The following is a 44,747-nucleotide window of genomic DNA, read 5'->3' on the forward strand; positions in this document are numbered from 1 at the left end:
GTAACCGGCCTCGGCGCATTCGCGGGCCATCGCCTCGTCGCCGGAGAAGCAGTGGAAGATCGTCACCTCGGGGGCGCCCTCCTCGCGGAGGATGCGCAGCACATCGGCGTGGGCCTCGCGGTCGTGGATCTGCAGGGCGCGGCCGGTGCGCTTGGCGATCTCGATGTGGGCGCGGAAGGACCGCTGCTGCTCGGCGATCCCGTCCTCGCCGGTGCGGAAGTAGTCGAGGCCGGTCTCCCCCACGACACGCATCCGGTCAGTGCTCGTCACAAGGGCTTCGATCTCGGTGAGCGCATCATCGAGCAGACCGGCCTCGGCCAGCCGCGGAGCCTCGTTCGGGTGGAGGGCCGCGCCGCCGAGCATCCACGTGCGCGGGCTCTCAGGCGGGGCCGGCACTGTCGCGACGACGCTCGGGTCGATGAGGGCGGACGCCGCGCTTCGACCATTCGCGTCGGTCTGGCTGCCGTTCGCATCGGCCTGACTGCCGCCAGTTCCGGCATGGCTCCCGTTCACATCGGCGACACCGGCACGGCCGGCGAACTGGGAGGCCACGAGCGCCGTCGTCCACCGGGCGGCCGGCAGGTCGCAGCCGATCTGCACGATCCGCCGCACCCCGGCCTGCTCGGCGGTGTCGAAGAAGAAGTCGAGGTCGGGGAACTCCTCTTCCTCGTCCGGAGTCACCTCGGGGGCCGGTTCGCCCGCACCCAGGGGCAGTCGCATTCCCGTGCCGATGTCGAGGTGAGTGTGGGTGTCGACGATCGGGTGGGGCAGGGGTTCGGGCACCGGAGGATACGTTCCGGCGGCGCGCGAGGCCATTACTCCGTCTCCTCCACGAACTTCGGGAACACCGGTTCGGGCTTCGGCAGCGATGTGCCGGGCACGAGCGGGTAGTCGATCGCGGCGAACGACCGGGGATCGATATCGGCGGCGGCCACGGAGCCTTCGGCCTCCTCGGCGAACGACGGGGCGATGCCGGCGGCAGCGACACCCGCCCCGGCGACGACGCCGACGGCGGCACCCGCGGACACGGTGTCCATGACTTCGGCACCCGACCCCGATTCGACGGCGGTCGGCAGGACCTTCGCCCCCGCCTCGGCGACACCGGCGGGCACCCCGAGGAGATCGAGGATCCGGCCCGCGGATTCGGGCATCACCGGCTGGATGAGGATCGAGATGATGCGCACGACCTCGATCGTCACCCACAGCACGGTGGCCATGCGCTCGGGATCGGTCTTCTTCAGCTTCCACGGCTCCTGCGCGGAGAAGTAGCGGTTGGCCTCGGAGAGGACCTTCCAGCACGCGTCGACATACTGATGCAGCGACTGGGTGTCGACGTGGGCTCGGGCGGTCGCCAGCGTGCCGCGGGCCAGCGCCAGCAGGGTCTCGTCCGCCTCGGTGAGCTCACCGGGCTGCGGAACCTGGCCGTCGCAGTTCTTCGCGATCATCGACAGTGAGCGCTGGGCGAGGTTGCCGTACTCGTTGGCGAGGTCGGCGTTCTTGCGGGTGATGATCGAGTCCTTCGTGTACGAGCCGTCCTGGCCGTAGGAGAACTCGCGGAAGAGGAAGAAGCGGACGGTGTCGAGACCGAACGCATCGACGAGGTCGATGGGATCGACGACGTTGCCGACGGACTTCGACATCTTCTCCCCGGCGTTGAAGAGGAAGCCGTGGGCGTGGACGCGGCGGGGCAGCTCGATGCCCGCAGACATGAGGAACGCCGGCCAGTAGACGCTGTGGAAGCGGATGATGTCCTTGCCGATGATATGGACGTCGGCCGGCCACCACTTCGCCAGGGCCTCCTCGTCGTCGGGGTAGCCGGCGGCGGTGAGGTAGTTCGTCAGGGCGTCGATCCACACGTACATCACGTGCTTGTCGTTGCCGGGCACGGGCACGCCCCAGTCGAAGGTCGTGCGCGAGATCGAGAGGTCCTTGAGTCCGGAGGCGACGAACGAGGCGACCTCGTTGCGGCGGGAGTCGGGCCCGATGAACTCCGGGTGGTCGCGGTAGAGCTCGAGGAGCCGGTCCTGGTACTTCGAGAGACGGAAGAAGTAGGACTCCTCCTCCGTCCAGGTCACCTCGGTGCGGGTCTCCTTGGACAGGCGCACGCCATCGACGACCTCGGTCTCGTCCTCGGTGTAGAACGCTTCGTCGCGCACCGAGTACCAGCCGGAGTACGAGTCGAGGTAGATGTCGCCGGCCTCCTCGAGCCGGCGCCAGATCGCCTGCGAGGCCGCGTAGTGGTCGGGGTCGGTCGTGCGGATGAACCGATCGAACGTCGAGCCGAGGGCCAGCTGGGTGTCGCGGAAGTTCTTCGCGTTGTCGTCAGCGAGTTCCTTGGGAGTGATGCCGAGCTTGTTCGCCGCCTGGAGCATCTTCAGACCGTGCTCATCGGTGCCGGTGGCGAAGAACACCTCGTGGTTGTCGAGGCGCTTGAACCGCGCGATGGTGTCGGCGGCGATGTACTCGTATGCATGCCCGATGTGGATGGCCCCATTGGGGTAGGCGATCGCTGTTGTCACGTAGTAACCCATAGGTCAATCAGTCTAAAGGACGCGCAGCGGCGGGACGGACGGCGTCCGCGGGGGTGGGTGCGTTGGTGGCCGACGGGGCGGGGCGGGCCTCGGCGGGGCGGGTCTGGGCGCGGTGAGTTCCCGCGCACAGGGCCGGCGGGAAGGCGCGCCTGCAGCCCCACGGCATTAGAGCTCACCCTGGTTTGGAGGGCTCGGTTCTTGGCATGAGCTCTGGAAACCAGGGTGAGCTGTGGCAAGAACTCCCGACCGGCACCCCCTCCCGGTCGACGCAGGGCGGGTCAGAACAGGCTCAGAGCCGGAGGGGCTTGCCCCTGAACTTCAGCAGCTCGGGCGCCTGTTGGAAGAGCTTCGCCCCGAACACCTGCGGATTGAGAATGTCTCTGAAGGCGAAGTGGACGACCTTGTACCCCATCGTCAGCAGCATGTTGTGCTGGTAGCTCTCCCGCTTCAGGCGACTGCGTCCGAACTCCTCGTACTTGCCGGAACCGTCGACGGCCAGCGCCGTCATCGTCTGCCGGTGGAGAAAGTCCAGCCGCGTGAGGAAGTCCCCGTCGTGGGCGACATTCCACTGCTGGTCGAAATCGTGCAGGCCGAGGAGATGGAGATTGAACGAGCTTCGACTTTCCGCGTAGCTTTCCGACAGCGGAGAGATGTGCTCAAGCAGGGTGAGAGCTCGTCTACGTCCACGCGCCAGTCGGAGAGCAGCAGGAGCGAAGTCCTGGGCGACGAGGTTGCGGCCGATGTCCGCGAGCACACGGGGATTGGCGAACCCCAGACGCTTTTTGAGTCCGTACCGCTGGTGGACGCCTCTTCGCAGGGTGGCCTCCAAGGCGGCGAATCCCGCAACCGGGCCGCCGTACTCGATGAGGTCCAGGCTGGTGCGGATCGAGCTCGTCACTTCCACGTCAGACAGGATCGCTCGATCAGCACTGGGCACCGCGCGCCGGAAGCGGCGGATGGCTGGGCTCAGTGTGCTCGCAGTCGGATGCATGACCGTCAGCGGGCTCAATGGCAGGTCGAACATCGGCAGGTCGTGAAGAAGCGCTGCGGACACACCGGAGACGACATCGCCCCGGCGATAATGCGGGTAGTGCATGACCTCGAGACGCGCCAACTTGGCGCGAATCGCACGATCCTCGATCCGTTCGGCCATCGAAGAGTCCTGGAACTGCTCAGTCCACGCTGTGTCCGTGATCAGCTCGTGGATGCGCGCATGACGAGGAACGGTGCAGGCGACGGCGATCGAATACACCCCTCGGCAGACGCGGATGAGACAGCAGTCGACAGCTCGACTGATCTCCACGCTGGTCACCCCGGCTGCACGCAGGGTCTGAGAGGTCACCACATTGCACGTCTGCTGTTCCCTGTGATCGTCCATGCGCACACTCTGGCGCCGGCAGTCGGCCGCCGCATCTGCCGGCGGGTGCCCTGTGGAAACGCGATGAGCGTCCACAGGCTATGCGAGCACAAGTGCCCACAGTGTCCCCAGGGGGCTCGACGGCACCGCACCCGCGTCGGCGTTCCTGACATCGCCGTTCTTCCATGTCGCTAGCCGTCGCAGTTCCTCACAGACGCATCACCGCAGGCGAGAGTGCCAGGATTCGAGTACTCATCGACACTGTCAGGCACATCGGAAGCGTGAGACCACGCAGCTGAACGGACCGCAGACCTCGCCCGCGCCGCTTGAGCTCTGTCGAGTACGAGCGGCTCACGTTGTTAACAGAGCCGCCCAAACGAAGGTGAGCCCAAACCGTCCACAGCCGATCGCACACGAGTGGGACCGTCCGGCGGGCCCGACAGTCCGACCGCGCACGACCCGCAGCACGGCCCCGGGTCACTCGCGGTGGAGCCAGGCCTCGTAGATCTCCCGCTTGGACAGGCCGAAGCGCTTCGCGATCTGGCCGGCCGCGTCCTTCGCGCGCACACCCGAATCGATGAGCGCCTCCATCTCGCCGAGGTGGTCCTCCGGAGCCGTCTCCACTGCGGTGGCGCCGGCGAGGACGAGGGTGAGTTCCCCGCGCAGCCCACCGGCGGCGAGCTCGCGCAGCGACCCGACGGTGCCGCGCAGCGTCTCCTCGTACGTCTTCGTCAGTTCCCGGCTGATGCTCATCGGCCGGTCGGGGCTGATGACCGACGCGAGGTCGTCCATCGCCTCGGCGATCCGGTGCGGGCTTTCGAAGAAGACCATCGTCCGCTTCTCCGACTTGAGCTCCTCGAAGAGCGTCCTGCGAGCCCCGGACTTCCGGGGCAGGAAGCCCTCGAAGCTGAAACGGTCGCTCGGCAGACCGGAGACGGCGAGCGCCATGAGCACCGCCGACGGCCCCGGCGTCGCGGTTACCGGCAGATCGGCCTCGGCGCACGCCCTGACGACGCGATATCCGGGGTCGGAGACCGCCGGCATCCCAGCATCGCTGAGCTGCACGACGGTCTGCCCGCCGCGGACGAGGTCGACGATCTCGTGCGCGCGGGACTGTTCGTTGTGGTCGAAGACGCTGAGCACGCGCTTCGTGTGCGCGATGCCCAAACGCTGAGCGAGGGAGAGGAAACGGCGGGTGTCCTCGGCGGCGATGACGTCAGCAGTCGAGATGGCCTCCCGCATCCGCGGGCTCGCATCGCCGAGGTTGCCGATCGGAGTCCCGACGAGGATGAGTCGTCCGCCGGTGAGGTCAGGTCCGTGTTCGCTCAGGTCGGAACTGTGTTCGGAGGAGTCGGCGTCGCCGGCGAGAGGCTCAGAAATACCGGGCTCCTGCGTCACGAAGCGCTTGCTCCGGTGGCGAAGATCAGGGCGAACACACCGAAGTAGATGAAGATGATGAACAGTCCGATGAGGATCCAGATTCCGGTGCCGATGTAGCCGACCCAGAGGGCGGCGATCGCCATGCCGTCGCCGCGCTCGCCGCGCTCTCTGATCTGTTTGCGGGCGATGTGGCCCATGACGATCCCGGCGATGCTCGCGAGGAAGAAGCCCGAGACGGTGCCGAAGATCGAGGCGACCAGGGCGATGATCGCCAAGGTGTTGGTGGGTGCCAGCTGCTGGTAGCCGACTCCGGCGCTGCCGTAGCTCGCGGGACCGTACGTGCTTCCGTAGTTCGCGACCTGCTGGTTGTTCGCGGCCTGGTAGCCGCTGGGATCGTAGCTGTTCGACGGCTGCCCGGACTGCGGCTGCTGGTAGTACATATCGGGATTGTTCCAGTTGTTCTGACTGCTCATGACTTCTCTCCTCGGGGATTCTCCCTCAACCGTACCGAGCACGGCACCGAGACCAAAGGCGAACGTGTTGCAATCCTGCATCGTCGGCCGTCGGAGACCTCCTCTGCGACCGATGCCAGGCGGATCGCAGCGGAGCAGCGTGCCGCCGGAGAAAGGGGTGCGCCCCAGACTCCGCTCGTCAGAGACGTGCTGAGTTCGCCCCGCAGACACAGGGCGAGCCCGCCCCTCAGGCCGTCACGGCGAACATCGCGAACAGGCTCGCGCCGACGATCGCGATGATGACGATGGCCAGGAGCGCCAGGCCGATGCTGATGTAGCCCATGATGAGGCCCGCTGTTGCCTGACCGCGGCCGTCTTCGCCGGTGCGTTTGATCTGGCCGCGCGCCACGTGTCCGAAGATCACCGCGAGGATCGGAGCCAGCCACAGGAGCATCGCGAGGAAGCTGAAGAGCCACCCGATGACCGGTATCATCGCAAGCAGCCAGCAGACGAAACCGCCGGCGAGGCCGATGATGCCCATCCACATCGACCACCCGGCCAACGCGTTCGGCTTGCGGTAGACGACCATCGGCGCGCCGTACGTTCCGTAGGTGACCGGTTGGCTGAAACCGCCGGGCTGGCTCATCGAGGGCTGCCCGCCCGACGGTCCCACCGAGTCGAGGTACTGACCGTAGTCCGTGTACTGGCCGCCACCGTAGCTGACCTGGTCATATCCGTTCTGGCCTGAACCGTAGCCGGTCTGGCCCGATCCGTAGCCGGGCTGACCGGAACCGTAACCGGGCGATGGCTGGGACGCTCCGTATCCGGAGCCGAACTGCTGGGAGCCGACCTGGGGCGGGTCGCTCGGGCGGTAGTTCGGGTTGTTCGACACTCTCATCACCGTCTTCGCTCGTACACGGAACTTCTCGCACAGCACGTCATGCAATGCCTGTAGTGATCAGCCTAACCGCCATCCCCCGCGTGCGATACCGCCAGCTTCACGTCAGTTCCCCACAGCTGTGCAATTCAATTCAGCAGCGACCGTTCTCGTCAGTCAGCGGCGTCTGACCTCAGCCACCGTCAAGACGCAACGGCCCCCGACGAGGCGCGGCAGGCAGGTGCGAACCGCGCCGAGGCGGGCCGACGTCCGAGACACGACCGTGCGAACGCTGAACGGCTTCACCGACACCGCGCCCTAGACTTGGCCGTGATGACAGCTCCCCATGATCCCCCATCGCCGAGGCGGCGCGCCGAACCGACAGGCGCCCCTGAACCGACGACCGACCCCGGTTCGACCGCAGCGACCACACCGGCGACTCCGGCGACCTCTGCAGCGACCGCAGCGCTGCGCGACACAATCTCGTCGACGTCCCCCGACTCCGAGAAGTCTGCAAGCAACGACAAGGCAGGGGGCACTGACCGTGGCCCGACCGCGCGGCCATCGCGCCGCGTCGCGCGCGAGACCCGAGCCCGCCGGCGCGAAGCCGTCCTCGCCGGAGCCGCGGCCCTGCGCAGGGAGACCTTCTCCGCCGGCATGTGGGCGACCCGGGCACCGGTCTGGATGTGGCCTGCGCTCATCGTCATCACGCTCATCAGCGGCGCCCTGCGCCTCTTCCGCCTCGACTTCCCGCCGCGGCTGATCTTCGACGAGACCTACTACGTCAAGGATGCCTACTCGGTCGTCACCTTCGGCTACGAGCGCGCCTGGCCGGAGAACGCCGACGATTCCTTCAACGCCGGCGACCCGAGCGTCATCGAGTCCGGCCCCGAGTACGTCGTCCATCCGCCGCTGGGCAAATGGGTCATCGGATGGGGCATCGACCTCTTCGGTGCCGACGACTCCTTCGGCTGGCGCTTCTCCGTCGCCATCGTCGGCACCCTGACGATCTTCCTCATCGGCCTCGTCGCCTGGAAGCTGTTCCGGTCGGCCTTCTTCGCATGCGTGGCCGCAGGCCTGCTCGCTGTCGACGGCGAGCACTTCGTCCACTCCCGCACGAGCCTGCTCGACATCGTGCTCATGGCCTTCATCCTGCTCGCCTTCTACTTCATCCTCCTCGACCGCGAGCAGGTGACGAAGCGGCTCGCCCGCTGGACCGCGGGACTCGACGGCGCTCCCCCACCGACGGGCGATCCCGCAACGGACCCCGCCGGTCCTGCAGCCAACGCCGCCGCAGAAGCCCAGAGCCCCGCCGCGAAGTCCGCCCGCGCCAAGTTCGCCGACGCGATCAACTTCGGCCCCCGCCTCGGCGCCCGGCCCTGGCTCATCGCCGCGGGCATCAGCCTGGGGCTCGCCACCGGCGTGAAATGGTCGGGCCTCTACGCCCTGGCCGCGTTCGGCATCCTCGTCGTCGCCTGGGACGTTCATTCCCGCTTCCGCGCCGGCGTCGTCCATCCGTGGCTCGGCGCCCTCATCCGCGACAGCATCCCGGCGTTCCTCTCCCTCGTGCCCGTCGCCCTCATCACCTACATCGCGACGTGGACGGGCTGGATCCTCTCCGACGACGGCTGGGACCGGCAGTGGGCGGCCGAGACGCCCGGCTGGTGGCAGTCCCTCCCGTCGTGGCTGTACTGGCTGCCCTCGCTCGCGCGCTACCACTACACGGCGTACTCGTTCCACGTCGGCCTCGACGCCGAGCACCCCTACATGTCCAACCCGTGGGGCTGGATCGTCCAGTGGCGGCCGACGTCGTTCTACTACGAATCCCTCAACCAGGGCGACCTCGGATGCGAGGCGATCCGGTGCTCCTCGGCGATCACCTCGGTGGGCAACCCCGTCATCTGGGGCCTGGCGCCGGTCGCCCTCCTCATCGTCCTCGCCGCGTGGATCATCCGCCGCGACGTCCGCTGCGGGGTCATCCTCGCCGGGCTCGCCGCGACGTGGCTGCCGTGGTTCGCCTACCAGGAGCGGACGATCTTCACGTTCTACACGATCGTCATGGTTCCCTTCGTCGTCCTCGCGCTCACGTACTGCCTTGCGCTGCTGTGGGGGCGGCGGGATCCCGCTCCCCCATTCGCCGAGGCGGTCCGACCGTCCCCGGCGACGCCGGGTTCCGCTCCCGAACCGCAGACCACCCCCGGTCAGTCCCCGGACACCGGCACCCCGACGACCCCCGAAACCGCCCGCGCCCCCCGCCGCCGAGGCCGCCGACCGTCGTGGACGCTCCTGGCCCGCCGCCTCGGCGTCGGTCTCATCCTCGCCGCCGCGGTGCTCGCGTTCGCGTACTTCTGGCCGATCTACACCGGCGAGGTCATCCCGTTCGAAGCGTGGAACAACAGGATGTGGAACGTCACCTGGCGCTGACCTGAACTCGACATGACGGGGTCGCCTCGGCGACACCGGCTGTTCACCTGCGCGTCACGGCCCGTCGTTAGGTTCGGGGCATTGTGACTGACACCGCCATACCGAACCACCCAGCTCCCGCCTCGGCGACACCCGCTCCCACCTCGGTGGACACGAGGACATCAGAGCCGGACACATCGCGAACCGTCGCCATCATCCCCGCCCGCGGCGGATCGAAGGGCATCCCCCTGAAGAACCTCCAGAAGGTCGCGGGCGTCTCGCTGCTCGCTCGGGCGATCAACGCGGCGAAGGCCACCCCGAGCATCGACCGGGTCATCGTCTCGACCGACCACGACGGCATCGCCGCAGAGGCGATCCGGGCCGGCGCCGAGGTGTCCCACCGTCCCGCGGAGATCGCCGGGGACACGGCGACGAGCGAATCGGCGATCATCCACACCCTGAACACCCTTGACGAGGACTTCGACGTCACCGTGTTCATGCAGTGCACGTCGCCGTTCATCGACTCCGCCTCGATCGACAATGCCGTGTGCCGGGTCGCCGACGGGCAGGACGACGTCGTGTTCTCCGCCGTCGAGGACCATTCGTTCCTCTGGCGCCTCGATGACGACGCCGAGGCGGTCGCCGTGGGCCATGACAAGGCATTCCGTCCGCGGCGCCAGGACCGAGCCAAGCACTTCAACGAGACCGGGGCGTTCTACGTCATGCGCACGGCCGGGCTGCTCGAGAGCGGACACCGCTTCTTCGGCCGGGTCGGCATCGAGGAGGTCCCGCCCGAGCACGCCCGCGAGATCGACGACATGTCCGACCTCACGCTGGTCCGTGCGATCGCCTCGACGCAGGAGACGGCTCAGGTCATCGACGTCGATGCGCTCGTCACGGACTTCGACGGCGTCCACACCGACGACGGCGCCTATGTCGATGAGGACGGAAACGAGCAGGTCAGGATCCACCGCGGCGACGGAATGGGAATCTCACGCTTGGTGAAAACAGGTTTCCCTGTCATGATTCTCTCAAAGGAACGCAACCCTGTGGTCACCCGCAGGGCGGAGAAACTTCATATTGACGTAACCCAGGGTGTGGACAATAAGTCGGAGGTTCTGCGGTCGTGGATCGACGCGCAGGGCCTCGACGCCACCCGCGTCGCCTATGTCGGCAACGACATCAATGACCTCGAAGCCTTCGAAGTCGTCGGGTGGCCGATCGCCGTCGCGGACGCCCACCCCAAGGTGCTCGCCGCCGCTCGAGTCGTTCTCGACCGGCCGGGCGGACGGGGCGCGGTCCGCGAGGTCTGCGACCTCATCCCCACCCGCAACTGAGTCAGGCACCGGATCGCGGCCGACCGGCGGCCCCACCGACAACTCCACACCGCAGTTCATCCACAGACACAACTCCACATGGAATCGCACCACCCACCCCGCGCGGAGGCACCCACCGCGTACGAACGAAAGCAGGATTCATGACTGATCACATCGCCCCCGTGGCCATCGGCGACCAGCTCGTCGGACCCGGCCAGCCCGTGTACATGATCGGTGAGATCGGCATCAACCACAACGGTGACGTCGAGATCGCCAAGCAGCTCATGGATGCCGCAGCGACCGCAGGCGCGCAGGCCGTGAAGTTCCAGAAGCGCAACCCCGACGTCGCCGTGCCCGAACACCAGAAGTCGAAGATGCGCTCGACCCCGTGGGGCGAGATGACGTACCTCGACTACAAGTTCCGCGTCGAGTTCGAGCGCGAGGAGTACACCGAGATCGATCGCTACGCGAAGGAACTCGGCCTGCAGTGGTTCGCCTCCCCGTGGGACGTCGACTCCGTCGAGTTCCTCGAGGACCAGTTCGATGCGCTCACCTACAAGGTCGCCTCGGCGTCGCTGACCGACTTCGAGCTGCTCCGCGAGATCGCCGAGACCGGCAAGCCGGTGCTCTGCTCGTCCGGCATGTCCGACTGGGAGACCCTCGATGCCGCCGTCGAGGTCTTCGACCGCGACAAGCTCGTCCTCATGCACGCCACCTCGACGTATCCGCTGCCGCCGGAGGAGGTCAACCTCCTCGCGATCCCCGCGATGCGGGAGCGCTACGGGGTGCCCGTGGGCTACTCGGGTCACGAGCTCGGCCTCGAGATCTCCTTCGCCGCCGCCGCGCTCGGCGCGGTGACGATCGAACGTCACATCACCCTCGACTCCTCGATGTGGGGATCGGACCAGTCGGCTTCGATGGAGCCTCGCGAGTTCGCCTCGCTCGTCAAGGGCGTGCGCGTCCTCGAGCAGGCGATGGGTGACGGCGTCAAGCGCGTCATGCCCGGCGAAGAGTCGAAGATCGACTCCCTCCGCAAGGTCACCGCTTGATCGCGACCCCCTGAGGTCGCCAGCGCACCGCCCCGCCGGACTGCAGTCCGGCGGGGCGGTTTCCGCATGCGCACAGGACCATCGAGGCCAACCTTCGGTGAACTCCTCGGACCGCGTCGTTAACCCTGTCGTCACCTGCTGTTACTCAGTCATGTCTACCATCGTCTGAGCCCATGCACGTGCGGCACTCCCCTGCGGCCGTGCTCAGCAGCGAAAGGACCCCATGACCACTCCCCTGACCAGCGTCATCATCGCGGCGAAGAACGCCGAACAGACCATTGGGAGCAGTCTCAAGAGCTTGACCATGCAGGGGTTCACCCCCGATGAACTCGAAGTCCTCGTCGTCAACGACGGATCGGACGACCATTCGGCCGAGGTCATCGCCGAATACGAGGACAAGCTCAATATGGTGACGATCGAGAACCCCACCTCGCTCGGCGTCTCGGCATCGCGCAACCTCGCGCTCGAGGCCTCCACCGGCCAGACCATCACCTACCTCGACGGTGACGACTGGTACGCGCCGGGTCACCTGCGGAAGATGACGGATGCGATCACCGGGCTCGGCGTCGACTTCGTCAAGATCGACTACGTGCTCGTCGAAGGCACCAAGCGCAGCCTCAATCAGGCGCCCTGTGCTCTCCGGAACCGTCCGCTGAATCCGCGCGACTACATCATGCCCGCGAACATGCCGACGATGGTCGACTACCCGGCGTGCTGGACAGGCATCTTCACCCGCAGCATGGCCGATCGCGGCCTGCTCACCTTCGATCCCGCCCTGCGAACCTGCGAGGACCGCCCCTGGACGTGGCGACAGCACCTCGAGTCGGATTCGTTCGCCGTCATCAACTCCGCGGGCCTGTGCTATCGCAAGGGAATGTCGACGTCGCTGACCTCGATCTACGACGAACGGCAGCTCGACTTCATCCCGGCCTTCCGGACTGTCTTCGCGATGCTCGAGAGCGATCCGGAGATCGACGAGTTCGAAACGAAGGCCGTGCGGAACTTCCTGTCGATCCTCTACCACCAGCTCGTCAAACGGTCGGACCAGATGACCGCCGAGGTGAAGCAGAAGCTGTTCGCCGGTGCGACGACGAACGTCAAGATGATCAAACCCGAACTCGTCGATCGGGTGGTCGAGAAGTTCGGCGACGACCGCGTTCCGGTCATCGCCCCGGTTCTGAGGAGGGCACAGGCATGACACAGCTCATCCAGGTCTCCACCCTGTATCAGCTCGCCAACGTGGCCGCGAACATCGACGCCGGTCACTTCGGGCCGGCGGACGAGCGCCGCATCCTCGTGGTCGCCAACAACGCCTACGCGCCTGAGATCACCCCGTCGGCGATCGACCTGCTCGGCGCCGCAACCCTGCTCAGTCGGTTCGATTCGGTCGTCGATTGGAATGCCGCCATCTGGCCGAGCCACCCCAAGCAGTTCGGCATCTCACCGACGCGGGCACCGATCATGCGCACGCTGCTCGAACACCTGTGGTCGCTCTCCCCCGACGAGGACATCTCGCTTGTCGTCGAGTCGCTGCCCGGTCACCCGGCCCACGCGCTCACCCAGGTCTTCGCCGACGCGCCGATCTCCGTGCACTCCGACGGCCTGATGAGCTACGGACCGGTCCGCAATCCGCTCGGACGTCCGCTCTGGCAGCGCCTCGAGAACGTCCACTACACCGACTTGCTGCCCGGAGTCATGCCCCGACAGCTCGCCGAACACGCTCCGAATCGGATCGCCCTGACCGTCGACGAACTTCGTCCGGTCATCGAGGAGATGGCCCGGGAATCCGACGACGCCCTGACCGCCGCTGGCCTGTCGGCCCCGATCGACGACAGCGCCCTGGTCCTCGGCCAGTACCTTGCGGAGATCGAGCTCATCACCGAGGAGGAGGAGATCCAGCTCCACCTCGACATGCTCGACGAGGTGAAGAAGCGCGGAGTGGGCACGGTGATCTTCAAGCCCCACCCGACATCCGCCCGGACCGTCGCCGAACCGCTGAGGCGGCGCGCGGAGGCCCTCGGCCTGCGCTTCGTCCTCGCCGATGTGCCCGTCCTCGCCGAGGTGGTGGCATCGCGGACGCAGCCGCGGCTCGTCGTCTCGTGCTTCTCCACCGGGCTAGTGACCACCCAGGCACTGTACGGAACCGCGACCGCTGTCGTCGGCACGGAGCTGCTCCTCGAGCGGATCGCCCCGTATCAGAACAGCAACCGCATCCCGCTGACGATCGTCGATGCGCTCAATCGCGGCGGCTATGTCCTCGAGGACCGCCCGGGCGGCCGCGGACTCAGGGACTTCAACGCCCTTATCGACGCCGTCACCTACTGCATGCAGTCGACCATCATGACTCACCTGCGGGAACCCGCCGAGCGTTTCCTCACGGCGGCTGTCGGTACGGGCGACATGGTGTACTTCAAGCGCAAGCGCCTCACCCGCCTCGATCTGCCGGGCAGCCTCGAGGCGTCGAACCGCGGACGAGTGCTGCGCACGGGGAAGCGGATCCTGCGCAAGAATGCGAAGTCCGCGCTGTCGAAGCTCGACCGCCGTGGGATCAAGATCGACGTCGCCAAGCTGACCGGACGCCGCTGACATGGCTCGCACGGCGATCGCTTTCGCAGAATCGCCTCTCCAGTTCCTCTCCGCGCTCGAAGCGCACGAACCGCACGAGGAGCTGCTCATCCGAGCTCGCGCGAATGCCAAGGGGATGACCTCGTTCCTCGACGCCTTCGACCCTGCCTGGCTGCCCAAGCGCGTTCGCCTCGAACGTGAGGGAGCCAAGCCGGGCATCCTGAGGAAGATGTCGCCGACCAGGATCTACATCGGTGACGCCTGCTCGGGCCAGGTGCACAAAGCGCTGTCGATGGCGTATCTGGAGAGGCGGATGCCGGAGATCGTCATCCTCGATGACGGGCTGGCGACGTATTCGACGATCGAGACCCTCGCCGCCAAGCGGGGTCCGCTCGTGCGCCCGCGTCAGAAGCTCAAACCGTCCCGGGAGGTCATGGCCGCCTATGTCGCCGACCGGCTGCGCGGCCTGGCGTCCGGGGGCAAGCTCCGCTGGCACACCGCACTTCCCGTGCCGAAGGCGCTGCGCAACGCCTTTCTGCGCACCGGGGCGGAGATCACCCGGCATCGCTTCGAACACCTCCAGTCGCTGCCCACCGGCGGCAGCCATTCGCGCGACACTCCGGTCATCGGGTCCTCGCTGGCCGCTGACGGACTCATCCGCGAAGAGGCCTACCTCGCCTGGCTCGACGGTCTGCTCGCCGCCGGTCCGATCACCTACTACCCGCACCGTCGGGAGTCCGCGGAGTTCCTCACGAAGCTCGGAGCTGACGAGCGGGTGCGGATCAAACACGTCGGACTGCCGATCGAACTGCGTCTGATCAACCTGCCGGCCGAATCGGTGATCCGCAGCCTCCCGAGCACGGCGGCAGTCTCCCTCGCGGTGCTCAACCCCGATGTCCGCATCGATGTCACGGAGATTCCCGGCGAATGGTGGACCGGGACGTCTCCCGATAGTCTGCGTACGTCCCTCAATGCGCAGACTGTGGCCGGTGATCTCGATTCCTGATTCCCCTCACGCCTCCGAGCACGAGACTCCGGTGGCCGACACCGTCATGCCGCATCCTGCCGGCACCCCGGCGACTCCCGCTGACACTGTTCGCCCCGTCGGTGCCGAGAACTCCGCGTCCGCCCGCACGGATCGGGAGACGATCAGCGTCGTCTCCGTCTCCGACAGCGAGTCGTACCTCAAATGGGCGACTCAGCTGCTGAGCACACTGCCCGATGTCGAAGCCCACGTCTACCTCATCGACAATCCGATCCTGCCCACGAACGAGCAGATCACCCATGCGATCGCCGGTACCGCGTGGGAGGGCCATGAGGTTCCGATCATCAGCCGCAGCGAACTCGGCGAGGTCATCGCCAATCACGCCCCCGACATCGTCCTCGGTGCGGCCACCGGTCCCATCGTCGCCCAGCTGTTCCTCACGGCCAGTGCACTCGAACCGCGTCCCGCGCTCGTCTCGGGACTGCCCGGGATGGGACTGCCGGCCAGCGGCAAGGGGATGAACTACCGCAGGCTCATGGATGCGTTCCTCGCCCACTCGTTCACCGAGGTGGACGAGTACCGGGCCGTGAGCGCGCTGCGACGGGTGCCCGCCGACATCCTCCTCGCCCGCCTCCCGATGCTGCGGTCGCCGGGGGTACCGGAGCGCCCGGTCGCCGGGTCACCGACAACAGCGCCGACGACCCTGGTCTTCGCCCCACAGGCGAAGGTGCCGGATTCAGCCGCCGAGCGGGAGTCGATCATCGCCGCCCTCGCGGAGTTCGCCCTCCGGCACCCGGATTCCCGCACTGTCGTGAAGATGCGGTCCCGGCCGGGCGAGCACGAAACGCACCGCGAGCAGCACTCGTACTTCGAGATCATCGACGAGCTCAAGGCTCGCGAGGTGCCCGGAGCCGATCGACTCGAGATCGGCTACGGTCCGCTCACGGCGTTCCTCACCCCCGGTTCGGCGCTCGTCACGCTCTCGTCCACGGCGGCACTCGAATCGATCGACCGCGGCATTCCCACTCTGCTCATCGCGGATTTCGGCTTCGACCGGGCACTGCTCAACGAGGTCTTCGCGGATTCGGGCGCGACCGGCAGTCTCGCCGATGTCGCGGCGGGCAGGATCGGCTTTCCCAGCGAGGAGTGGCTGGCGAGAAACTACTTCCACATCGATGACGGAAGTCTGAGACGCAGTCTCGGCCTGCTCGCCACCCGGTCCCGCACCGGTCAGCTGCCGAATCGCCGGAAGGCCGTGCTCAAGCAGAAGCGGATGCTGCTGCGCGCCGAAGCCCGCATCTTCACCCCGCCTGTCATCGTCAGGGCCTACCGCCGCATCCGGTACGGCCGCTGAGCACGCCGCATCGGGACGCAAAACGACGTTCGACAGCTCCAGGAGCGGGGCGTGACTCTCAGTTGCGGTCGTCGGTGACCGAGCTCGATTCGTCGAGTTCGACGACCACCTCGGCGGCAGGGGATGCCTCTTTGAACACCCACGTCCGGTACGCATAGAACCGGAAGGCCATGGCCAGGGCGATGCCGATGACGTTCGTCGAGATGTTGTACGTGAGCTGGTCGCGCATGTTGAGCAGGTACCACGTGACGCCGAGCGGGATGACGGAGATCGCCATGCCGGCGAGGTTGACGGCGATGAAGAGGATGATGCCGCGGACATTGGAGTCCGTGGTGCGATCACCGTAGGTCCACAGCTTGTTGCCGATCCACACGACGATCATCGCGGCGATCGTCGAGATGATCTTCGCCTTGATGGGGCTGCCCTCGAGAAGCGCGGGGACTGGGCCGAGCCCGTAGGTGAGGAGGTTCGAGAGTCCGACGTCGACGATGAAACCGACGCCGCCGACGGTGAGGAATTTGAAGGCTTCCACCGCGAGGTGCCGAAGCCGGATCGAGACAGACTCTTGCATGACAGCTCTACTCTAAGTCGTCCGCTTCCGGACTCGCTGAACGTGCTCGTGCGATTCGACGTCGCGCTGACCACATTCCCAGGGCGAGGACCACGCCGACCGTCACCGCAAGTGCAGGCCAGAAGGTGTATCGGAAGTGGTTGGCCGGCACGATCGGGAAGTAACCGGCGACATAGCACAGCGCCGAGGTGGCGAGCATCACGATCTCCGGGACGACGCTGGGGGCCGGTCGAGGGCCTCCGGAGCAAGCCACCCCGGCGCGATCGGTTGGTCTCAGGTGACGCGCGGCGACGACGAGGAGCACCGCCAGCAGACACCAGAACCACGGCTTGAACACCATCGGGAACGTGGCCAGGGCGAAGTCCTCGACATACGGGCGGAAGAGGTAGTCGGCCTTCTCATCGCCCTGTGCGATGCCGACCTTCGTCCCCTCCCCATGCCATTCCGCGGGCCAGTACTCGAGGCTGGAGGAGAAGAAGTAATAGGAGAACACGGTCGCCCGATACTCGGCGTAGCGCAGCGGGTGGGTGATGACGGTGTCCAGCCAGAGCTGCCTGAGTGCGTCCTGGTCGGCGATCGGGCTGAAGTTCTCACCGGTCGCGCCCTTGCCGTAGCAGTTCCAGTACGCATCCCAGATCTCCCCCATCTGCAGACACTTCGGACGGGCTTGACCGATCTTCGCTTTGAGCTCCGGGGGCGCGTCGGAGGCCATGAGCTCCTTGTCGGGCACTGAGAACATCACATCGTCGAGGAGGACCTGTGAGATCTGCCCGGTGGGCTGGACATCGTAGCGGGCGGCGATGATCGCGTCACTGGCCTTCACCCCGCCGACCAGGATGATGAGGACGACGACTCCCGCCGAGGCGGTGGCGAGCACCGAGCGCACCCGTGTCCGGCGAGACGGGGGCGCCTCGAAACCGGGCGTCTCGCGACGTCGACTCCGCCGCGCAGCGAGTGCCGTGACGAGGCACCACCCGAGGTAGACGGCGATCGGGATGATCGCGAACACGGCGTTCTTGCGCAGTCCGACCGCGTAGATGAGCAGACCGAGCGCCGGCACCCACAGCAGCCACGTCTTCGGCACGAGGCGGGCGACGGTGAGCAGCATGACGGTGGCGAGCAGCGCCGCGGCCATCTGCGTGTCCTTCCACAGCATCGACATCTGCGACAGCGTCCACGGGGTCGCCATGACGGCGGGACCAAGAAGGCTGACCCACCTCGGCGCGCCGCAGCGGTGGATGATGACACCGAGCACCCAGCACGACGCGGCGATGAGACCGGTCTGGAGGACGAACAGGCTCGCCTGCTCACCGGTGAGGTCGATGAGGCCGCGCCACACGACGGCCATGACGGGCGGGTGCCAGTCGGAGAACGGGATCGCGCCCGTCGCCTGGGCGTACTGGTTGGCGATGTCGACGTTGACGCGACCGGGGGCGTAGAGGCGCACGAAGACGACAGCCCACCCGATGCTCAGGCCACCGAGGACGACGTCCCACACCCAGCCCGAACGGGCTATCGATCGCGCAGAGTTCATGGGGGCTCCTCAGCGACTGATGTCGAGGTCGGGGATCGGGCCGCGCAGTCGCCGGGCCCGGTGACTCAGTCAAGCGACCACCGTAACCGCGCCGACCGCGCGCAGCGCCGGAATCCGCACGACTTCACAGATGCTTCCTCGACACTTCACCTGTTCGCCATGCAGCACCGATCGGGTGAGAGCGACGTCGTCGTCCGGCACCGCCGAAGACGGCTGTCCGCCGCCCGCGCCTGTGCGCTTCACCACAGGTGGAGTTCGCCCGCGGGCCGCCGCCCCTGGTGACGCCCACGAGGAAGCTGAGCGTCCGGTGTGTCGATCCTGGCAACTGGCTATAATTGCCGGAGCCCTGTGCACCCTCGCACGCACTCACGGCATCCCCAAGGAGCTTCATATGACCGACCGTCCCACCGGACTGCGCATCGCGGCGATCGTGCCGTGCCACAACGAGGAGATCACGATCGGCAAGGTCGTGCGTGATCTCTCGGCCGCAGTTCCCGAGATGACGGTCTACGTCTACGACAACAACAGCACCGATCGCACCGTCGAGGAGGCCCTCGCCGCCGGTGCGGTCGTCCGCCACGAGTACTTCACCGGCAAGGGCAACGTGATCCGCCGGGCGTTCTCCGACATCGAAGCCGACATCTACGTCACCATCGACGGCGATGACACGTACGAGGCCGCCGATCTGCCGGCGATGATCGATCTGCTCCTCGAGGGACCCTACGATCATGTGCTCGGGGTCCGGCAGGACACCCAGGAGACCTCGTCGTACCGGCCCGGTCACGAGTCGGGCAACAAGATGTTCAACCGGCTCACCAGCCGCCTGTTCAAGTCGCATGTCACCGACATGCTCTCGGGCTACCGGGTCTTCTCCCGTCGTTTCGTCAAGTCGTTCCCGGCGATCAGCAAGCGCTTCGAGATCGAGACCGAGCTCACCGTCCACATGATGGCCCTGCGCCTGCCGAGCGCCGAATACCCCGTCGGCTTCCGCGACCGCCCCGACGGCAGCGAGTCGAAGCTCTCGACCTTCGGAGACGGCTTCCGCATCCTCGGCCTCATCACCCAGCTCGTCCAGCACGAGAGGCCCCGGCTCTACTACGGCCTGCTCACGCTGATCTTCGGCGCGCTCTCGCTCATCCTCGGCATCCCGGTGATCGTCGAATACTTCAACACCGGCCTCGTCCCCCGCTTCCCGACGGCGTTCCTCGCAGCGATCCTCATGCTCCTGGCGATCCTCATGGGCAGCATCGGACTCATCCTCGACGGCATCCGCCGTGGTCGTCGAGAGCTCGCGCGCCTCCACTACCTCGGCCTGCAGGCAGTCGCCCCGGTCATCCCGGAACTCAAGTCCGCCACGCCGGTATCGGACGACCGGGACGAGCGCGACGCGCCCATCGAGCGCCCGGCCCAGGAGTCGAGCGAGACGTCCCCGAAGCCGCAGTCGGCGTCGGAGTCAGGGTCGAGCAGCACCGCACCGCGGAACCGGCTGCACGTCACCCGCCCCTGAGTCGACCGCCCGACAATCCGGCTCCGCTCCACAGCTCCAGCGATACGGCGCCGGTCCCAGCGACTAGGGCCAGTCCCAGCCCCCGCATCACAGAACGCCCCGTCCATCAGGAAGGGGCGTTCTCTGCTCTCGGACGACCGCTTGCCTCGGCCGCCTCACCTCACGGGCCGTCAGACGTCGTCGTTCCCTCGCCCCGCCTCGGCGCCTGCGTCGACCTTCACGGTCCTCCGACGCTTCGCCCTCCACGCCATCTGTGCGGCGGCAGCGATCATGATCGCGCACATCGTCATCACCATGGCCGGCCAGTAGACGTACCGGTAGTGGTTGGCCGGCACGATCGGGAAGTAGCCGACGACGTAGATCAGCGTCGACAGGCTCATCGCCGTCACCGCCGTCGACAGGTGCCCCCAGCCAGCGGCCTCCCCCAGGCGGCGAATCCGCCGGTGGGCGACAAGGGCGACGACGGACAGCAGCGTCCAGAACCAGCCGGTGAACAGCCACGGCAGGTCCTCCATGCCGAACTTCTCGACATAGGTCTGCGCGGCATCGTTGAGCTGCTTGTACTTCACCTCCCAGCCCATCGGGTTCTCCACGATCGTTCCGCCCCACTCGGCGTAGTTGTCGAAGAGGAAATGCGAGAACGTCTGCGTGCGATAGATGAGGTAGCGATCGGGACGGGTGACGACCTCGGACAGCCAGACGTCCTGGAGCTCCTCGGTGTGGTCGATGGCCGTGTAGATGCCGTCGGCCCCCTGCCCGTAGCAGCGCCAGTACGCGTCCTCGTACGACCCCGCCTCACGGCACTTGGCCTGCGCGGTGACGAGCCGGTCCCGCAGATCCGGGTCGGTGTCGAGGGTCTTGAGCTCGGCAGCCGGAATGGTGAAGAGGACGTCGTCGAGCATCACCTGTGACACCTGATGCGTCTTGAGCGGCTGATACACCGCATTGAGGATCGCCCCCGAACCGATGACGAGGACGAGCACCGCTCCCGTGAGGACGACGAACGGCAGAGCGAGGATCCGCCTCCACAGCGGCCGCCCCGCCTCGGCGCGCTGTCCGGACTCGGCGGCGGCCACCTCTGCGACAGCCGGAGACGGTCCCGAGGTCGCCGTCGCCTCCGCCTCGGCGCGCTGCGACGAGCGCGCGATCCGGGCCGACCAGATCGTCCACGTCGAGAACGCCAGCAGCCAGATGAGCGGCAGCACGGCGAAGAACGCGTTCTTGCGCACCGCGGTGCCGTAAGTCAGCGCCACAAGACCGACAGCCAGGAGCAGCCAGCGCAGGCGCCTGAACCGCTGCGCGAGCAGCGCGCAGACGACGGCGGCGAAGAACGCCTCCGCCATCTGCGTGTCCTTCCACAGCACACCGATGTAGGTGAAGATGTTCGGCAGCAGCAGGAATCCCAACCCCGCAAACGACCAGGCACGGGACCGCGTGACGTCGTAGAGGTAGAGCGCGAAGCCCAGGCCGATGCCGAACATGAGGAACACCTGGGCGTAGAGGATCGCCGAGGCGTGTCCGGTGAGGTCGAACAGCCACGTCCACGTGATCGTCATGATCGCCGGATGCCAATCCGAGAGCTGTTCGTTGCCGAGCACCTGATGCAGCTGCCAGCGCGTGTCCGCATACATGCCGCCCGGCGCGAAGGCGAGACTGGTGCCGATCGCGAGCACGAGCGCGACGATGCCGAGGACAGCCAGATGGATCCGGGCCGAGGCAGAGCGGTAGTCGGGTCGCAGCGCCGCGGCAGGCCGGTCGGACGTCGGGTGGTCGGCAGAGTGCATGTGGGGATCCTTCAGGGGGTTGGCTCAGCCGGGTCGGCTCCGGCACCCGGCTCGGATCGGCGCTTCGCCTTCCACGCCAGCGAGCCGGCGGCGGCGAGCATGATGGCGGCCATGCTCATCGCCAGCGCGGGCCAGTAGATGTAGCGGAAGTGGTTGGCCGGCACGATCGGGAAGTACCCGACGATGTAGATGAGCGAGGACAGACTCAGGGTTGTCACCGTCGTCGTCAGGTGGGCGAGACCGGATGAGGCCTCGAGGCGCCGGACATGACGGAGGCAGACGAGGCCGAGCACCGCGGCCAGCAGCCAGAACCACCCGGTGAACAGCCACGAGAGATCCCGCGCCCCGAACTTCTCGACGTAGGTCTCCGCGGCATCGTTGGCCTGTTTGTACTTCGTCTCCCAGCCCAGGTCGTTCTCGACCGTCGTGCCGTCCCAGTCGGTGTAGTTGTCGAAGAGGAGATGGGAGAAGGTCTGCGTGCGGTAGAGGAGGTAGCGGTCGGGTCGCGTGAGCACCGTCCGCATCCACAGGTCCTGCAGCTCGTCGACATGTTCGATCGCGGTGTAGATCCCGTCGGCCCCGCGCCCGTAGCAGCGCCAGTAGGAGTCCTCATAGGCGTCCTTCTCCCGGCAGACCTTCTGGGCGGCCAGGAGGTTCTCCCGCAGCTGCGGGTCCATCTCGGTGGTCCTCAGCTCCGAGCCGGGCACCGTGAAGACGACGTCGTCGAGCATCACCTGGGACACCTGGTGGGTCTTGAGCGGCTGATAGATCGCGTTGAGGATCGCCCCCGACCCGAGGACGAGGACGAGCACCGCAGCCGTCGTCGCCGCGAACGCCGGGGAGAGCAGCCGCTTCCGCCACGTCGTCCGCGGACGCGCGGAGCGGATCGCGAAGACGGAGAAGGAGAGCAGATAGATGAGCGGCAGCACGGCGAAGAACGCGTTCTTGCGCACCGCGGTCCCATACGTCAGGGCAAGGAGACCGATGATGAGCAGAATCCACCGCAGACGCTTGAACCGCTGCGCGAGCAGCGCGCAGACGACGGCAGCGAAGAACATCTCCGCCATCTGCGTGTCCTTCCACAGCACGCCGATGTACGTGAAGAGGTGCGGGGCGAGGAGGAAGAGCAGACCGACCCAGGACCAGGCCCGCGACCGGGTGACATCGAAGAGGTAGAGGGCGAACCCGAACCCGGTGACGAACATGAGCAGCACCTGGACGTAGAGCACCGCCGAGGCGTGCCCGGTCAGCTCCGCCAGCCACATCCAGGTGATCGTCATGATCGCCGGATGCCAGTCCGAGAGCGGCTCGTTGCCGAGGACCTGAAGCAGCTGCCATCGGGTGTCCGGGTTCATTCCGCCCGGTGCGAAGACCACGGAGGTGCCGATGGCGAGCAGACCGGTGACGACGATGAGCAGCGCAAGGTGGATCCGCGCCCGGGTCGACCGATAGTCAGGACGCGTCGTCGAATCGACGTGCGTCGGAGCAGAGAGGATTTCGGGCGAGGGCATGAGCAGGTCCTTCGAGGAATCAGCGCCCGGGTCACCGCGCGCAGAAAAACAACCTCATCGACTCTATCCCATCGGCGCCGCCGGCCCGGCCCATCACGGCGCCCACCTGGCGATCCCGTGCTCGTCTGTGACGAAACTCGCCGAGGCGGTCCGACCTCTGCGCGGCGCGATGGCACTTGACCGATCGCCTGGCGTGCTATTTCATCGAACAAGGAAGATTGCACCCTGAGACGAGACGAAACCGCGCGGGAGAGACGGGAGCAGAGATGACGACCACCCCCATCGAGCCGGCAGCAGACCCAACTGCGGCGACAACACTGCCAGGAGGCGTCCCCGAACCGCGAGGGCCGCTGAGTGCGGCGCTGCTCGCAGTGCTCGCCCACGAGGAGAGCGAGGAAGCCGCCCCGCTGTGGCAGCGCCTTGACGAAGCGGCCACGGTGGCGCTGCGGGAGACGCCGGACATCGTCGGCGACGAGGACCTCCAGCTGTCGCTGTTCCTCCTCCACCTGCTCCACATCGGACCCGCCCCCTTCGTCCGCGGGGACTTCGAGTGGGATCCGCGTCTGATCGCGCTGCGCCGGAGCGTCGAGGAGCCCTTCGAAGCCGCCCTGCGAGAGCGCACCGCCACGGCGGACCCGTTGCCGAACAGCGGAGAGGAAGTCTCAGAGGTCCTCTTCGCGATGACTGCCGAGGTCACGCAGCCGACGCTGGCGACCTGGGCGTCGCGTCATGCGACCGCAGAACAGCTGCGGGAGTTACTCATCCACAAATCGATCTACACGCTCCGGGAGGCCGACGCCCATTCGTGGGCGATCCCTCGCCTGCGGGGACGCGCCAAGGCAGCACTCGTCGAGATCCAGGCCGACGAGTACGGCGGCGGCTCCCCCGACCGGGTCCACGCGGAGATCTTCGCCCGCACGATGCGCGGCTACGGCCTCAGCGATGAACCCGACCACTACCTCGACGAGGTTCCCGCACTCACTCTCGCGGCCTTCAACGCGATGAACCTCTTCGGGCTCAACCGGCGCCTGCGGGGAGCGACCATCGGTCATCTCGCAGCGTTCGAGATGACCTCGTCGATTCCCAACCGGCTCTACTCGCGCGCGTTCAGTCGGCACGGGTGCGGCGCGGACGTCACGGAGTACTTCGACGAACATGTCGAAGCCGACGCCGTGCACGAGCAGATCGCCGGCAGAGACCTCGCCGGCGGTGCCGCCGACGACGATCCGAGCCTCATCGCCGACATCCTCTTCGGGGCGCGGGCCTGCCTCCACCTCGACGATCTGACGGGAGCCCACATGCTCGAGAGCTGGCAGAACGACCGCACCTCTCTCCGGACACCGACGGCGCCTGAGAAAGGGTGACTCCCGTGGACGACAGCGAACCCGCAGCGACCATCACCCCCTGCCCCGACGGTCCGCTCCTCGTGCGCGGCAGCTTTGAGATCCTCGCCGGGCCCGGTCGTGAGGACACCGTGACCGACCGCGGAGTCGTCGCCCTGTGCCGCTGCGGCAAGAGCGGAATCCCGCCCCTCTGCGATGGCAGCCACCGCCTCGTGGGCTTCCGGGCACCGGCTCCCCCGCCACCCGAGTGACGCAGGGCCGAGGCGGCACCTCTGCCGGGAGGGACCGGGCCAGGAGCTGACGGCGAAGGCGGGACCGCGAACACGCCGCCTCATCGGCGACGGCGCAGTCCCGCCAGCTCACGGGGTCAGCTCACTTCACGTAGGAGGGGAACTCCGCGGGCTCGCCCGGCTGGTTGCCCGAGCTCGTGTCGATGCCGTAGTCACGGGCGAACTTGATCTCCGACCCCGTGTAGACGCCCTCGGCCCCCTCGTCGAGGGTGAACACGCGGGCACCGCGCATCCGGTTCTTCTCCGCCCCGGGCAGACCGTAGGGCTGGAAGCCGGTGCCCGGCGAGTAGCCGAGTTCGATGCCGTAGTAGTTGCCGCTGTAGCTGTTGATGTGATCGTGACCGACGAAGAGCCCGCGGACGTCGCCGCGGCCGAGCATCGCGTTGAACATCCCCAAGTTGAACGGTCCCGGGCATTCGGCCTCGTTGCGCTCCCCGACGATGCTGTGCTTCTTCACGGCGCGCTCGTGGTCGCCGGCGGTGCGCGAGTCGATGCTCGAGAACCACATCGCCCGGTGCTCGTGAAGGGCGATGTGCTGGAACACGAGGCCCGGCACCTTGCGCTTGGCCTTCTTCTCCAGTCCCCGGGAGGTCTCCGCGTACCATTCGACCTGGTCGTAGCGCAGCCAGTCCCAGTCGGGGTAGCCGTCGAAGTTCTGCCCGGCGATCTCCTTGGGCGCGTAGCGACCGGAGTCGAGGAGCCAGATCGCGAACGCGTCGGCGTTGCCGTTCGAGGCCGCGACCGTGACGACCTGGTTCGAGGTGCCGGTGACGTCGGCACCGGTCGTGTTGAGGTTGTACTCGTACTGGTCGATGAAGGCGATCATGTCGGCTTCGTCGAAGCCGGTCTTGCCGGTGCTGTCCTCATCGTGGTTGCCGAAGGTCAGCGCCCACGGGATCTTCCGCTGCTCCATCGGCAGGACGACGTTGTTGATCGCCTGCTTGACCTCCGTCACCGATCCGGGTCCGCCGTTGATGACGTCACCGTTGATGACGACGAAGTTCGGCTTCACATCGTCGAGCACAGCGTTCTGGAGTTCGGTGGTGCGCACGTCGGTCCGGTGCGAGTCCTGCGTGTCGTTGAACTGGACGATCGTGAACGCCCCGGAGGAGGAGAACTTCAGCTCCTTGCGCACGATTCCCTCCTGCGCCGAGTTCCCCGCACCCTTGCCGTTGGACTTGCCGGGCTTCGCGGCCGCGGGCATCGCCCCGAGGCCGGCCAGTCCGGCACCGAGGGCCGTGGCACCGGCGGCCTGGAGCATGCCGCGCCGGTTCCAGCCGCTGCGTCCGCCGTGTCCGGCCGCCTCGGCGCTGTGGGGGTTCTCGTCGTTCATCGTCCACCTCTCTGAGAAGTCTTCGCCTCCGCACGGGTCCGCGGGAGGCCACGGGCAGACACGCTATGGACGGACAATGACCCACGTCTGAACCGCGGGGTAACTCTCGCCGACGAAATCACGACCCCATCTGTTCACTGAGGCGTTCGTCACGTTGGCCGGCCAATGCGACGTTTTATGTCCTGGGGGTCCCCTCGGGAGTCGGACAATTTGACATGCTGAACTGCCCGCCCCTGCCCCACCGTCGCAGGCGGCGGGCCGACGACGAGATCCGGCCACGGCCGGGTCCTGCGCTCATGAGCACTGAGCACCCCCATGAACCATGAAGCACTCCGGACCCCTGCCGCTCCACCGAGCCGGGGAGCCGGAGACGACAACGAGGAGTTGAGCCTGTGATCGAACTGCGCGGCCTGCGGAAGGTGTTCGGAGACACCGTCGCGCTCGAGGAGATCGACCTCAGCGTCCCCGCAGGCGAGATCCACGGCATCGTCGGACGCTCCGGCGCCGGAAAGTCGACCCTCATCCGCTGCCTCACCGGGCTCGACCGCCCCACCTCGGGGACCGTGTCCATCGACGGCACCGACCTGACCCAGCAGACCGGCAGCGGGCTGCGCCGGGCACGGCGGAACATCGGGATGGTCTTCCAGCACGTCAACCTCCTCGACTCGCGCACGGCGCTCGACAACGTCGCCCATCCGCTCCAGATCGCCGGAGTCGGCAAGGCCGATCGTCACGCGAAGGCCCGCGAACTCCTCGAGTTCGTCGGCCTGGGCGACCGTGTCGACAACTATCCCGCGCAGCTCTCCGGCGGACAGCGCCAGCGCGTCGGCATCGCCCGGGCGCTCGCCGCCGAACCCAAGGTCCTCCTCTGCGACGAACCCACCTCGGCCCTCGACGCCTCGACGACCGAGCAGATCCTCGGCCTCATCCGCTCCCTGCGCGACCGGCTGGGCATCACCGTCCTCATCATCACCCACGAGATGTCCGTCGTCCGCGAGATCTGCGACTCCGTGACGCTGCTCGCCGACGGTCGGGTCGCGAAGACCGGGAAGCTCGCCGAGGTGATCTCCGAGCCCGGTTCGACCCTGGCCAAGGATCTCGTCCCCCTGCCCCCGGTCGGACTCGGCGACGGTGACGCCGGCATCGTCGAGGTGGCGCTTGCCGGCACGACCCTGCCGGCCGTGCTCCGCAGTGCGGGCACCGTCGGCCTCGACGCCGAGGCGATCCTCGCCGGTGCCGTCGAGACCGTCGAGAACCGTCAGGTCGGCCGCATCCGCTTCTCCGTGGCGAGCGCCGCGCAGGCCAGGGAGCTCGTCATCGCCTTCGCCTCCGAGGGCATCCACGCCGAGGAGGTGGCAGCCCAGTGAACGATCCGATGTGGTTCGACAATCCCGCGATCACCGACCAGATGTGGCCGGCGACGATCGAGACCCTGCTCATGACCGTGTGGTCGACGGGCCTCGCGGTCCTCTTCGGCCTGCCGCTGGGGATCTGGCTGTTCACGACGTCGAAGGGCGGGCTGAGTCCGCACCCGATCGTCTACCGGGTGCTCTCGCTCATCGTCGACATCACCCGGTCGATCCCGTTCATCATCCTCATGATCGCGCTCATCCCGTTCACGCGGTTCATGGTCGGCACCGCTCTCGGCTGGCAGGCCACGGTCGTGGCGCTCACCGTCGGGGCGATCCCGTTCTACGCCCGCCTCGTCGAGAACGCCCTGCGGGAGGTCTCCGACGGCAAGGTCGAGGCGGCCCTGATGATGGGAGCCTCGAACGGCCAGGTGATCCGGCAGGTCTTCATCCCCGAAGCGCTGCCCGGTCTCATCGGTGCGGCCACGGTCACCTCGGTGACGCTCGTGTCGTACACGGCGATGGCCGGAGCCGTCGGCGGAGGCGGGCTCGGCGCGCTGGCGATCTCCTACGGATACCAGCGCTACCAGTCGGACACGATGATCGCGTGCATCATCGTCCTCGTCGTCATCGTCGCCCTCATCCAGTTCGTCGGGGACCGCATCGCCCGCCTCGTCGACCACCGCTGAGGCACCACCGGCACCACCTCAGCCGGGGCCCGAGCGGTCCCGGCCCCACCGACCTTCACCAGCACACGACACACATCCAGGAGAATCATGAAGACCAAGCTCATCGCCGTCGCCGCATCCGCGTCCCTGCTGCTCTCGGGCTGCGGGCTCATGGGCGGCGGGACCGACACCGTCGGCCAGCAGGACGGGGACGTCACGACGCTCACCGTCGGGGCGACCCCGGTGCCGCAGGGCGACATCCTCCGATTCGTCGACGAGAACCTCGCCGCCGATGCCGGCCTCGACATCGAGGTCAAGGAGTACACCGACTACACGCTGCCGAACAAGGCGCTCGCCGACGGCGACATCGACGCGAACTACTTCCAGCACAAGCCGTACCTCGACTCCGAGATCGCGGGCCAGGGGTATGAGATCACCGGCTTCGAACCGATCAACCTCGAGCCCTTCGCCCTGTTCTCGAACACGGTCGAGGACGTCAACGATCTGCCCGACGGCGCGAAGATCGGCATCAACAACGATCCCGCGAACCAGGGTCGAGCCCTGAAGATGCTCGAAGAGGCCCAGCTCATCACCCTCAACGACGGGGTCGACGCGGTCAGCGCGAAGCTCTCCGATGTGCGCGACAACCCGAAGAACATCGAGTTCGTCGAGGCCGATGCCGCGCAGCTGGCACGGACCCTCCAGGACGTCGACGCCTCGGTCATCAACGGCAACAACGCCCTCGAGGCCGGTCTCAGCCCCGCCGAGGACGGAATCCTCCTCGAATCGGCGGAGAACAACCCCTACGGCAACTTCCTCGCCGCCCGCACGGAGAACAAGGACGACGAGAACATCACCAAGCTCAACGACCTGCTCCACTCCCCCGAGGTCAAGCAGTTCATCGAGGAGAAGTGGGCGGACGGATCGGTCCTCCCGAGCTTCTGATCACCTGCGGTCCGCTGACCCGCACCCGCCGCTGCCGGGCGGGTGCGGGAGCTTGACAGACGGCCCCGCCGGATGACCTACTGGCGGGAGACGACGCGGGCAGCACACGCGCATGAGGGCACCGAGGAGGTCAGTTGTCCGCTTTCGGCATCGAGGAGGAGTACCTCCTCGTCGACCGCGCCACTCTGCTGCCCGCTGCCCCGACGAGCGAGCAGCTGAGGGCATTGACGGCGATCCCGCCGACCGGTGGGCAGATCACCACCGAGTGGCTCGCCTGCCAGGTCGAGTATGCGTCCCCCGTGCTGCGCACCGCCGCGGAGGGGTTCGACGCACTCATCGGCTTCCGCGAGGCGCTCACGGCCGCAGCCGACCGGCTGGGGCTGAGTGCCGCGGCGCTGGGCACCGCGCCTCAGCTCGCGGAGGTGCCTGCGGCGATCAGCGACGGCGAGCGCTATCGGGAGATGACGGCGCTGGCCCCGGCGATCGCCGCGGAACAGCTCATCAACGGCATGCACGTCCATGTCGGTGTCCCCGACCAGGAGACCGGCGTGCGCGCGCTCAATGGGATTCGCCGGTGGCTGCCGGTGCTCACCGCCCTGAGCGCGAACTCTCCGGTGTGGCGAGGCGTCGACAGCGGCTTCGCCAGCTGGCGATCGATTCACTACCGCCGCTGGGTCGTCAACGGCACTCCTCCCCACTTCGCCGACGCCGCCGACTACGACTCCCACATCGCAGCGCTCCGGCGCACCGACGTGATCGGCGAGGAGGCCATGGTGGGCTGGCTGGCGCGCCTGTCACCGCGGCACGGCACCGTGGAGATCAGGACCTGCGATGTGCAGCTGAGCGCCGACGATGCGCTCACCCTCGCGCTCCTCATCCGCTCCCTCGTCGAGGTCGAGATCGAGGACCCGGTGGCCGAAGCGATCCCGACTGCCCTGCTCGACGTCGCCCACTGGCAGGCCGCGCGGTTCGGCACCGCAGGGACCCTCATGGATGCCGACGTGCAGAGGTCAGTGCCCGCGGCCGCCGCGGTGTGGGCCGCGGTCGACCGGGCGCAGCCGACCCTGGCGGCCCACGGCGATGACGAACGCGTGCGCGCCGGCGTCCGCCGCCTGCTGGACGCCGGGACCGGTGCTCACCGGCAGCGGGACGCCTTGGCGCGCGGAGGCGTGTCGGGGCTCCTCGCCTTCGCCGGCGAGCAGATGACGTCGCGCGAGCCTCACTCCTGACCCCGGCGCCTGGTTCCCGCTGACCGGCGGTGAATCGAGGCGGGCTCCTCAGTGCCGGGCGAGCCAGTGGGGACTGTGCATGAGTCCGAGCACGTTGCCGAAGGGGTCGGTCACCGAGGCGGTGACGAACTCCTCACCCCGCGGGGTCACGGGCGCATGGACCGTCGCCCCGCACGCGACGAGGTCAGCGAGCACCGCCGCGACGTCATCGACGAACCAGTACGTCACCGAACTGCTGCCTGTCGGGGTGCCGTCGGGAGCATAGCTTCTGCTCATGATCCCGAGTTCGTCCTCGTCGGGGCCGATGCGGAACTCGATGTAGGCGGGGTCGCCGTCGGGCGGCTGCCGGAAGTACGGCGCGATGCCGAGGACCCCGGAGTACCAGGCGGCGGCCTCCTCGACGTCGTCGGCGGTCAGCACCATGGTCGTCAGTCCTCTGAGAGTGCTCATGTCGGCTCCTTGTGCGGTTCGGCGGCACCCCCGATGGCTGCCGTTGGGAGCAACTCTTCCAGGCAAAGTGCTCACGTTATGATCACTTTTAGGCGCATACTTGTCCTATGCGCGCAGATCGACTTCTCGCCCTGCTTCTCCTCCTCCAGAGACGGGGGAAGGTCACCGCCGCCGAGGTGGCGGCCGAGCTCGAGATCTCCGTGGCCACCGCGCGACGAGACCTCGAGGCACTCTCGGCGGCCGGAGTTCCGGTGAGCGTTCAGCCCGGTCGCGGCGGCGGGTGGCAGCTGCTCGGCGGGGCCCGCACCGACCTCACGGGCCTGCGCTCCCCCGAGGCCCATGCCCTGTTCTGGATGCTCGGCACCGCAGGCCTCGCCTCCCCGCAGACGCGCCTCGCCACCCGCAAGCTCCTCCGCGCCCTCCCGGAGAGCCAGCGGGCAGAGGCCGAGATCCTCGCCACGACCGTCCACTACGACCACTCCCCGTGGGGGCGTGCGAGTAAGGGTGACGATTCCGCGGACATGAGCGGACGCCTCGGCGAGCTCCGCTCTGCGCTGCTGTCGCGCACCCACCTGCGCATGCGCTATCGCTCCAGGGACGGCCGCGGACGCACGGTGACCATCTGTCCCGTCGGCCTCGTCGCCAAGGCCGGAGTCTGGTACCTCGTCGCCCACGAGGTCACCACCGAGGCGCCCGCCCACGGACCGGGATGGGAGGCCACGGTGCGCACCTTCGCCGTCGACCGGATCGATGCCGTCACCGACGCTGATGTCACCGTCGGGCCAGAGGCACCGTCACGGTCCGGCCCGGCTGAGGACCTCCACCGACAGATCGATCTCGTCGATTTCTGGACGGCTCACGTCGACGAGGTCGAAGCCCTGCGATCGGCAGTGACGGCGCGGGTGCGATGTCCCCGCTGGGTGCTGCCGATCCTCATGCACCAGTTCGGACGGCAGATCACCGTGATCTCCACCGATGAGGACACGGCCATCGCCGAGGTGGGGGCCAACCTCACGGCGGCACTGGCCGAACAGCTCGCGGGGTGGGGGTCGACGATCGAGGTCGTCGGCCCACCCGCGGTGCGCGCGGAACTCGCCCGCATCGGCACCGAACTCGTCACTCGCTACGGCGACTCCGCCCCGGCGATGACACAATGCAGGAGACGTCACCGCTGACCGGAGGAGGACCAAGCATGGGCACGACGCTCGGCATCATCGGAGTCGGGGAGATCGCCTCGGCGATCGTCGACGGACTCTGCACACAGTCAGCGCAGGCGCGGACAGCACAGGCCCTGACCGCGGACGCACCCGCCATCGTCCTCTCCCCGCGCGGAGCGGAGCGCTCGGCTCGACTCGCCGCGGCCTATCCTCACGTCGAGGTCGCCGCGACCAACCAGGAGGTCATCGACCGCAGCGACCCCGTTCTCCTCGCCGTCCTTCCCCAGCAGGTCGATGAGGTCCTCACCGAGCTCGACGTTCCCGAGGCGACGACCCTCGTCAGTGCCGTCGCCGGAGTCTCGGTCGCCGCCCTCGAGGCTCTGCTCCCCCACCGCCCACGGGTCGTGCGTGTCATCCCGCTGCCGGCGGTCCGCGAACGCCGCGGAATCACAGCCGTCCACCCGGGGCACGCGCCCGTCGAAGCGCTCTTCGATCGCCTCGGCGGCACGGTGGTCGCCGAGACCGAAGCGATGTTCAGCACGCTGTCGGCGACGACGGCGACGATGTCCGCGCACTTCGCCTACCTCGAGACGATCACCGAATGGCTCATCGCCCAGGGCTGGGGCAGGACCGACGCCGAGGCGGTCGTCCGCGGTCAGTTCGTCGGCCTCGGCACGACGCTCGCCGACACCGACACCCCGATCGCCGATCTCGTCGCCGCCCACGAGACGCCCGGCGGACTCAACGCGCAGGTGCGCAGCGAGTGGATGGACGAAGGCAACCGGCAGCGCCTCTCAGCCGCCCTCGACGCTGTGTTCGCCCGGGTGACAGGCGCCCCGCGACCCTGAGCCGGACTGTGTCAGGGCACACGCACCCCGCACGGCCGGGGCCGCCTCGGTGATCCCTATTATCGCAATCATGCCTCAGCCGTCTGCCATCACCGTCGCGATCACCCGCACCGTCCAGCCCGCACACCACCGCCGTTTCAACGCATGGGTGCAGGCCGGACAGGAGCTCGCCCGCGAACGTCCCGGCTACCTCGGATCCGGGTGGGTGCGGACCGCACCGGACTCGAACGAATGGCACGTCCTCTACCGGTTCGCCGATGCGAAGTCGCTGCGCGCCTGGGACGAGTCCGATGACCGCAAGTGGTGGATCGACAGCGGCGCCGAACTCATCGAGGACACGAAGGTCGAACACCGCACGGGCATCGAAGGCTGGTTCGAACCGCAGGGCGAGACGGCGCTGACCATTCCCGAAACGGTCGTCCCACCGCGGTGGAAGCAGGCGGTGAGCATCTTCCTGCCGTTCTTCCCGCTCAGCCTGCTCTCGACCTACCTGCTGCTGCCCCACCTGTCGGCGTGGCCGCCGGTGCTCGCCGTGCTGCTCAACATCTGCCTGCTCACCCCGCTGATGACGTACATCTTCCTGCCGGTGAGCACGCGTCTGCTGCGCCCGTGGCTCCAGAAGCCGCGCAGGCCCAAGCGCCAGCGGTAGTCCGCGCACCCCCGAGTCGATGCGCACCGATCCGACGGCGGATGTGAGCCGCATTCATGGCGGAATCGGCTGAGAATCCACCCTGGACGTGGCGCAGAATCCAGGCACCGCGCCTCAGAACAGACCGGTGATGTTCCCGTCCTCGGTGACGTCGATCTTCAGCGCGGACGGTTCCTTCGGCAGTCCGGGCATCGTCATGATGTCGCCGGCGATGACGACGACGAACCCGGCCCCGGCGGACAGGCGCACGTCCCGGACCTCGATGATGTGGCCCTCCGGGGCGCCGCGCAGGCTCGGGTCCGTGCTCAGCGAGTACTGGGTCTTCGCCACGCAGATCGGCGCATCGCCGTAGCCTTCGTCGGTGAACTGCTTCAGCTTCCGCTTGACCTTCGCGGGGATCTCGACGTCGGCGGCGCCGTAGATGCGCTGGGCGATCGTGCGGATCTTGTCCTCAAGCGGCTGGTCGAGGTCGTAGCTGTACTGCGCGCGGGCCGCCGCGTCCCCGTCCCCGGCGTTCTCGACGGCGGCGACGACCGCTTCGGCCAGCGGCACGGCACCCTTGCCGCCGTCGGCCCAGTGCGTCGATTCCACCGCCGCGATGCCGAGCGAGTCGAGGTGGTCGATCGCGGCGGCCATCTCCTCGTCGGTGTCCGAGGGGAACCGGTTGAAGCACACGACCGGGGTGAGACCGAAGATGTCGCGGAGGTTCGAGCAGTGGAGTTCGAGGTTGCTCATCCCCGCCAGCACCGCCTCGGTGTTCGGGGTCTCGACGTCGCCCACGTCGATGCCGCCGTGGTACTTGAGCGCCCGGAGGGTGGCGACGACGACGACTGCGGAGGGCCAGATGCCGGCGGCCCGGCATTTGATGTCGAGGAACTTCTCGGCGCCGAGGTCGGCGCCGAATCCGGCCTCGGTGACGACCCAGTCGCCGAGCGTCATCGCCGCCTTGGTCGCGAGCAGGCTGTTGCAGCCGTGGGCGATGTTGGCGAACGGTCCGCCGTGGATGAACGCGGGCGAGTGCTCGAGGCTCTGGACGAGGTTCGGGGAGAGCGCATTGCGCAGCAGCGCGGTCATCGCCCCGGCGGCACCGAGGTCGGCGACGGTGACGGGCTGACGGTCGCGGGTGTGGGCGACGACGATGCGCCCCAGCCGTTCCTTGAGGTCGGCCACCGAGGTGGCCAGGCAGAACACCGCCATGACCTCCGAGGCGACGACGATGTCGAAGTGGTCCTCCCGCGGCACTCCTCCATTGAGGCCGCCGAGGCCGATCGTGACGTTGCGCAGAGCCCGGTCGTTGAGGTCGACGACCCGGCGGATGTGGATGCGGCGCGGATCGATGTCGAGGTCGTTGCCGTGGTGGATGTGGTTGTCGAGCATCGTCGCGGCGAGGTTGTTCGCCGCCGCGATCGCCGCGAAGTCACCGGTGAAGTGGAGGTTGATGTCCTCCATCGGCACGACCTGCGCGTACCCGCCGCCGGCGGCCCCGCCCTTCATGCCGAAGACCGGGCCCATGCTCGGCTCCCGCAGCGCCAGCACGGCCTTCCCGATCTCCGGATTCGTCTTCGCGAGCTCGTTGAGCCCGTCGGTGAGGCCGATGCTCGTCGTCGTCTTGCCCTCCCCGGCCGGGGTCGGGCTCATCGCGGTGACGAGGATGAGCGCGCCGTCGGTCGCCGACTCGGCGGCCGCGTCGAGGACGTCGATGGGCACCTTCGCCTTCGTCCATCCGAACGGAATGATGTCCTTGGGGTCGAGCCCGAGGTCAGCGGCGACATCGACGATGGGATCGAGCTCGGCGGCGAGTGCAATGTCAAGATCAATGCTCATAGGGCCATCTTGCCTGCCATGGCGCGTTTTGTGACCACTGACACCCGATGAATTTCGTCCGAGCGCTCACCGCGCCGAGGCGGTGCCCCGGTGCGTCGGTGTCGCCGCGTACTCGGCGCAGTCGGGACACCGGGTCATGAGGTCGTGACGACAGTCGGCGACGTGGACGAGGAAGCGCTCGGCCGCCTCGAGGGCGACCGTCTGGCGACGGATCGCCGCGATCCGCTCAGCGATCACCGCCGCCCTCCCCGCCGCGCTCCGGTGGAGGACCTGACGGATCTCCGCGAGGCTCATCCCCACCCCTTGGCAGGCGATGACGATCCGACACCGGCTGAGGTGCTCGTCGTCGTAGCTGCGATGTCCGGTGGGAGTGCGGTCGGGCACGACGACACCGCACTCCTCCCAATGCCGCAGCACATGCGCGGCGACGCCGAGATCCGCGGCGGCCTCTCCGATCCTCATCTCCCCATCATCGCACCTTGACTTCAGGTCGACCTGAAGTTCTACCGTCGACGCATGAGCACCCCACCAACGGAGTTCCCGGCACCCGAATGCGTCGCCGTCCCGATTCCCTGCGGTCCCGACGCCTCGTCGACGGCGCGGATCGGGACGTACGTTCTCGATGCGACCGGCGGCGACAGCCTCGGCGATGTCGTCATCTGCCACGGCACGCCCTGGTCGTCGAGGATGTGGCTGCCGCTGGCCCGCCGGCTGAGCAGCCGGTGGCGCGTGCACCTGTGGGACATGCCCGGGTACGGCACTTCGCTCGAGGCGAATGCCGCCTCCCCGGTCGATCTCGTCGCTCAGCGCACACGGTTCGCCCGCCTCCTGCGCCACTGGGACCTCGCCGCGCCCCATGTCATCGCCCATGACATCGGCGGCGCCGCAGCCCTCGGCGCACACCTGTTCGAGGGCAGCCGCTTCGGCTCGCTCCATCTCAGCGACATCGTCACCCTGTCGCCGTGGGGGTCGCCGTTCTTCCGTCTCGTCGCGGAGAGTCAAGGGGTCTTCGCGGCACTCCCGCCGGCGCTGCATCGGGCCCTGGTCACCGAGTACATCGCCGGGGCGGGCGGCCCCGGGCTGTCACGGGAGTGGATCACCGAGCTTGCGCGCCCGTGGACGACCCCGGCCGGTCAGACGGCGTTCTACCGGCAGATCGCGACGCTGCGACCGGAGCACACAGCCCCGATCGCCGCTCGTCTCGCGAAGGTGCGGTGCCCCGTGCGGATCGCGTGGGGTGAGTCCGATCTGTGGATCCCCGTCGCCCACGCCGAGGCACTCGCCGCGGCGCTGCCCGGAGGTCCCGAAGTCACACGGTTCCCGACCGTCGGACATCTCGCTGTCCTCGAGGCGCCGGAGGCCTTCGCCGCCGAGGTGGTCACGTGGCTCTCGACGCAGGTGTGATCACCGCCGGGACAGATGCGCGTGGTGGGCGGCGCGGAACTCCTCGGGCACGCCCCCGCCGAGCTGGTCGCGGACTCCGCCGCCGGTCGCCAGCGCTGCGGCGAACTCGCCGAGCAGCGGAGCGAACTTCGCCCCATGCCCCGAGCACGCGGAGACGATGGTGACCCCGCCGGCGGAATCGATGAGGAAGTCCTCGCTCGGGGTGTTCGTGAACAGACAGGTCGTCTCGGCGAAGGGCTCCGGCACGAGGCCCGGCAGATGCGCCCGTGCGTAGGCGATCATCCGCTGCCGCATCGTCTCGGTGATCTGCCCGTCCTGGTCGAGGGCGGAGCCGATGACGCGTCCGCCGTTGAACTGTGCGAGCTTCTGCCCGGCGAATCCGGCGTCGCGTCCGCCGGGCAGCCCGTAGGTGAAGATCTCCGCACTCTTGTGGATGAACGTCGGCCACGCCTGTGCCGGGCGGCCATCGGCGGTGGTGTCGCGGTAGGGCAGGTGGAACGCCTGTTCCTCGCGCACCTCGAACGTCGGCAGGGAGGAGAGGAACCCGGCCGGCAGGTCGAGGTTCCCCAGCAGCGCCGGCAGCCACCCGCCTGCCGCGACGATGACGGAATCCGCGGCGATGGCGTCCTCTCCCGCCGAGGTGACCCGCAGGCTTCCCGTCGACCGCCGGTCCACCGCGGCCGCGGTCCAGTCCTCGAGGATCCGGGCACGGCCGGTGGCGACGGCGAGGTCGAGCAGCGTCCGCACCGACCGCTCGGCGTCGATGACCCCGGCGTCGGGATGCCAGAGCACCTCGGTGTCGAAGGCGAACTGCGGCCACCGGGCCCGGGCGGCCTCGGCGTCGAGGACCTCGTGGTCGATCCCGAGCTCGTCGAAGACAGCGGTCAGCTGGGCGGTGTGCCTGGCCTCCCCGTGGTCGAGGGCACCGGTGGGGGTGATGAGCTCGATGCCCGCGGACTCCTCGACGGCCGTCCACAGGTCGCGGGCGCGGACGACGAGCTCGGCGTAGAGGCGTTCGGGGTAGGCATAGCGGAAGATCCGCGCGGACCCGTGCGAGCTGCCGCGCGCATTCGCCGGCGTGAGCCGGTCGACGACGGTGACGTTCTCTCCGCGGGCGGTCAGCGCCCACGCCGCGGCGGCACCGGCGAGCCCGGCACCGATGACGATGTGCTCGGTCATTGGTGCTCCTCCCCCTGCGACGGCATCGTTCCGTGTCCGAGCCTATGCCGTCGCAGCCAGATGCCGCGAGGCACTGCCGGGATGGGTTCATCCGGCAGTGCCTCGCAGCGTTGAGCGCGGGTGCGGTCAGCCGACGGGCACGAGCTCGCGGCGGTTGGCGGCCATGATGTAGAGCGCCACCGCGAGCGCGCCGACGGCGATCGCACCCCAGATCCCGACGACCGCCCACGCGGCCCCGCCGAGGACGAGCAGCGGCGCGAAGGTCACGGCGGCGACCTCGACGGGGATGACCGGGAGGTACGCGAGCGAGAAGTCCTCGAGCGTGCGGGAGTTGAGCTTCGGATCGACGATGCGCAGCAAGGCGATGCCCGTGGCCACGGCGCCGGTCGCCCACCCCCACGTGAAGAGCTGGCGTTCGAACCAGCCGTCGCTCATCACCCGCGGGGCGACCCAGAGGCCGAGGAAGAGGCAGAGTGCGAGTCCGACGATGAAGAGGATGAGCAGCGACAGCCACTGGTCGGCGACGAAGGACGGGACGACCGAGGCGATGCCGCAGACGATGAGGACGTCGGTGGCGAGACCGGAGATCGAGTTCTGCGTCTCCTTGTCGATGAACTTCGTCGTCTTCGTGCCCGCGAGGATGCTGCGGAGGATGAGGCCGACGATGAACGCGATCGAGAAGAGCGGGAACGTCACCGACGGCATGAGCTCGCCGAGGATGAGGTTGACTCCGTACGCGGCAGCGGAGACGGTGGCGACGATTCCGGCCTGGAAGGTCAGGGATTCGATCGCGCTGCCGGAGAACATGTGGGTGCCGATGGGCGGCTTCTCCTGCTCGTGGTCGAGCACGCCGGTGCGCAGTTCGGCGGGGACCTCGCTCAGTCCCACGAACTCTTTGGCATGGCCCTTCGCGGCGCCGATCTTCGCCTGGATGATGCCGCCGATGATGCCGGTGAGCATGCCGACGGTCGCGGCGGTGAAGGCCAGCGACTGCACCGCCGGGTCACCCGCCTCGGTGAAGACCGTGCCGATCGCGGCGGCCGAGCCGAACCCGCCGGCCCACCCGGCGAAGAGGAGGAGTCCGACGGAGTCGGGAGCGCCGAGGAGGGGGCCGAGGAGGACGAGGACGAGCCCCATGCCGAGCGCCGTCTGGGTCGCATAGATGAGGACGCCGTAGCTGGCGAATCCGGCGACGGAACGGCCGATCTTGAAGATGTTGAAGTCGCTCGTCAGCGACAGGCACGCGAAGACGACGACGATGAGCAGCGAGGAGTACGTGCCCAGCTGGTCGGAGAACGGCAGCCAGCCGAGGCCGTTGGGGCCCATGAGCAGTCCGAGGAATCCGGCGATCACTCCGGCCGGGACCATCATCGTCTGCAGGACGCGGATCCGGGCGCGCAGGATGGTGCCGACGACGAGCAGCGCGCCGAGGAGGCCCGAGTCGATGAGCAGGGCGTACGGGCTGAAGGGTGTGGGATCCACGACGGGGTCTCCTTGATCAGGTCAGGACGGCACCGAGAACCGGCGCCGGGGACCCGGCGCTGGGAGCACGGTGCGGATTACTTGGCCGCGGGCAGCATCCCTGCGGCGGCGACGGCGCTGCGGACGATCTCGTCGAGTCCGTACTCGGCCTTCCAGCTCAGCTGGGCCGAGATCCGGGAGACGTCGGCGACCAGGGCGGGAGGATCCCCTGCCCGCCGCTCGCCCATCTCCGGGACGATGTCACGGCCGGTCACCTCGGCGATGGTGTCGATGACCTCCTTGACCGAGGCTCCGGTGCCCGTGCCGACGTTGAACACGGTCTCCGAGGTGTCCCCGGACTTCATGTAGTCGAGCGCGGCGATGTGGGCCTCGGCGAGGTCCTTGACGTGGACGTAGTCGCGGATGCACGTGCCGTCGGGGGTGTCGTAGTCATCGCCGAAGACGATCGGGGCCTTGCCGGCGGCGACCCGGCCGAGGACGATCGGGATGAGGTTCATCACCGCGGTGTCGGCGAGTTCGGGCCAGCCGGCGCCGGCGACGTTGAAGTAGCGCAGCTTGACGGCGTTGAACGGGACTCCGCGCATCTGCGCCGCGGTGATGGCGTTGTCGATCATCCATTCGCCGATGAGCTTCGTCTCCCCGTAGGGGTTGATCGGCCGGCACTCGAGGTCCTCAGCGACGAGGTCGACGTCGGGCATGCCGTAGGTGGCGGCGGAGGAGGAGAAGACGAGGGAGGCGATGCCGGTGCGCTCGACGGCGGCGAGGATGTTCGTCAGGCCGCCGATGTTCTGGCGGTAGTAGTGGACGGGCTGTTCGACGGATTCGCCGACCTGCTTCTTCGCCGCGAAGTGGATGATCGAGTCGATCCCGTGCTCGTCGATGGCGGCGACGAGGCGGTCCTCGGCGTCGGGGGCGGCGAGGTCGAGGTCGAGGACGGGCAGTCCGGCGACGCGATCGGCGATTCCCGTCGAGAAGTCATCGACGACGAGGACGTCGTCACCGCGTTCGGTGAGCAGGCGCACCACGTGCGAACCGATGTAGCCTGCTCCTCCGGTGACCAGTACAGCCATGAAACTCCCTCATTCGTCCCTCACCGCGGTCTCGATCTCGCGGCGATGCCGGATTAAGCTTAGTCGAGGGCACCGCCGGGACACGAAGTGCGCCTCTGACCAGTGAGGATGCTCGCTACTCAGGAGTCAGCAAGGGCTCGGTCGACGAGGTGCTCGGCGATGGCCAGCGCCGAGGTGGCACCGGGCGAGGGAGCATTGCGGACGAACATCGCCGGTCCGGCGCGATCGATGACGAAGTCGTCGACGAGCGAGCCGTCCCGGTTCATCGCCTGGGCGCGGATGCCGCGGGTGGCCCGCTGCCCGGTCGCCCCGGCCAGCTGCGGCACGTAGCGGGCCGCCTCGGCGACGAACCGCTCGGTCGAGAGCACCCCGCCGATCTCCCGGACAGCGGTGGGCAGATTGCCCGCGGCGAATCTCCAGAATCCGGCATCGGCGGCGATCGACAGCGCATCGCGCACGTTGAGGCCGAGCCCTGAGTATCCCTCCCGGGAGAACGAGAGGAACGCGTTGGGGCCGATCATCACGCCGCCGTCGATGCGGCGCGTGACGTGCACGCCGAGGAAGGGGTACTTCGGGTCGGGCACGGGGTAGATGAGCCCGTTGACGACCGCGTCGAACGCGGGATCGAGGATGAAGTACTGCCCGAAGAACGGCACCACCGACGGCTGTGCGCTCTCTCCGGACCGGGCGGCGAGGCGATCGGACTGGAGCCCGGCACACGCGATGACGGCGTCGAATTCGAGCGCGTCCTTGTCCGAGTGGACGATCGCGCGCTCTCCGGCCGGTCCGCCTCGGCGTTCGACGCGGGACACCGGGGTCGAGAACCGCACACGACCGCCGCGACGACGGAAGTCGACGACGAGCGCGTCGGTGAGGCCCGGGTAGTCGATGATCGCCGTGTGCGGGGAATGGAGCGCGGCCACACCGACGGCCTGCGGTTCGACTTCGGCCAGACCGTCGCGATCGAGCATCACGACGTCGGGGACCCCGTTGGCGATGGCCCGTTCGTGGATGGCGTGCAGCCGGCCGACCTCGACGTCGTCGGTGGCGACGACGACCTTTCCGCACTCGTCGACGGCGACACCGTGCGCGGCGGCGAAATCGCGGATGAGCTCGACGCCGCGGCGGCACAGACGCGCTTTGAGGCTGCCCGGCTCGTAGTAGAGACCGGCATGGACGACACCGGAGTTGTGCCCGGTCTGGTGCACTGCGGGCCCGTCCTCCTTCTCATAGAGGGTGACGTCGGCGGACTCATCTCGCAGGAGGAGCTCGCGGGCGACCGCCGCTCCGATGATGCCGGCCCCGATGACGGCGATGCGCCTGACCTTGCTCATCTTTCGCTCCTTTGACATGGGGACCGGCTGCCGATGGTCCCGTCGTGTGAGAGGCCGTCTTGTCCAGTGGCCTGCTGCGGACTCTAGTTGACCGTTTCCGGTAACGCGAAGGCTCCATGACTGTCATATTCCCGCAGTCTCATTGAATAACACCTGAAGTTCGCTGTGAGTGCGATGCCATCGGGTCATTCACGAGAGTATGTGAAATCGACAATTCGTATACCTCCGCTGCGCAGCCGGCATCCATCCCTGCGCCTATATGACTCTTTGACCAGGGACAACGATGAGCTGATCGGGTTCTCCTCCGGCGCAAGGCAGCTTCTTTACGGAGTAAACCATTCTGCAATGAGCGCTCGATCAATCATCGGATCACAGCCGTAGAGCGCCTGCAATATCTACTGGAAAGTATTTATAACGGAGTCATAACGTTATTTATGACGTGATGATGACGGTTTAGTGTTTCCGTAATCTCGGTGATGAACTGCCAGCCGATTGCCTTCGAGCACTCAGGGTCTGTTCAGCATCAGCATCAGAGATGATCACTGCCGAAGTGGGGGCTATGAAGACATTCCGCAACCGGGTGCGTTCCCGATACCGTGCCTCGATCGGCGCCGTCGCCGCGGCGACAGCCGTGGGGCTGACCGTTCTCATCACGTCCCCGGGCACGGCGGTGCCGATCGATCCCGATGAACTCGCCGAGGCACACGGGCAGGTCATCGACACGGACCTCATCACTGCGGATCTCCTCGACGTCTCCTCGGCGCGCAGCACCTATCCGTCGAGCCCCGAGGCCGACCACACTCCCCTCGACGTGGCGGCCCTCCAGGCCCTGAGCATTCAGCTGCCCAACGTCTCCCTCCCGCTCATCAGCGGTGAGGACGGAAATGGTCTCCTCCACCTCGGCGAGGTCGGGGCGCTCAACGCCTTCGGTCACGCACCGTCCTTCGACAGCGCCGTCGCGAGTGCCGGCGCTGTGGGACAGGACGGAGCGATCAACGTCGATCCCGACAATCCCGGCGCCTACGGCAACGCCACGGTCAGCCTCACACCGCTGCTCGAACAGCTCGGCCTCAGCGACGTCACCGACGAGGTCGTCGACGAACTCAGTCTCGAGCTCGGGGCACTGGCCTCCCGGGCCGAGGCGGATGCGGATTCGGTGACCTCCGATTACGTCGTCGCCGACGGGAAGCTCACGATCTCGAGTCCTGCGGTCAGTCGGCTCTCCGACTCCCTCGAGGTCGCGGTCGACGGGACCGGGCAGGTGCTCGATGACGCCATCGGCGACGAAGGACTCGCGTCCGAACTCGCGACGATCGGGATCGATGCGAATGTGCTGCTCGGCCGGGTCAGTGTCGGCGGAGCGGACACGAAGGTCAGTGTCGAGACCCGCGACGCCCTCAACAGCGTCGTCGAGAACGTCATCCGGGAGAAGCTCGAGGACAGGTCGGGCATCGTCTCGATCGACATCGGCAGCGGAGACATCGTGGTCGATCTCGCGAAGATCGTCGAAGGTGGCAACGGCGAGGATCTCAATGGTCTGGCACCGAACACCGAGGTGCTCACCTCGGCGACGATCACGACGATCACCGATGCCGTGGCCGATGCGCTCGGCGCACTCACCGGACGCGTCAATGACACCCTCACCGAGGCTCTCGACAACGTCCATCTCATCATCAAGCTGCCGGCCACCATCTCGCTGCTCGGGCAGACGATCACCGGTGCGGTGACCGTCGATGCGACACTCGGTCAGCTGGCGGGCACGGATGCCACGCGTCCGACTGTCACCACCGATCTGCGGATCTCCGTGCTCGGTACGACGATCGACGCCGGAGCGATCCTCAACGTCATCACGACGCCGGTCATCGACGCCGTCCTCGGGATCACCGAGCCGATCATCGGGAACATCATCACCGCGACCGCCGACGAGGTGTCGAACTCGGTGCAGGGGATCGTCGATCCGCTGCTCACTTCCCTCGATCCCGTCTTCGAGGCGCTCAACCAGGTCATCGGCGTCACGATCAACGAGCAGGTCGAGACTCCCGTGCCGCAGCGGCAGGACGCGACTCGGGCGTTCGCCGCGGCCGCCGCACCGACGGACATGTTCACCGTCAGCGCCGTGAGCCTCGAGGTTCTGCCCGGCGTCGATGCCGTCGACGTCAATCTCGCCTCGTCCTCGGTGAGGACGAGTGCGCAGGATGAGGCCGACCCCGACGCGAACACGAATGCAGCCGCCTCGGCGTCGGCCTCTGCGAGTGCCGACGACGACGGCAACCCGGCCGCCGCGGCCGCATCGGAGGCGGCCGCCAACGACGACGCGACCACGACCGCCTCGGCAGCCGCGGATCCGGATGCCGTGGCAGCCGCGGAATCCGCGGCGACCGAGGATGCCTCGTCCCAGGCATCGACGGATTCGACGACGGACGCGAGCGCGTCCTCGACGGCCGCTTCGCAGGCGGCTGCTCAGGCCGACAGCACTGACGACACGAACGCCGGTGCATCCACAGCGGCCGACGCCGATCCGGCGGCCGCAGCCCAAGCGGCCTCGACGGCCGACTCGTCCTCCGAGGCCTCCGCCGAAGCCGCCGCTGCAGCCGATGCGTCGACCGATCCCGATAGCACCGCCGACCAGTCGACCGATCCCGATACTGCGGCCACTGCCGACGCATCGACCGATCCGGACGCGGCTGCCGACCCAGATGCCGCGACCGATCCGGACGCGGCGGCTGACCCCGATGCCGCGGCTGACCCTGACGCCTCTGCAGACCCTGACGCGGCGGCTGATCAGGACTCGTCGACAGACCCGGATGCCTCCACCGATCCAGACGCCTCGGCGGACCCCGACGCCTCGGCAGCTGCCGACGCCTCCACCGATCCTGACGCTGCGGCCGACCCCGACGCGGCTGCTGGCGCGGACTCGTCCGCCAACGTCAATGCCGCCGCTTCCGCCTCGGCTTCGGCCAACGCTGACGCCGACGGCAACCCAGCCGCCCAGGTCGCCGCACAGGCAGCCGCCGAAC

Annotated in this window: 38 protein-coding genes (1 of these 38 cut by a window edge); 19 read left to right on the top strand and 19 right to left on the bottom strand. The window is 67.8% G+C overall.

What is annotated here, in order from left to right; genetic code table 11:
* The 6 genes from ACFQ91_RS00515 to ACFQ91_RS00540 all read right to left on the bottom strand — a co-directional run.
* A protein-coding gene (locus ACFQ91_RS00515; protein WP_198499446.1) for a TatD family hydrolase crosses the window boundary here: on the bottom strand, nucleotides 1–816 show its 5' portion. The gene continues 261 nt to the left of window position 1, outside the view; 816 of the gene's 1,077 nt are visible here — the first part of the coding sequence; its start codon is at nucleotides 814–816; its stop codon lies beyond the left edge, outside the window.
* A complete protein-coding gene (metG, locus tag ACFQ91_RS00520) occupies nucleotides 816–2,531 on the bottom strand; it encodes a methionine--tRNA ligase (RefSeq protein ID WP_198499447.1) in 1,716 nt (571 codons plus the stop codon). The genes ACFQ91_RS00515 and metG overlap by 1 nt, the downstream gene beginning before the upstream one ends.
* A 289-nt stretch (nucleotides 2,532–2,820) precedes the next feature.
* The gene (locus ACFQ91_RS00525) at nucleotides 2,821–3,909 is read right to left on the bottom strand and encodes a hypothetical protein (protein ID WP_198499448.1); all 1,089 of its coding nucleotides are present in this window, start codon (nucleotides 3,907–3,909) and stop codon (nucleotides 2,821–2,823) included.
* A gap of 456 nt (nucleotides 3,910–4,365) precedes the next feature.
* The gene (gene rsmI / locus ACFQ91_RS00530) at nucleotides 4,366–5,217 is read right to left on the bottom strand and encodes a 16S rRNA (cytidine(1402)-2'-O)-methyltransferase (RefSeq protein ID WP_232623922.1); all 852 of its coding nucleotides are present in this window, start codon (nucleotides 5,215–5,217) and stop codon (nucleotides 4,366–4,368) included.
* Nucleotides 5,218–5,282: 65 nt separating this feature from the next.
* A complete protein-coding gene (locus ACFQ91_RS00535) occupies nucleotides 5,283–5,741 on the bottom strand; it encodes a DUF4190 domain-containing protein (RefSeq protein ID WP_198499450.1) in 459 nt (152 codons plus the stop codon).
* Nucleotides 5,742–5,967: 226 nt separating this feature from the next.
* On the bottom strand, nucleotides 5,968–6,618 hold the full coding sequence (locus ACFQ91_RS00540) for a DUF4190 domain-containing protein (RefSeq protein WP_232623672.1): 651 nt from the start codon (nucleotides 6,616–6,618) through the stop codon (nucleotides 5,968–5,970).
* 312 nt (nucleotides 6,619–6,930) lie between these two features.
* Between ACFQ91_RS00540 and ACFQ91_RS00545 the strand changes: the two genes are divergently transcribed.
* The 7 genes from ACFQ91_RS00545 to ACFQ91_RS00575 all read left to right on the top strand — a co-directional run bounded on the left by ACFQ91_RS00545 (nucleotide 6,931) and on the right by ACFQ91_RS00575 (nucleotide 16,269).
* Nucleotides 6,931–9,021, top strand: coding sequence for a dolichyl-phosphate-mannose--protein mannosyltransferase (locus ACFQ91_RS00545; protein ID WP_376870546.1), 2,091 nt, complete (start codon nucleotides 6,931–6,933; stop codon nucleotides 9,019–9,021).
* A gap of 83 nt (nucleotides 9,022–9,104) precedes the next feature.
* Nucleotides 9,105–10,337, top strand: coding sequence for an acylneuraminate cytidylyltransferase (locus tag ACFQ91_RS00550; RefSeq protein WP_232623673.1), 1,233 nt, complete (start codon nucleotides 9,105–9,107; stop codon nucleotides 10,335–10,337).
* A 140-nt stretch (nucleotides 10,338–10,477) separates the two neighbouring features.
* Nucleotides 10,478–11,365: an N-acetylneuraminate synthase family protein gene (locus ACFQ91_RS00555; protein WP_198499453.1), complete on the top strand. Its 888-nt coding sequence runs from the start codon at nucleotides 10,478–10,480 to the stop codon at nucleotides 11,363–11,365.
* Between the two features lie 223 nt (nucleotides 11,366–11,588).
* Nucleotides 11,589–12,563, top strand: a complete 975-nt coding sequence (locus tag ACFQ91_RS00560; protein WP_198499454.1) for a glycosyltransferase family 2 protein — start codon at nucleotides 11,589–11,591, stop codon at nucleotides 12,561–12,563.
* On the top strand, nucleotides 12,560–13,951 hold the full coding sequence (locus ACFQ91_RS00565; protein WP_198499455.1) for a polysialyltransferase family glycosyltransferase: 1,392 nt from the start codon (nucleotides 12,560–12,562) through the stop codon (nucleotides 13,949–13,951). The genes ACFQ91_RS00560 and ACFQ91_RS00565 overlap by 4 nt, the downstream gene beginning before the upstream one ends.
* 1 nt (nucleotide 13,952) lies before the next feature.
* Nucleotides 13,953–14,936, top strand: coding sequence for a hypothetical protein (locus tag ACFQ91_RS00570; RefSeq protein WP_198499456.1), 984 nt, complete (start codon nucleotides 13,953–13,955; stop codon nucleotides 14,934–14,936).
* Nucleotides 14,920–16,269 (top strand): DUF6716 putative glycosyltransferase, encoded by a 1,350-nt coding sequence (locus ACFQ91_RS00575; protein ID WP_232623674.1) that lies wholly within the window; start codon nucleotides 14,920–14,922, stop codon nucleotides 16,267–16,269. Before ACFQ91_RS00570 ends, ACFQ91_RS00575 begins: the two co-directional genes overlap by 17 nt.
* Nucleotides 16,270–16,327: 58 nt before the next feature.
* On the opposite strand, the gene ACFQ91_RS00580 is transcribed toward ACFQ91_RS00575, so the two are convergent.
* The 3 genes from ACFQ91_RS00580 to ACFQ91_RS00590 form a co-directional block, all read right to left on the bottom strand.
* The gene (locus tag ACFQ91_RS00580; RefSeq protein ID WP_249121020.1) at nucleotides 16,328–16,801 is read right to left on the bottom strand and encodes a GtrA family protein; all 474 of its coding nucleotides are present in this window, start codon (nucleotides 16,799–16,801) and stop codon (nucleotides 16,328–16,330) included.
* Between the two features lie 46 nt (nucleotides 16,802–16,847).
* Nucleotides 16,848–18,374 (bottom strand): hypothetical protein, encoded by a 1,527-nt coding sequence (locus ACFQ91_RS00585; RefSeq protein WP_198499458.1) that lies wholly within the window; start codon nucleotides 18,372–18,374, stop codon nucleotides 16,848–16,850.
* Between the two features lie 69 nt (nucleotides 18,375–18,443).
* Entirely contained in the window at nucleotides 18,444–18,620 is a 177-nt protein-coding gene (locus ACFQ91_RS00590) for a hypothetical protein (protein WP_198499459.1), read from the bottom strand.
* A gap of 145 nt (nucleotides 18,621–18,765) precedes the next feature.
* Here ACFQ91_RS00590 and ACFQ91_RS00595 point away from each other — a divergent pair, with 145 nt between their 5' ends.
* Complete coding sequence (locus ACFQ91_RS00595; RefSeq protein WP_211978852.1) at nucleotides 18,766–19,881, top strand: glycosyltransferase; 1,116 nt, start codon at nucleotides 18,766–18,768, stop codon at nucleotides 19,879–19,881.
* Nucleotides 19,882–20,051: 170 nt separating this feature from the next.
* Here ACFQ91_RS00595 and ACFQ91_RS00600 read toward each other — a convergent pair whose 3' ends face one another.
* Nucleotides 20,052–21,665 (bottom strand): hypothetical protein, encoded by a 1,614-nt coding sequence (locus ACFQ91_RS00600; RefSeq protein ID WP_211978851.1) that lies wholly within the window; start codon nucleotides 21,663–21,665, stop codon nucleotides 20,052–20,054.
* 11 nt (nucleotides 21,666–21,676) lie between these two features.
* Complete coding sequence (locus tag ACFQ91_RS00605; RefSeq protein WP_211978850.1) at nucleotides 21,677–23,176, bottom strand: hypothetical protein; 1,500 nt, start codon at nucleotides 23,174–23,176, stop codon at nucleotides 21,677–21,679.
* Between the two features lie 266 nt (nucleotides 23,177–23,442).
* Here ACFQ91_RS00605 and ACFQ91_RS00610 point away from each other — a divergent pair, with 266 nt between their 5' ends.
* On the top strand, nucleotides 23,443–24,540 hold the full coding sequence (locus ACFQ91_RS00610) for an iron-containing redox enzyme family protein (RefSeq protein ID WP_211978849.1): 1,098 nt from the start codon (nucleotides 23,443–23,445) through the stop codon (nucleotides 24,538–24,540).
* A gap of 5 nt (nucleotides 24,541–24,545) precedes the next feature.
* A complete protein-coding gene (locus tag ACFQ91_RS00615) occupies nucleotides 24,546–24,770 on the top strand; it encodes a CDGSH iron-sulfur domain-containing protein (RefSeq protein WP_198499465.1) in 225 nt (74 codons plus the stop codon).
* Between the two features lie 121 nt (nucleotides 24,771–24,891).
* Here the strand turns inward: ACFQ91_RS00615 and ACFQ91_RS00620 are convergent, their stop codons facing one another.
* Nucleotides 24,892–26,142 (bottom strand): metallophosphoesterase family protein, encoded by a 1,251-nt coding sequence (locus tag ACFQ91_RS00620; RefSeq protein ID WP_249121019.1) that lies wholly within the window; start codon nucleotides 26,140–26,142, stop codon nucleotides 24,892–24,894.
* A gap of 392 nt (nucleotides 26,143–26,534) precedes the next feature.
* On the opposite strand from ACFQ91_RS00620, the gene ACFQ91_RS00625 reads away from it, so the two are divergent.
* The 4 genes from ACFQ91_RS00625 (at nucleotide 26,535) to ACFQ91_RS00640 (ending at nucleotide 30,333) form a co-directional block, all read left to right on the top strand.
* Nucleotides 26,535–27,509, top strand: a complete 975-nt coding sequence (locus tag ACFQ91_RS00625) for a methionine ABC transporter ATP-binding protein (protein WP_211978848.1) — start codon at nucleotides 26,535–26,537, stop codon at nucleotides 27,507–27,509.
* Nucleotides 27,506–28,180, top strand: coding sequence for a methionine ABC transporter permease (locus ACFQ91_RS00630; protein ID WP_249121018.1), 675 nt, complete (start codon nucleotides 27,506–27,508; stop codon nucleotides 28,178–28,180). The genes ACFQ91_RS00625 and ACFQ91_RS00630 overlap by 4 nt, the downstream gene beginning before the upstream one ends.
* Nucleotides 28,181–28,267: 87 nt before the next feature.
* Nucleotides 28,268–29,104: a MetQ/NlpA family ABC transporter substrate-binding protein gene (locus ACFQ91_RS00635; protein ID WP_211978847.1), complete on the top strand. Its 837-nt coding sequence runs from the start codon at nucleotides 28,268–28,270 to the stop codon at nucleotides 29,102–29,104.
* Nucleotides 29,105–29,238: 134 nt separating this feature from the next.
* Entirely contained in the window at nucleotides 29,239–30,333 is a 1,095-nt protein-coding gene (locus ACFQ91_RS00640; protein WP_211978846.1) for a YbdK family carboxylate-amine ligase, read from the top strand.
* Between the two features lie 48 nt (nucleotides 30,334–30,381).
* On the opposite strand, the gene ACFQ91_RS00645 is transcribed toward ACFQ91_RS00640, so the two are convergent.
* Entirely contained in the window at nucleotides 30,382–30,783 is a 402-nt protein-coding gene (locus ACFQ91_RS00645; RefSeq protein WP_211978845.1) for a VOC family protein, read from the bottom strand.
* A 107-nt stretch (nucleotides 30,784–30,890) separates the two neighbouring features.
* Between ACFQ91_RS00645 and ACFQ91_RS00650 the strand changes: the two genes are divergently transcribed.
* From ACFQ91_RS00650 to ACFQ91_RS00660, 3 genes are all read left to right on the top strand, one after another.
* Nucleotides 30,891–31,958, top strand: coding sequence for a YafY family protein (locus ACFQ91_RS00650; RefSeq protein WP_211978844.1), 1,068 nt, complete (start codon nucleotides 30,891–30,893; stop codon nucleotides 31,956–31,958).
* Between the two features lie 17 nt (nucleotides 31,959–31,975).
* A complete protein-coding gene (locus tag ACFQ91_RS00655) occupies nucleotides 31,976–32,788 on the top strand; it encodes an NAD(P)-binding domain-containing protein (RefSeq protein WP_211978843.1) in 813 nt (270 codons plus the stop codon).
* Between the two features lie 70 nt (nucleotides 32,789–32,858).
* Complete coding sequence (locus tag ACFQ91_RS00660) at nucleotides 32,859–33,437, top strand: antibiotic biosynthesis monooxygenase (protein WP_198499476.1); 579 nt, start codon at nucleotides 32,859–32,861, stop codon at nucleotides 33,435–33,437.
* Nucleotides 33,438–33,551: 114 nt separating this feature from the next.
* Here the strand turns inward: ACFQ91_RS00660 and ACFQ91_RS00665 are convergent, their stop codons facing one another.
* Both ACFQ91_RS00665 and ACFQ91_RS00670 read right to left on the bottom strand, forming a co-directional pair.
* Nucleotides 33,552–35,261 (bottom strand): formate--tetrahydrofolate ligase, encoded by a 1,710-nt coding sequence (locus ACFQ91_RS00665; RefSeq protein ID WP_344251156.1) that lies wholly within the window; start codon nucleotides 35,259–35,261, stop codon nucleotides 33,552–33,554.
* A gap of 66 nt (nucleotides 35,262–35,327) precedes the next feature.
* A complete protein-coding gene (locus ACFQ91_RS00670) occupies nucleotides 35,328–35,723 on the bottom strand; it encodes a MerR family transcriptional regulator (RefSeq protein ID WP_344251155.1) in 396 nt (131 codons plus the stop codon).
* 54 nt (nucleotides 35,724–35,777) lie between these two features.
* On the opposite strand from ACFQ91_RS00670, the gene ACFQ91_RS00675 reads away from it, so the two are divergent.
* Nucleotides 35,778–36,665: an alpha/beta fold hydrolase gene (locus tag ACFQ91_RS00675; RefSeq protein WP_376870527.1), complete on the top strand. Its 888-nt coding sequence runs from the start codon at nucleotides 35,778–35,780 to the stop codon at nucleotides 36,663–36,665.
* Here the strand turns inward: ACFQ91_RS00675 and ACFQ91_RS00680 are convergent, their stop codons facing one another.
* The 4 genes from ACFQ91_RS00680 to lhgO form a co-directional block, all read right to left on the bottom strand.
* Complete coding sequence (locus ACFQ91_RS00680) at nucleotides 36,666–37,844, bottom strand: FAD-dependent oxidoreductase (RefSeq protein WP_198499480.1); 1,179 nt, start codon at nucleotides 37,842–37,844, stop codon at nucleotides 36,666–36,668.
* Nucleotides 37,845–37,970: 126 nt separating this feature from the next.
* Complete coding sequence (locus ACFQ91_RS00685) at nucleotides 37,971–39,326, bottom strand: sodium/glutamate symporter (RefSeq protein ID WP_198499481.1); 1,356 nt, start codon at nucleotides 39,324–39,326, stop codon at nucleotides 37,971–37,973.
* 77 nt (nucleotides 39,327–39,403) lie between these two features.
* Nucleotides 39,404–40,396, bottom strand: coding sequence for a UDP-glucose 4-epimerase GalE (gene galE, locus ACFQ91_RS00690; RefSeq protein WP_198499482.1), 993 nt, complete (start codon nucleotides 40,394–40,396; stop codon nucleotides 39,404–39,406).
* A 119-nt stretch (nucleotides 40,397–40,515) separates the two neighbouring features.
* Nucleotides 40,516–41,730, bottom strand: a complete 1,215-nt coding sequence (gene lhgO, locus ACFQ91_RS00695) for an L-2-hydroxyglutarate oxidase (protein WP_198499483.1) — start codon at nucleotides 41,728–41,730, stop codon at nucleotides 40,516–40,518.
* A gap of 559 nt (nucleotides 41,731–42,289) precedes the next feature.
* On the opposite strand from lhgO, the gene ACFQ91_RS00700 reads away from it, so the two are divergent.
* Nucleotides 42,290–44,747: choice-of-anchor G family protein (locus ACFQ91_RS00700; RefSeq protein WP_376917312.1), on the top strand; the 2,458-nt coding region annotated here is incomplete at its 3' end.

Origin of the sequence: Brevibacterium sp. NPDC056726 (assembly GCF_042790515.1) — a bacterium.
Lineage (GTDB): Bacteria > Actinomycetota > Actinomycetes > Actinomycetales > Brevibacteriaceae > Brevibacterium > Brevibacterium sanguinis.

Excerpts from the sequence above, each read along its gene's own strand:
- metG (WP_198499447.1), bottom strand. The coding sequence starts at position 2,531 with ATGGGTTACTACGTGACAACAGCGATCGCCTACCCCAATGGGGCCATC.
- ACFQ91_RS00525 (WP_198499448.1), bottom strand. The coding sequence starts at position 3,909 with ATGGACGATCACAGGGAACAGCAGACGTGCAATGTGGTGACCTCTCAG.
- ACFQ91_RS00535 (WP_198499450.1), bottom strand. The coding sequence starts at position 5,741 with ATGAGCAGTCAGAACAACTGGAACAATCCCGATATGTACTACCAGCAG.
- ACFQ91_RS00540 (WP_232623672.1), bottom strand. The coding sequence starts at position 6,618 with ATGAGAGTGTCGAACAACCCGAACTACCGCCCGAGCGACCCGCCCCAG.
- ACFQ91_RS00545 (WP_376870546.1), top strand. The coding sequence starts at position 6,931 with ATGACAGCTCCCCATGATCCCCCATCGCCGAGGCGGCGCGCCGAACCG.
- ACFQ91_RS00555 (WP_198499453.1), top strand. The coding sequence starts at position 10,478 with ATGACTGATCACATCGCCCCCGTGGCCATCGGCGACCAGCTCGTCGGA.
- ACFQ91_RS00560 (WP_198499454.1), top strand. The coding sequence starts at position 11,589 with ATGACCACTCCCCTGACCAGCGTCATCATCGCGGCGAAGAACGCCGAA.
- ACFQ91_RS00565 (WP_198499455.1), top strand. The coding sequence starts at position 12,560 with ATGACACAGCTCATCCAGGTCTCCACCCTGTATCAGCTCGCCAACGTG.
- ACFQ91_RS00570 (WP_198499456.1), top strand. The coding sequence starts at position 13,953 with ATGGCTCGCACGGCGATCGCTTTCGCAGAATCGCCTCTCCAGTTCCTC.
- ACFQ91_RS00585 (WP_198499458.1), bottom strand. The coding sequence starts at position 18,374 with ATGAACTCTGCGCGATCGATAGCCCGTTCGGGCTGGGTGTGGGACGTC.
- ACFQ91_RS00595 (WP_211978852.1), top strand. The coding sequence starts at position 18,766 with ATGACCGACCGTCCCACCGGACTGCGCATCGCGGCGATCGTGCCGTGC.
- ACFQ91_RS00600 (WP_211978851.1), bottom strand. The coding sequence starts at position 21,665 with ATGCACTCTGCCGACCACCCGACGTCCGACCGGCCTGCCGCGGCGCTG.
- ACFQ91_RS00605 (WP_211978850.1), bottom strand. The coding sequence starts at position 23,176 with ATGCCCTCGCCCGAAATCCTCTCTGCTCCGACGCACGTCGATTCGACG.
- ACFQ91_RS00610 (WP_211978849.1), top strand. The coding sequence starts at position 23,443 with ATGACGACCACCCCCATCGAGCCGGCAGCAGACCCAACTGCGGCGACA.
- ACFQ91_RS00620 (WP_249121019.1), bottom strand. The coding sequence starts at position 26,142 with ATGAACGACGAGAACCCCCACAGCGCCGAGGCGGCCGGACACGGCGGA.
- ACFQ91_RS00635 (WP_211978847.1), top strand. The coding sequence starts at position 28,268 with ATGAAGACCAAGCTCATCGCCGTCGCCGCATCCGCGTCCCTGCTGCTC.
- ACFQ91_RS00645 (WP_211978845.1), bottom strand. The coding sequence starts at position 30,783 with ATGAGCACTCTCAGAGGACTGACGACCATGGTGCTGACCGCCGACGAC.
- ACFQ91_RS00650 (WP_211978844.1), top strand. The coding sequence starts at position 30,891 with ATGCGCGCAGATCGACTTCTCGCCCTGCTTCTCCTCCTCCAGAGACGG.
- ACFQ91_RS00655 (WP_211978843.1), top strand. The coding sequence starts at position 31,976 with ATGGGCACGACGCTCGGCATCATCGGAGTCGGGGAGATCGCCTCGGCG.
- ACFQ91_RS00660 (WP_198499476.1), top strand. The coding sequence starts at position 32,859 with ATGCCTCAGCCGTCTGCCATCACCGTCGCGATCACCCGCACCGTCCAG.
- ACFQ91_RS00665 (WP_344251156.1), bottom strand. The coding sequence starts at position 35,261 with ATGAGCATTGATCTTGACATTGCACTCGCCGCCGAGCTCGATCCCATC.
- ACFQ91_RS00670 (WP_344251155.1), bottom strand. The coding sequence starts at position 35,723 with ATGAGGATCGGAGAGGCCGCCGCGGATCTCGGCGTCGCCGCGCATGTG.
- ACFQ91_RS00675 (WP_376870527.1), top strand. The coding sequence starts at position 35,778 with ATGAGCACCCCACCAACGGAGTTCCCGGCACCCGAATGCGTCGCCGTC.
- ACFQ91_RS00680 (WP_198499480.1), bottom strand. The coding sequence starts at position 37,844 with ATGACCGAGCACATCGTCATCGGTGCCGGGCTCGCCGGTGCCGCCGCG.
- galE (WP_198499482.1), bottom strand. The coding sequence starts at position 40,396 with ATGGCTGTACTGGTCACCGGAGGAGCAGGCTACATCGGTTCGCACGTG.
- lhgO (WP_198499483.1), bottom strand. The coding sequence starts at position 41,730 with ATGAGCAAGGTCAGGCGCATCGCCGTCATCGGGGCCGGCATCATCGGA.